Annotated in this window: 51 protein-coding genes and 1 other RNA gene (2 of these 52 running past the window's edge); 30 read left to right on the top strand and 22 right to left on the bottom strand. The window is 65.6% G+C overall.

Going from position 1 to position 56,812, the window contains the following annotated elements:
• The 3 genes from P6U31_RS10410 to P6U31_RS10400 form a co-directional block, all read right to left on the bottom strand.
• A protein-coding gene (locus tag P6U31_RS10410; protein WP_407188127.1) for a tripartite tricarboxylate transporter TctB family protein crosses the window boundary here: on the bottom strand, positions 1 to 567 show its 5' portion. Its footprint begins 195 nt before the window's first position; 567 of the gene's 762 nt are visible here — the first part of the coding sequence; its start codon is at positions 565 to 567; the stop codon falls past the left edge of the window.
• Between the two features lie 95 nt (positions 568 to 662).
• Positions 663 to 1,193: a chromate transporter gene (locus P6U31_RS10405; RefSeq protein ID WP_407188126.1), complete on the bottom strand. Its 531-nt coding sequence runs from the start codon at positions 1,191 to 1,193 to the stop codon at positions 663 to 665.
• Positions 1,190 to 1,795 carry a chromate transporter gene (locus P6U31_RS10400; protein WP_407188124.1) on the bottom strand — a complete coding sequence of 202 codons (606 nt, stop codon included), beginning with the start codon at positions 1,793 to 1,795 and terminating at the stop codon, positions 1,190 to 1,192. Before P6U31_RS10400 ends, P6U31_RS10405 begins: the two co-directional genes overlap by 4 nt.
• Before the next feature lie 95 nt (positions 1,796 to 1,890).
• Here P6U31_RS10400 and ssrA point away from each other — a divergent pair.
• The 10 genes from ssrA (at position 1,891) to P6U31_RS10350 (ending at position 11,609) form a co-directional block, all read left to right on the top strand.
• Positions 1,891 to 2,257, top strand: a transfer-messenger RNA (tmRNA) gene (gene ssrA, locus P6U31_RS10395).
• Positions 2,258 to 2,372: 115 nt separating this feature from the next.
• A complete protein-coding gene (locus P6U31_RS10390; RefSeq protein WP_407188123.1) occupies positions 2,373 to 2,891 on the top strand; it encodes an SspB family protein in 519 nt (172 codons plus the stop codon).
• 89 nt (positions 2,892 to 2,980) lie between these two features.
• Positions 2,981 to 4,414 carry a class II fumarate hydratase gene (gene fumC / locus P6U31_RS10385; RefSeq protein ID WP_407189813.1) on the top strand — a complete coding sequence of 478 codons (1,434 nt, stop codon included), beginning with the start codon at positions 2,981 to 2,983 and terminating at the stop codon, positions 4,412 to 4,414.
• A gap of 280 nt (positions 4,415 to 4,694) precedes the next feature.
• Positions 4,695 to 4,883 carry a DUF4169 family protein gene (locus P6U31_RS10380; protein WP_407188121.1) on the top strand — a complete coding sequence of 63 codons (189 nt, stop codon included), beginning with the start codon at positions 4,695 to 4,697 and terminating at the stop codon, positions 4,881 to 4,883.
• Positions 4,880 to 5,131, top strand: coding sequence for a ribbon-helix-helix domain-containing protein (locus P6U31_RS10375; RefSeq protein ID WP_128927250.1), 252 nt, complete (start codon positions 4,880 to 4,882; stop codon positions 5,129 to 5,131). The genes P6U31_RS10380 and P6U31_RS10375 overlap by 4 nt, the downstream gene beginning before the upstream one ends.
• 120 nt (positions 5,132 to 5,251) lie before the next feature.
• Entirely contained in the window at positions 5,252 to 5,527 is a 276-nt protein-coding gene (locus P6U31_RS10370; RefSeq protein WP_247322433.1) for a FeoA family protein, read from the top strand.
• 38 nt (positions 5,528 to 5,565) lie between these two features.
• Positions 5,566 to 7,437, top strand: coding sequence for a ferrous iron transporter B (locus P6U31_RS10365; RefSeq protein WP_407188119.1), 1,872 nt, complete (start codon positions 5,566 to 5,568; stop codon positions 7,435 to 7,437).
• Between the two features lie 215 nt (positions 7,438 to 7,652).
• Positions 7,653 to 8,150, top strand: coding sequence for a GNAT family N-acetyltransferase (locus tag P6U31_RS10360; protein WP_407188118.1), 498 nt, complete (start codon positions 7,653 to 7,655; stop codon positions 8,148 to 8,150).
• A gap of 241 nt (positions 8,151 to 8,391) precedes the next feature.
• Complete coding sequence (locus P6U31_RS10355; RefSeq protein WP_407188116.1) at positions 8,392 to 9,906, top strand: ATPase domain-containing protein; 1,515 nt, start codon at positions 8,392 to 8,394, stop codon at positions 9,904 to 9,906.
• Positions 9,903 to 11,609: an ATP-binding protein gene (locus P6U31_RS10350; protein WP_407188115.1), complete on the top strand. Its 1,707-nt coding sequence runs from the start codon at positions 9,903 to 9,905 to the stop codon at positions 11,607 to 11,609. Before P6U31_RS10355 ends, P6U31_RS10350 begins: the two co-directional genes overlap by 4 nt.
• 376 nt (positions 11,610 to 11,985) lie before the next feature.
• On the opposite strand, the gene P6U31_RS10345 is transcribed toward P6U31_RS10350, so the two are convergent.
• From P6U31_RS10345 to P6U31_RS10325, 5 genes are all read right to left on the bottom strand, one after another.
• Positions 11,986 to 12,213 (bottom strand): hypothetical protein, encoded by a 228-nt coding sequence (locus P6U31_RS10345; protein WP_407188114.1) that lies wholly within the window; start codon positions 12,211 to 12,213, stop codon positions 11,986 to 11,988.
• Between the two features lie 473 nt (positions 12,214 to 12,686).
• Positions 12,687 to 12,926, bottom strand: a complete 240-nt coding sequence (locus tag P6U31_RS10340; protein ID WP_407188112.1) for a hypothetical protein — start codon at positions 12,924 to 12,926, stop codon at positions 12,687 to 12,689.
• A gap of 26 nt (positions 12,927 to 12,952) precedes the next feature.
• Entirely contained in the window at positions 12,953 to 14,074 is a 1,122-nt protein-coding gene (locus P6U31_RS10335) for a DUF2336 domain-containing protein (protein WP_407188111.1), read from the bottom strand.
• Between the two features lie 375 nt (positions 14,075 to 14,449).
• Entirely contained in the window at positions 14,450 to 18,088 is a 3,639-nt protein-coding gene (locus P6U31_RS10330; protein WP_407188109.1) for an AsmA-like C-terminal region-containing protein, read from the bottom strand.
• A 287-nt stretch (positions 18,089 to 18,375) separates the two neighbouring features.
• Positions 18,376 to 19,608, bottom strand: coding sequence for a cytochrome P450 (locus P6U31_RS10325; RefSeq protein WP_407188108.1), 1,233 nt, complete (start codon positions 19,606 to 19,608; stop codon positions 18,376 to 18,378).
• A 131-nt stretch (positions 19,609 to 19,739) separates the two neighbouring features.
• On the opposite strand from P6U31_RS10325, the gene P6U31_RS10320 reads away from it, so the two are divergent.
• A complete protein-coding gene (locus P6U31_RS10320) occupies positions 19,740 to 20,351 on the top strand; it encodes a TetR/AcrR family transcriptional regulator (RefSeq protein ID WP_407188106.1) in 612 nt (203 codons plus the stop codon).
• 69 nt (positions 20,352 to 20,420) lie between these two features.
• Entirely contained in the window at positions 20,421 to 21,398 is a 978-nt protein-coding gene (locus P6U31_RS10315) for a catalase (RefSeq protein WP_407189812.1), read from the top strand.
• Between the two features lie 23 nt (positions 21,399 to 21,421).
• Here the strand turns inward: P6U31_RS10315 and P6U31_RS10310 are convergent, their stop codons facing one another.
• A complete protein-coding gene (locus P6U31_RS10310) occupies positions 21,422 to 22,354 on the bottom strand; it encodes a helix-turn-helix domain-containing protein (RefSeq protein WP_407188104.1) in 933 nt (310 codons plus the stop codon).
• Between the two features lie 105 nt (positions 22,355 to 22,459).
• Positions 22,460 to 22,771 (bottom strand): hypothetical protein, encoded by a 312-nt coding sequence (locus P6U31_RS10305; RefSeq protein WP_407188102.1) that lies wholly within the window; start codon positions 22,769 to 22,771, stop codon positions 22,460 to 22,462.
• On the opposite strand from P6U31_RS10305, the gene P6U31_RS10300 reads away from it, so the two are divergent.
• The 4 genes from P6U31_RS10300 (at position 22,749) to P6U31_RS10285 (ending at position 26,435) form a co-directional block, all read left to right on the top strand.
• Positions 22,749 to 23,696 carry a helix-turn-helix transcriptional regulator gene (locus P6U31_RS10300; RefSeq protein WP_407188100.1) on the top strand — a complete coding sequence of 316 codons (948 nt, stop codon included), beginning with the start codon at positions 22,749 to 22,751 and terminating at the stop codon, positions 23,694 to 23,696. The two genes, P6U31_RS10305 and P6U31_RS10300, sit on opposite strands and share 23 nt — an antisense overlap.
• 99 nt (positions 23,697 to 23,795) lie before the next feature.
• A complete protein-coding gene (locus tag P6U31_RS10295) occupies positions 23,796 to 24,101 on the top strand; it encodes a hypothetical protein (protein WP_407188099.1) in 306 nt (101 codons plus the stop codon).
• A gap of 109 nt (positions 24,102 to 24,210) precedes the next feature.
• On the top strand, positions 24,211 to 25,416 hold the full coding sequence (locus P6U31_RS10290) for an NAD(P)/FAD-dependent oxidoreductase (protein WP_407188097.1): 1,206 nt from the start codon (positions 24,211 to 24,213) through the stop codon (positions 25,414 to 25,416).
• A gap of 62 nt (positions 25,417 to 25,478) precedes the next feature.
• Positions 25,479 to 26,435, top strand: coding sequence for an MBL fold metallo-hydrolase (locus tag P6U31_RS10285; RefSeq protein ID WP_407189811.1), 957 nt, complete (start codon positions 25,479 to 25,481; stop codon positions 26,433 to 26,435).
• 78 nt (positions 26,436 to 26,513) lie between these two features.
• Here the strand turns inward: P6U31_RS10285 and P6U31_RS10280 are convergent, their stop codons facing one another.
• From P6U31_RS10280 to P6U31_RS10270, 3 genes are all read right to left on the bottom strand, one after another.
• Entirely contained in the window at positions 26,514 to 29,099 is a 2,586-nt protein-coding gene (locus P6U31_RS10280; protein ID WP_407188096.1) for an EAL domain-containing protein, read from the bottom strand.
• Positions 29,100 to 29,255: 156 nt separating this feature from the next.
• On the bottom strand, positions 29,256 to 30,554 hold the full coding sequence (locus P6U31_RS10275; RefSeq protein WP_407189810.1) for an MFS transporter: 1,299 nt from the start codon (positions 30,552 to 30,554) through the stop codon (positions 29,256 to 29,258).
• 300 nt (positions 30,555 to 30,854) lie between these two features.
• Positions 30,855 to 33,245, bottom strand: a complete 2,391-nt coding sequence (locus P6U31_RS10270) for an EAL domain-containing protein (protein ID WP_407188095.1) — start codon at positions 33,243 to 33,245, stop codon at positions 30,855 to 30,857.
• Between the two features lie 327 nt (positions 33,246 to 33,572).
• On the opposite strand from P6U31_RS10270, the gene P6U31_RS10265 reads away from it, so the two are divergent.
• Entirely contained in the window at positions 33,573 to 34,739 is a 1,167-nt protein-coding gene (locus P6U31_RS10265) for an ABC transporter substrate-binding protein (protein WP_407188094.1), read from the top strand.
• Positions 34,740 to 34,745: 6 nt separating this feature from the next.
• Here the strand turns inward: P6U31_RS10265 and P6U31_RS10260 are convergent, their stop codons facing one another.
• Genes P6U31_RS10260 through P6U31_RS10250 form a run of 3 tightly spaced genes read right to left on the bottom strand, consistent with a single transcriptional unit; the run spans position 34,746 to position 38,640 of the window.
• Positions 34,746 to 35,723 carry a hydroxyacid dehydrogenase gene (locus P6U31_RS10260; RefSeq protein WP_407188093.1) on the bottom strand — a complete coding sequence of 326 codons (978 nt, stop codon included), beginning with the start codon at positions 35,721 to 35,723 and terminating at the stop codon, positions 34,746 to 34,748.
• A gap of 11 nt (positions 35,724 to 35,734) precedes the next feature.
• Positions 35,735 to 37,609: a TRAP transporter large permease subunit gene (locus P6U31_RS10255; RefSeq protein WP_407188091.1), complete on the bottom strand. Its 1,875-nt coding sequence runs from the start codon at positions 37,607 to 37,609 to the stop codon at positions 35,735 to 35,737.
• The gene (locus tag P6U31_RS10250; RefSeq protein WP_407188090.1) at positions 37,609 to 38,640 is read right to left on the bottom strand and encodes a TRAP transporter substrate-binding protein; all 1,032 of its coding nucleotides are present in this window, start codon (positions 38,638 to 38,640) and stop codon (positions 37,609 to 37,611) included. Before P6U31_RS10250 ends, P6U31_RS10255 begins: the two co-directional genes overlap by 1 nt.
• Before the next feature lie 416 nt (positions 38,641 to 39,056).
• On the opposite strand from P6U31_RS10250, the gene P6U31_RS10245 reads away from it, so the two are divergent.
• On the top strand, positions 39,057 to 40,517 hold the full coding sequence (locus tag P6U31_RS10245) for a caspase domain-containing protein (RefSeq protein ID WP_407188089.1): 1,461 nt from the start codon (positions 39,057 to 39,059) through the stop codon (positions 40,515 to 40,517).
• A gap of 53 nt (positions 40,518 to 40,570) precedes the next feature.
• Here P6U31_RS10245 and P6U31_RS10240 read toward each other — a convergent pair whose 3' ends face one another.
• The 3 genes from P6U31_RS10240 to P6U31_RS10230 all read right to left on the bottom strand — a co-directional run bounded on the left by P6U31_RS10240 (position 40,571) and on the right by P6U31_RS10230 (position 43,911).
• Positions 40,571 to 40,930: a hypothetical protein gene (locus tag P6U31_RS10240; protein WP_407188087.1), complete on the bottom strand. Its 360-nt coding sequence runs from the start codon at positions 40,928 to 40,930 to the stop codon at positions 40,571 to 40,573.
• Positions 40,931 to 41,066: 136 nt separating this feature from the next.
• On the bottom strand, positions 41,067 to 42,359 hold the full coding sequence (locus tag P6U31_RS10235; protein ID WP_407188086.1) for a Spy/CpxP family protein refolding chaperone: 1,293 nt from the start codon (positions 42,357 to 42,359) through the stop codon (positions 41,067 to 41,069).
• Positions 42,360 to 42,486: 127 nt separating this feature from the next.
• A complete protein-coding gene (locus P6U31_RS10230) occupies positions 42,487 to 43,911 on the bottom strand; it encodes an FAD-binding oxidoreductase (RefSeq protein ID WP_407188084.1) in 1,425 nt (474 codons plus the stop codon).
• Between the two features lie 85 nt (positions 43,912 to 43,996).
• On the opposite strand from P6U31_RS10230, the gene P6U31_RS10225 reads away from it, so the two are divergent.
• Positions 43,997 to 44,503 carry a thioesterase family protein gene (locus P6U31_RS10225; protein WP_407188082.1) on the top strand — a complete coding sequence of 169 codons (507 nt, stop codon included), beginning with the start codon at positions 43,997 to 43,999 and terminating at the stop codon, positions 44,501 to 44,503.
• Positions 44,504 to 44,667: 164 nt separating this feature from the next.
• Here P6U31_RS10225 and P6U31_RS10220 read toward each other — a convergent pair whose 3' ends face one another.
• Positions 44,668 to 44,841 (bottom strand): DUF1328 domain-containing protein, encoded by a 174-nt coding sequence (locus tag P6U31_RS10220; protein ID WP_028138034.1) that lies wholly within the window; start codon positions 44,839 to 44,841, stop codon positions 44,668 to 44,670.
• 235 nt (positions 44,842 to 45,076) lie between these two features.
• On the opposite strand from P6U31_RS10220, the gene P6U31_RS10215 reads away from it, so the two are divergent.
• The 9 genes from P6U31_RS10215 (at position 45,077) to P6U31_RS10175 (ending at position 53,322) form a co-directional block, all read left to right on the top strand.
• Complete coding sequence (locus P6U31_RS10215; RefSeq protein ID WP_407188080.1) at positions 45,077 to 47,665, top strand: ATP-dependent helicase; 2,589 nt, start codon at positions 45,077 to 45,079, stop codon at positions 47,663 to 47,665.
• An 8-nt stretch (positions 47,666 to 47,673) separates the two neighbouring features.
• On the top strand, positions 47,674 to 47,958 hold the full coding sequence (locus P6U31_RS10210; RefSeq protein ID WP_407188079.1) for a type II toxin-antitoxin system HicB family antitoxin: 285 nt from the start codon (positions 47,674 to 47,676) through the stop codon (positions 47,956 to 47,958).
• Positions 47,959 to 48,046: 88 nt separating this feature from the next.
• Positions 48,047 to 48,463 (top strand): hypothetical protein, encoded by a 417-nt coding sequence (locus P6U31_RS10205; RefSeq protein ID WP_407188077.1) that lies wholly within the window; start codon positions 48,047 to 48,049, stop codon positions 48,461 to 48,463.
• Positions 48,463 to 49,131: an OmpA family protein gene (locus P6U31_RS10200; RefSeq protein WP_407188076.1), complete on the top strand. Its 669-nt coding sequence runs from the start codon at positions 48,463 to 48,465 to the stop codon at positions 49,129 to 49,131. The genes P6U31_RS10205 and P6U31_RS10200 overlap by 1 nt, the downstream gene beginning before the upstream one ends.
• A gap of 150 nt (positions 49,132 to 49,281) precedes the next feature.
• Complete coding sequence (locus tag P6U31_RS10195; protein WP_407188075.1) at positions 49,282 to 49,818, top strand: DUF962 domain-containing protein; 537 nt, start codon at positions 49,282 to 49,284, stop codon at positions 49,816 to 49,818.
• A 28-nt stretch (positions 49,819 to 49,846) separates the two neighbouring features.
• Complete coding sequence (locus tag P6U31_RS10190) at positions 49,847 to 50,878, top strand: NAD-dependent epimerase/dehydratase family protein (protein WP_407188074.1); 1,032 nt, start codon at positions 49,847 to 49,849, stop codon at positions 50,876 to 50,878.
• 27 nt (positions 50,879 to 50,905) lie between these two features.
• Positions 50,906 to 51,532, top strand: a complete 627-nt coding sequence (locus P6U31_RS10185) for a methyltransferase family protein (protein WP_407188073.1) — start codon at positions 50,906 to 50,908, stop codon at positions 51,530 to 51,532.
• A gap of 155 nt (positions 51,533 to 51,687) precedes the next feature.
• Positions 51,688 to 51,897, top strand: a complete 210-nt coding sequence (locus P6U31_RS10180; protein WP_128927280.1) for a hypothetical protein — start codon at positions 51,688 to 51,690, stop codon at positions 51,895 to 51,897.
• 120 nt (positions 51,898 to 52,017) lie between these two features.
• Complete coding sequence (locus P6U31_RS10175) at positions 52,018 to 53,322, top strand: PQQ-dependent sugar dehydrogenase (protein ID WP_407188072.1); 1,305 nt, start codon at positions 52,018 to 52,020, stop codon at positions 53,320 to 53,322.
• A 4-nt stretch (positions 53,323 to 53,326) separates the two neighbouring features.
• Here P6U31_RS10175 and P6U31_RS10170 read toward each other — a convergent pair whose 3' ends face one another.
• Positions 53,327 to 54,151, bottom strand: a complete 825-nt coding sequence (locus tag P6U31_RS10170; protein WP_407188070.1) for an aspartate dehydrogenase — start codon at positions 54,149 to 54,151, stop codon at positions 53,327 to 53,329.
• 36 nt (positions 54,152 to 54,187) lie between these two features.
• On the bottom strand, positions 54,188 to 55,105 hold the full coding sequence (locus P6U31_RS10165; protein ID WP_407188068.1) for a LysR substrate-binding domain-containing protein: 918 nt from the start codon (positions 55,103 to 55,105) through the stop codon (positions 54,188 to 54,190).
• Positions 55,106 to 55,262: 157 nt separating this feature from the next.
• Here P6U31_RS10165 and P6U31_RS10160 point away from each other — a divergent pair, with 157 nt between their 5' ends.
• Positions 55,263 to 56,561 carry an MFS transporter gene (locus P6U31_RS10160; RefSeq protein WP_407188066.1) on the top strand — a complete coding sequence of 433 codons (1,299 nt, stop codon included), beginning with the start codon at positions 55,263 to 55,265 and terminating at the stop codon, positions 56,559 to 56,561.
• Between the two features lie 21 nt (positions 56,562 to 56,582).
• On the top strand, positions 56,583 to 56,812 hold the start of the coding sequence (locus tag P6U31_RS10155) for a tartrate dehydrogenase (RefSeq protein WP_407188065.1). 844 nt of this gene lie beyond the right edge of the window; only the first 230 of its 1,074 coding nucleotides appear in the window; it begins with the start codon at positions 56,583 to 56,585; its stop codon lies beyond the right edge, outside the window.

Here is a 56,812-nt window from a genome sequence, read left to right as displayed (position 1 = left end):
GAAGAACAGGATCGCAGCCATCACGAACAGCGGCCCCCGCCAGGAATAATGAGCCATCGCCGGCCCATCGGACAGAAGACCGGTCAAGGCGATGCCGGCCGACAAGGCAACCAGCAGTCCGCCGAACATGCGCGGCGCGGTGCCGGCGCCGAAGGAGAAGCCCCGCATGCCCTGCAAGTCGCTGCCTGCCCAGAGCGCGAATAGGGCAACCGCCATGAGGACGACGCCTCCGACATAATCCTGCGCCGACCGGATCGTCATGAACAGCGTGAGGATCGCCACCACGAACAGCGGATAGGAATAGATCAGCGCGAGCAGCACCTCCGATGACGCCTTCTTGGTGTCACCGCTGGCCGCCCCGATCAGCGCGCCGGGTGCCCCGACGAGCAACGCTGTAACGTGTCCGGTCACGACTGCGGCCGGGCCGCGGCCGCTGCCCCAGCCAAATAGCGTCCCGATCGACCAGATCAATTCGAAAATCTGCGGCGCAATCGCCAGCAGACAGAAGCCGAGCACCACCTTCGTGTTTCGAGTGGCTGTCGCTGAGTGGCCCATCGTATCGGCCATGCATGTCTCCTCCGCGACCCGTAAGTCACGAGCACTGTTGTTCTAAATCGGCTGGAAATGGATCCCCCGCCCGGACCACTGCCTAGCGATTTTCGTTACACAATGCCAGCAAAACCCAACAGCCCTCCTGCGAGCAGCAGCCACAGTGGATTGAGGCGCGAGACGGATGCGATCACCGCAACCACCACGGTCAGAAGCAGTGCAGCAATTGTGCGATCGGCAGACTGGGCCAGAATCAGGGCACTCGCGGCCATCAATCCGATCGAGAGTGGAACCAGTGCAGCCTGAATCAGGCCGGGCCAGCGCGATTGGCTGGGCCGATTCAGCAGTCGGCTGACATAATAGGCAAGCAGCGCGGTCGGCAGGCACATCGCCAGCGTCGCCGCCAGCGCGCCGGGGATGCCGGCGACGGCATAGCCGATTAACGTCACGATAAGCACGTTTGGACCTGGCGAGAGCTGCGCGATCGCATAGGCGTCGGTGAACTGCTTGTCGGTCATCCAATGCTGCGCCTCGACCGCGATGCGGTGCATCTCGGGCACCGCCGCCGCGGCGCCGCCGACCGCAAACAGCGACATAAGTCCAAAGGTGAAGATCAGCGCCCAGATCGGGTTCTCGGCATTCATGCTGCTACTTTCCGCCGCAGGAAAAAATTGGCGCCGATGCTGAGGGGGATCGCGACCAGCAGCACCGCGGGAAGCGGCAGGCGGAGCACGCCGATGGCGAGGAACACGCCGAGCATCAGGATCAGCGCGAGAGGGGTCGCCCGCTTCAGCAGCGGCGTCATCATGCGGAAGACGACTGCGATCAACAGGCCGACCGCCGCGCAGGAGACGCCGGCGAGGCAGCGGCGCAGCACGTCGAAATCGCCAAACCGGGCATAGATGATCGCGAGCACCGTCATGATCAGGGTCGGCGGCAGCAACAGCCCGGCAAAAGCCGCAACCCCGCCGGCCATGCCGCGCAGCCGTGATCCGAACACCATGGACAGATTGACGATGTTGGGCCCAGGCAGGAAATGGCAGAGTGCAAAGGTCTCGTTGAACTGGTCCGCCGTCATCCAGCGGTGCTGGTCGACGATGGCGCGCCGGGCGAACACCAGGACCCCGCCGAAACCGACCAGCGACATCCTGGCGAAGGCCACGAACAGTCCGGTCAGGCTGGGCGAAGCGGCAAGCGAAGCCGGCTGGTCCGGCTCTTGCGCGGCCGGTGCTGAATCGGTGGACATCTCAGAAGCTTAGAACGGCGGTCGCAGGGTGACCAAGATCGGATCAGCCGCCAGGCGGAACCTATCCAAAAGGAACCGCACGTCGCCGCTCAAAACCCCTGTTTTTCGAAACCTTTGCCCCCTATATTGGGGATGCCGGTTCGCCGGCTATGGAAATAAACGGTCGTCGCAATAAACCATTCGGACCCGGGGGCGGTACCCGGCGCCTCCACCAAAGCCCACCGATGGGCGGACCCGGAAGCGGGCTTTGGCGGGGGCGAAATAGGATCGACGAGGGCGTAAAGGGCGTACTTTTTCCCGGTATTGTTCCGCCGTTATCGGGCTACTGCAATAGTTGCCAACGACAACTTTGCTCCGGTTGCTCAGGCTGCGTAACGCAGTTTGAAAGACCACTCTAAAGTCCTAGCGGGTTAAGCTCCGCTAGGCGGGGTTCGGAGGCACCTGGCAACAGAAGCCTCCACTTGCCTTTCTATTTCTTACCCGGCGGGGACTCCTGCTGACCCGTCAGGCACGATATTATTGCGGCTTGGCGAGTCGAGCCCGCGGGGTCCGGCTTCGGGGATGCAACAGGACCACCATGGCGACCGATCATATCCGATACGATGTGCTGGCCCGCGACGCGCTGCGCGGCGTGCTGCGCAAGGTGCTGACCGATGCCGCGACCCATGGCCTGCCCGGCGAGCACCATTTCTTCATCACCTTCGTGTCGAAGGCCGAGGGCGTGAAGCTGTCGCCGCGGCTGCTCGCGCAATATCCGGAAGAGATGACGATCATCCTGCAGCACCAGTTCTGGGACCTGACCGTGCTCGAGGACCGCTTCGAGGTCGGCCTGTCCTTCGGCGGCATTCCGGAGCGGCTGGTGGTGCCGTTCAGCGCCATCAAGAGCTTCCTCGATCCGTCCGTCAAATTCGGACTCACCTTCGATACCTCCGACGTCGCCGAGGTCGCACCGGAGACCTTGCCGGCGGCCCCTGCCCCTTCGGCCGTATCGGTGCCCGCGGCTGCCGCTGAAAAGGCGGAGAGCGCGGAAGAGCCGCCCCCGCCGAGCCAGGGCGGCGCCGAAGTGGTGCGGCTCGATCGTTTCCGCAAGAAATGATCTAGGTTGGCCGCGAAGCCGTCGCGCCAAGCCAAACTGCCTATATAGAGAAGCACATGAAGAGGCCGCGCGGCGTTTCGCGCGGCGGAATGGATGTGCTCATGGCCAAAGCTTCCCGCTCGAAGATCGCCCGCCCCGCGACCCGCACCGAAACCGACAGTTTCGGACCCATCGAGGTCCCCGCCGATCGCTATTGGGGCGCGCAGACCGAACGCTCGCGCCAGAATTTTCGCATCGGAACGGATCGCATGCCGATCGCACTGGTGCACGCGCTCGGTATCGTCAAGCTCGCCGCGGCGCAGTCCAACCTGGAGCTCGGCCTGCTGGACCGACGCCGCGCCAATGCCGTCATCCGCGCCGCGCGCGAGGTGATCGACGGCAAGCTGGACGATCATTTCCCGCTCGTCGTGTGGCAGACCGGCTCCGGCACGCAGAGCAACATGAACCTCAACGAGGTGATCGCCAATCGCGCCAACGAGCTGCTCGGCGGCGAGCTCGGCGCCAAGAAGCCGGTGCATCCCAACGACCACGTCAACATGAGCCAGTCGTCGAACGATTCGTTCCCGACCGCGATGCACATCGCGGCCGCAAGCCGCATCACCACAGATCTCATCCCTGCGCTCGGTGAGCTGCTCGGCGCGCTGCGCAAGAAGGAGAAGGAATTCTCCAGCATCGTGAAGATCGGCCGTACCCACACCCAGGATGCGACGCCGCTGACGCTCGGTCAGGAATTTTCCGGCTATGCCGCGCAGGTCGAGAGCGGCATCGCCCGGCTCAAGGTCGCGGTGAAGGACCTGTATCCGCTGGCGCAGGGCGGCACTGCCGTCGGCACCGGCCTCAATTCGAAGCCGCGCTTTGCCAAGCTGTTCGCAAGGCACGTCGCCGCAATCACGAAGCTTCCCTTCACCAGCGCCGCCAACAAGTTCGAAGCGCTGGCCTCGAACGATGCCTATGTGCTGGCCCACGGCGCCATCAATTCGGTCGCGACAGGCCTGTTCAAGATCGCCAACGACATCCGCCTGCTCGGATCCGGCCCGCGCTCGGGGCTCGGCGAACTGATCCTGCCGGAGAACGAGCCGGGCTCGTCGATCATGCCGGGCAAGGTCAACCCGACGCAGTGCGAGGCGCTGACCATGGTGTGCTGTCAGGTGTTCGGCAATCACACCGCGATCACGGTCGCCGGCAGCCAGGGCCATTTCGAGCTCAACGTCTACAAGCCCGTGCTCGCCTACAACATGCTGCACTCGATCCGCCTGATGGCGGATGCGGCGCGATCCTTCATCGAGCATTGCGTCAACGGCATCCGTGCCGACGAAAAGCGCATCAATGAGCTGATGCAGCGCTCGCTGATGCTGGTGACGGCGCTCGCCCCGAAGATCGGCTATGACAATGCCGCCAAGGTGGCCAAGACGGCCCATGCCAACGGCACCACGTTGAAGGAGGAGGCGCTACGGCTCGGCTTCGTGTCGGCCGAGGAGTTCGATCGCCTGGTGCGCCCCGAGAAGATGACCAGCCCGGGATAAAATTCCGAATTCCGATAGCCATCCGTAATGATACGGAGCCCCGACGCCCAGAAATGTGCGGCTTTGGGGGCGGGATTTGATTACCGTCAATGTTCTGGCGGGACGGCGTGCTACGCAGCCCTTCCGCCCCTCGACGGGGGCAAAATTCATCGTTTGATGGTCCGAGGGGCCGATTGACGAGGACGAGCGAATGGCGATCAAGTCTTTTGGGGCGCAACGCGGCACCCTGTTTCTGAATGTTTCATCCAACCTGACGAGGATCGGATGATGGAGACGCGGCATGGGGAACGTCATCAACCTGAATCGTTTCAGGAAGCGCGCCGAGCGGGAAGCCTCGGCGAAGCAGGCGGACGCCAACCGAACGAAGTTCGGTCGCACGAAGGCGGAACGCTCGGCGGAGGAAGCGCGCGCGGACAAGGCGAAGGCGCATCTGGACCAGCATCAGATCGATCGCGAGGAGCAGCCATGAAGTCGCCCGTCGTGAAGCGGTCGATCGTCGTCGCCGGGCACAAGACCAGCGTCAGCCTGGAAGAGGCGTTCTGGAACGGCATGAAGGAAATCTCGGGCCTGCGCAACATGACGCTGTCCGAGCTGGTCGGCGAGATCGACAACAACCGCCAGCAGGGCAATCTGTCGTCGGCGATCCGCCTGTTCGTGCTGGACTACTTCAAGAGCCGGGCCATGGCCACCCAGCCGGACAAGGTCCCGGCCCAGTAACCCGCCGCCGGGGGGGCGCCTTGGACGGCGCCCGCCGGCCGTACCTTAAAATCACTCTAAGGTGCGGTTTCAACGAGCGCGCCCGCTTGACCTCAATGCCTTGCGTTGAAAATACAGGGCATGACCGACACCAATGACACGCGCCCGCACATGCCGCTGGGTCTGGCCCAGCGCGGCTATACCGGCGTCATCCAGCACCTTTCCGTTCGCGAGGCGGGCTCGGCGCTCTCGGACATCGAGCTCGAGAGCCGCCTGATCGAGCTCGGCTTCGTCGAGGGCGCCCGGGTCGAGGTCCTGCACGAGGGGCTGGTCGGGCGCGATCCGATCGCGGTCCGGGTCGACAGCATCACGATCGCAGTCCGCCGGCGCGAAGCCATGGCCATCATCGTCGCCTAAGACAGCGACCGGATAACTGCCCGCAGGCCCTTGATCCCATGGAAGCACCCCTGCTGCATCTCGCCCTGGTCGGCACGCCAAACAGCGGCAAGACGTCGCTGTTCAACGCCCTGACCGGCAGCCGGCAGAAGGTCGCGAACTATCCCGGCGTCACCGTCGAGCGCAAGGAAGGCTTCTTCGTCACGCCCTTGGGACGCCAGGTCTCGGTGGTCGACCTGCCCGGCACCTATTCACTGCGCGGCCGCAGCCCAGACGAGGAGATCACCCGCGACTTCGTGCTCGGCAAGGCCTCCGGCGAGGCCGTGCCCGATCTCGTGCTGTGCGTGGCCGACTCGACCAATCTGCGGCTGACCATCCGCCTGCTGCTCGAGCTCAAGCGCACGGGACGGCCGATGGTGCTGGTGCTCAACATGTTCGACATCGCCGCCCGCCGCGGCATCACGGTCGACGTCGAGCGGCTCGCCAAGGAGCTCGGCCTGCCTGTCGTCACCTCGATCGCGGTGCGCAAGGGCGGCACCGCCGACCTCTTGAAGCTGACCGACGAGATCTCGGCCAAGCTCGCCGCCGAGGCGGAGAAGAACAGCTGGCGCGCGCTCACCGTCTCCGAATTGCGCGCGACCCAGCGCGAGGCCGACCGCATCATCGCCGACTGCGTCAGCCTGCCTGCGAGGCCCGACACCTGGACCGCGCGGATCGACGCGGTGGTGCTGCATCCCGTCGGCGGCCTCATCGTGCTGGCGCTGATCCTGTTCGTGATGTTCCAGGCGGTGTTCGCCTGGGCACAACCGGCGATGGACCTGCTCAAGTCCGGCTTCGACGCGCTTGGGCAGATGGTGCAGGCCACCCTGCCCGACGGCCTGTTGCAGAGTTTCCTGCAGAACGGGGTGATCTCCGGCGTCGGCAGCGTCATCGTGTTCCTGCCGCAGATCATCCTCATCTTCCTGTTCATCCTGCTGCTGGAAGATTTCGGCTACATGGCGCGCGCCGCGTTCCTGATGGACCGCATCATGGGCGGCGCCGGCCTGCACGGCCGCGCCTTCATTCCGTTGCTCTCGAGCTTTGCCTGCGCCATTCCGGGGATCATGGCGACGCGCGTCATCGACAACAAGCGCGACCGGCTGACCACGATCCTGATCGCACCGCTGATGACCTGCTCGGCGCGCATTCCGGTCTACACGCTGATCATCTCCGCCTTCATTCCGGCCAAGGACGTCTGGGGCTTCATCAACCTGCAGGGCCTCGTGATGTTCGGGCTCTACGCCACCGGCATCGTCAGCGCGCTGCTGGTCTCGTTCGTGATCAAGTTCTTCATGATCCGCGACTATGCCCCGGCGCCGTTCATGCTGGAGCTGCCGGACTACAAATTGCCGCGCCTGAAATCGGTCGCGATCGGCATCTTCACCCGCGCCAAGATGTTCCTGTACCGCGCCGGCACCACGATCTTCTCGATGATGGTGCTGATCTGGTTCCTGGCCTCGTTCCCGCAGCCGCCTGCGGGCGCAACCGAGCCCGCGATCGACTTCAGCCTCGCTGCGATGATCGGCAAGGCGCTCGAGCCGCTGCTCGCCCCGGTCGGCTTCAACTGGCAGATCGCGGTGGCGCTGATCCCGGGCATGGCGGCGCGCGAGGTCGCGGTCGCAGCGCTCGGCACCGTCTACGCGATCGAGGGCGGCAAGGAAGCGGCCGAGCAGATCGGCCAGGTGCTGGCGACGAAATGGTCGCTTGCGACCGCGCTGTCGATGCTGGCCTGGTACATCTTCGCCCCGCAATGCGCGTCCACGCTGGCCGTGATCCGGCGCGAGACCGGCAGCTGGGCCTGGATGGCCGTGACCTTCTGCTACATGCTGGTGCTGGCCTATGCGGCGAGCCTCGTCACCTACAACGTCGCGGTCGCGCTGGGCGCGGGCTAGCTTCCTCAAAACAAAAACTGCGAAAACAACCCCATGCACAGTAGACGGGGGTTGTGAAATCAAAGGCTTGCGCCTGTGCGAGACGTCATTCGACCGCAGCTCGGAGGGAGCCCGCCTGATTGACCCGTCGGGCAAAACAGGGGCATGATGCCATCATCAGCTCGCAGCAATAGCCGCATGACCGACGACCCGCCACGGCTGCGGTGACTGTCTCCATGGACCATTTCAGCACCGACAGCCTGACCGCCGAACGATTGCACGAGGATCATCTCGCCGACCTCGTCGCGCTGCATCTCGATGCCGAAGTCTCCCGTTTTCTCGGCGGGGTGCGAACGGCCGAGGTCACGAAGACCTATCTCGCGACCAACATGGCCCATTGGGACCAGCACGGCTTCGGACTCTGGACGCTGCGAACGAAAGATGGCGCATTCGCAGGACGTGCGGGCATTCGGCATATTCTCGTCGACGATGTCGACGAGATCGAGATCCTCTACGCGTTCAAGCGCGCGTTCTGGGGCCGGGGATTTGCAAGCGAGATCGCGGCCGCGATCACGGATGTCGGCCTGTCGCAATTGAAGCTGCCGTCCCTGATCGGCATCGTGAATGTCGCCAATGGTGCATCCCGCCACGTGCTGGAGAAATCGGGCTATCTGCTCGAGCGGAGCACGAACCGCAAAGGCGAGGACGTGGTGATCTATCGCATCCGGCGGTGAGCGTCTTGGATAGCGTGACGCAGCACCCCCGCGGTTGTGTTCAATTTTGAACCGACACGGCGTGAGTTGTGGTCACAGTCTGGATCCGAACGGAACGGTCCGTCGGTCCCCGCGGCAGTGCACCCGCCGGGGAACTTGATTTCCCGTCGTGAGTTCCTTGCATGGACCTCGTTCGGTCCAGCCCCGGGGCCTGACGCCCGCAGCAAAGGGGGGTTTTCTAAGGGTTCGTGAGGGGGGTCCGATGACCGGTCTATCCAAGGCTGCTGCAGACAGCGACCGTAAGGATTTGCCGCGAGTTTCGACCGGCAGCGAAGGTCTGGACGATATCCTCGGTGGGGGTTTCGATGCCAATCGGATGTATCTCTATGAGGGGCGGCCTGGCACCGGCAAGACCACGATTGCGCTCCAATTCCTTCTCCGCGGCGTGCGCGACGGCGAACGCGTCCTCTACATTTCGCTCTCCGAGACCAAGCGCGAACTCACTCTGGTGGCGCAGCGCCACGGCTGGTCGCTGGACGGCGTCGATATCTTCGAGCTGGTGCCGCCGGAAACGACGCTCGATCCGGAGCGCGAGCTCACGGTTTTCCATCCCGCCGAGATGGAGCTGAGCGAGACCACGGGTCTGATCTTCAAGGAGGTCGAACGGATCAACCCCACCCGCGTGGTGCTCGACAGCCTGTCCGAATTGCGGCTGCTGGCCCAGAACCCGCTCCGCTACAGGCGCCAGGTTCTGGCCCTGAAGCACTTCTTCACCAATCGCAACTGTACCGTCGTGCTCCTCGACGATCTGTCATCCTCCCAGGATGATCTGCAACTGCATTCGATCGCGCACGGCGTGGTGATGCTCGAGCAGCTTGCCTTGGACTATGGTGCCGAACGGCGGCGGCTTCGCGTGATCAAGATGCGCGGCATCCGCTTTCGCGGCGGCTTCCACGATTTCACGATCGCGCAAGGGGGCCTGCGGATATTCCCCCGGCTCGTCGCCGCCGAACATCACAAGTCGTTTGTCGGTGAATTCGTGTCCAGCGGCAACGCCGAGCTGGACCAGCTGCTGGGGGGCGGTCTCGATCGCGGCACCAACGCGCTTTTGATCGGCGCCGCGGGCGTGGGCAAGTCTTCGGTCGCGCTCACCTATGCGATCGCGGCCGCCGAGCGTGGCGAGCATGCCGTATTCTTCGCCTTCGACGAAGGCCGCGGCACGGTCGAAGCTCGCGCCCGAACGCTCGGCCTCCCTCTGCAAAAGCATATCGAATCGGGACGAATTCGGTTTCAGCAGATCGATCCTGCCGAGCTATCACCGGGCGAGTTCGCGGCGAACGTGCGCAGGAGCGTCGAGGTCGACAACGCCAGCGTCATCGTCATCGACAGCCTCAACGGCTATCTGAGCGCGATGCCGGATGAGCGGTTTCTCGTCCTGCAAATGCATGAGCTCCTCAGTTTCTTGTCTCAGCAGGGGGTGCTCACCATCCTGATCCTGGCACAGCACGGGCTGGTCGGCCCGATGGATACACCGCTGGACCTCAGCTATCTGAGCGATGCGGTGCTGATGCTGCGTTACTTCGAGTTCGGCGGAACGGTGCGGCGCGCCCTGTCGGTCGTCAAAAAGCGCAGCGGCAATCACGAGCATAGCATCCGCGAGTTCCGGCTCGGCGGTTCCGGGATCAGGCTCGGCCCGCCACTCCGGGAGTTCAGCGGCATCTTTTCCGGCAATCCGCACTATACCGGCACGGCACTCCCTGAAGGACCGGTTGAATGAGCGCAGACCGGGATCACCGGGTCCTCATTTTTGCTCCGATCGGGCGTGACGGACCGGCATCGGCCGAGCTTTTGCGCGGCGCGAACCTCGTGGCCGTCACCTGCAGAAGCCTGCTCGAACTCGTCAGCGAAATGACTGCCGGCGTCGGCACAGTGTTCTTGGCCGAAGAAGGGTTGTTCGGGAAGGACACCGGGCCGCTGGCGCAATGGATCGCGGACCAACCGCCTTGGTCCGACCTCCCTTTCGTCGTCCTCACCAGCCATCGGGCACAGCCTGCGGTCGTCGCTTGGCGGCGCAGCATCGTCGAGCTTCTCCGCAACGTTTCGCTGCTCGAACGGCCGGTTCAGCCGATCACGCTGACGAGCACCGTCCAATCCGCGCTGCGGGCCCGCCGGCGTCAGTACGAGATCCGGGCACTGCTGGAGGCACGCGAGCAGACGGCGCAGGAGCTTGAGAAGCTGGTGATCCAGCGGACGAAGGCCCTGGAAGAAGCCAACAAGCAGCTTCGCCTCGAAATGGAAGAGCGTGCTCGTGTGGAAGAGACGCTGCGCCAGGCTCAGAAGATCGAAGCGATCGGCCAGCTCACCGGCGGCGTGGCCCACGACTTCAACAATCTCTTGATGGTGATTTCCGGCGGCCTCGACATGCTCGACCGCCAAGCCGATCCGAATCGCCGTCGTCGCCTGATGGAAGGCATGATCCAGGCGGCGCAGCGCGGGGCGAGCCTGACCAAGCAACTCCTGGCCTTCTCCCGGCGGCAGAAGCTCCGGCCGGAGCCCGTCGACGTCGCCATGCAGATCGGCGGGATGCGGGAACTGCTCGATCGCAGCCTGAGGGGTGACGTCCACGTCGAATTCGACTTTCCGGAGCAGCTTTGGCCGGTCGAAGTCGATCCTGGAGAGCTCGAGCTCGTCATTCTCAACCTGGCCGTCAACGCGCGCGACGCCATGCCCAATGGCGGTACGATCGTGGTGCGCGGGGAAAATCTACCCGATCTGAACGATGGAGAGATCGCCGGCGACTACGTTTGCCTGTCTGTCATCGACACAGGCGTCGGCATGCCTCCGGAGATTCTCTCGCGCGTGTTCGAGCCGTTCTTCACGACCAAGGATGTCGGCAAGGGATCGGGACTTGGGCTCGCGCAGGTCCACGGATTTGCGACGCAGTCGCGGGGCACGGTGCGAATTCGGTCGGAGGTCGGCCGGGGCACGCGCATCGAGCTGTACTTACCACGATCCTTCGAAACTCCTTCCGGCGAGCGACACCTCATCGACCTTACCAGGGTGCGCCCGAAAAAGAGCAATCAGGGGCAGATCCTGCTGGTGGAGGACGACAACGAGGTTGCCGCGCTGGTCAGCGAGATGCTCGGTCAGCTCGGCTACGAGGTCACACAGGCTTCCAGTGCCGCGGCAGCGCTTGGTGCCTTGGCGGACGGCCGTACCATCGATCTGATCTTTTCCGACATCATGATGCCCGGCGGCATGAACGGCGTCGAGCTGGCGCGCGAGATCAGGAAGAGACGAAGCGACATACCGATATTGCTGACCAGCGGATACGCCGAAGCCTCGGTTCATGAAGCGGAGAGCGCGGGAATCGAGATCCTGCGCAAGCCCTATCACATCGATGAGCTTGCTGCGGCTTTGAGCGCCGCGAAGTCAGGTCTTCGGCGCGATGCAGGCTCCAAACGCTCGAACTCCTGCTGAGAGTCGTCGCGAACTACGCGACGCTCGAGTCTGCGCGCGCAAGCAGGAGCCTTACCGGAATATCCCAGCACGAGATCGACATCCGCGCTGCGGGCTGTCGTTGCAACAGGCGATGGTGGCGATCGTTGACTCGCGACGAAGGAGGAACAGATGAAGCAGCGCACCGTGGCTGATACCGACTAGGACTGCGGCGTCGTGATCCGTCGTTATCATCATTGGGACGATTGATGCGAGCGAGCCTACAAGGAGGCCCCGCTTCGGCGAGCTTTCTTCCATTTGGACGCAAGGATGGGGCCGCCCGGCGAGGCGGCCTCCGGCCGACATCAATCGATTTGCCTCGGCCTATCAAATCACTTGGCCAGCTACTTCTGGGCAACTACTTCGTGTAACCCTGGCTCGTGCACCACCACATGGCGTCGGCCGAGGTGGAGCCATGCTCAATGACGTATTTTCGGCACGCTTCGTAATTGACGGCGTAACGCTTGGCACACGGGACCGAGGAAATGGTGCCCCCGCTCCAGGAACACTTGTATTGAGCATTGGCTGCCGGCATCGACAGGGTTACGACAGCGAGCCCGACGACGAGAAACGCGAAGGTCTTCATGACTATCTCTCCCAAATCCGGGGATTAGCGAGTGCTATCCCAGGTAGTACGATAGCATGCTTTCGATTGCGCGAACTCGACGCATGCCCATTCGGGATCGAAGGGGTGCCTTGCGGAAATGCTGGCTCTCACACCCCAGGGCGCGGCCTTCGAAGGCGAGACGATATTTTTCACGCCGCGCCGCATGCTCTGGCAGGCCGGTGCCGGCCCGCTGCTGCCTGCAGGACCTGATCGACCGCGTTCTCGTCGGCAAGATCAAGCCGGGCAAGGTGTTCGACCTGATGCTGCCGCGGTCGGAGGTGGCAAGGACATCGCGCCATGGACGAGCGGCGCGCGATCAAGAGCTTGATGACGGTGTGAAGGAGGACGACGCTCTGCACTCCGTCATTGCGAGCGAAGCGAAGCAATCCAGAATCTTTCCGCGGAGACAGTCTGGATTGCTTCGCTGCGCTCGCAATGACAGTGTCGACAGCTTACCGGAAATATCCCAGCACGAGATCGACATCCGCGCTGCGGGCTGCCGTGCCGTTCAGCTCGGCGTCGATGACGCGCCGGCAGGCTTCGATCGCGGCATGGTCGCCGAGATCGTTGGCGGCTTCGAGCGCGAGCCAGGCGGCATCGACCGAAGCCTTGTCGGGCGCTCCGCCGGCGAGATCGGCGACTGGGTTGGTGAGGCTCTTCTTGCGAACGGAGGTGCCGAATTGAGGCAACATTGCAGATACTCCCCTGTCCTTAGTCGTCAGTGAACTTGGAGCTCGGGCTGACGGCCCGTCGCGTCGGCGCCCGTGCCGGTCTTGCGCGACTGGTAGAACTTCAAGATGCTGCGCGAGGTCTCGATCTTCAGACGGCCGAACTCGCGCTCATTGTCCTGGAGGTCGCGCGCCGTGATCAGATGATCCTTGGCGCCGAGGAACAACAGCGACATCGTGGTGTCCCAGGAGAAGTCGAGCGCCTTGCACAGGACCAGGATCATCTCGCGGTTGCGGTCCATCAACGCGCGCTCGATCACGTCGACCGGCAGCGAGGACAGCAGCGACAGGCCGATCTGCACCTCGTCGAAGCGGTGCTGGCGCGCGTAGTTCGAGATGGAGTCCTGATTGAGATTGCCCTGCCGGTATTGGGTGGTGACCACGCGCTTGGCGACGAAATAGCTGCGCGAGGACGGGCCGAACTTGGACTGGAGATCGCCGGTGACCTCGGTCACCGAGCTCTGGATCTGCGCCATCATCTCGGGCCGCTCGGTCTCGAGGCGGCGGCGGACGTCTTCCGAGGCCTTCGAGATCAGCTGCTGGAAGATGTGGCGCGGCACGTCCTTGCGCAGACCAAGCTGCTCGGCGAGGATCGAGTCGCCCTCGGCGCGACGGACCATGTGCAGCAGGCCGGAGCCGGAGAAGCGCGCGCCCTCGTTTCTCGCAACCGACGTCACGACCTCCTGGTTGCCGCGCTTGACCAGCACGTCGGTCACGGCCTCGCCAATCGACTGGCGCTGGGAGATCGCGAGCAGATGCGCCTGGCCCTTGGTCATGGCGCTCTGGACCAGCATCTTCTCATCGATGCGATTGGAATCGCGCAGCACGGGACCTGCGACCTCGATCTCGTCGTCGAGCGCGAGCTTCTCGATGACGTTGAGGGGCGCGTGATCGCACGCCGACATCACCTCCGAGAGCTGCGCGCGCGCGGCGACCTCGATCTCTTCGGCGAGTCGGCCGATGACCTCGCCGAACATGCTGATCTCGTCGTCGCTGTAGCGACCGGTAATCAGGATGTCGGTCGCATGCCACAGCGCCTTCGCCCGGCTTTCCTCAGTGCCGCGTGCGATCGCGTCGTCCAGATCCTGTAGAAGGGATTTCGCCCCGTTCATCTCGATCACCCCAATTCTTGGCGAGCTATTCTCGGCGAGCCATCCCGCGCTCGTGGCGGGCCCCCGGATTCCTCTGGGAACCGAGACTAGGGATCAAACGCGAGAATTCGGTAAAATCGGCAAATCAGTTTTGCCGGGCAAAATTCATTCAAATGCAAGAGAATGGATTAAGAGGCCATAGAGGTGTTGCTTCACCTCTCCCGTAGGGAGAGGTCGGATCGCATCGCAAGATGCGATCCGGGTGAGGGGTCACGGTCTCAGACAGCGCCGCGGCCCCTCACCCGGATTGCGCTGGGCGATGCCTCGCATCGCCAGGGCAATCCGACCTCTCCCCTCCGGGGAGAGGTGAAGACCAAGCCGAGCCGCGTGCTCGCCTCACGGATTCTGCGGGGTCAGCACCAGCGGGGGCTTCGGCCGGGGCTTTGCGGGCGGCGGGCCCGGGGCCGGCTTCACCTCGATGGCGGGCGGCAGCGGCGCGAGCTGCTGGCTCGCAAGCGGCGGGCTCGGCGCCGCGGGAGCCGCCTGCGGCGGCTTCGGCGTCGGCGCGGCCTTGGGCTCAACCTTGGGCTCGACCTTGGGCTTCGACGGGGCGCGGCGCGGATCCTGACCCGGCAGCGGCACATTGGCGGGCGCCTGCTCGGGCGCCGCATCCGGAGACACCAGCGTCGGCAGCGCCGCCGTCGCCGGCGGCGGTTCGCCGCGCTCGATGGCATCGAGCCGGCGCGTCTCGCGGTCGATCGTGCGTACCGCAAGCCACGAGGACAGCGGCGCAAGATCGATGGTGCGGCTAAGCTTGTCGGGAGGTCCCGCCGCGAACAGCTGGATCTCCGGCGGAGCGCCGGAGAGGCCGGTCATGATCGGCGTCAGGCTGGCACGGATGTCGGCCTGGTCGGCGGGGATGTCGTAGCCGCCCGAAACGATGGCGCGGGCGTTCTTGGCTTCCAGCGGCGTTGCGCCGACGCGTAAGCGACCGTCGCGGATCGTGAACGGGATCTGCGCCGAGGCCACCGTGATCGGTGCAGCGGCAAGCGCGGGCTCGACCAGCTGGCGCAAGCGGTTGTCGTCACTGATCTGGCCGCCGTCGCTGGCGCGGATCGCGATCTCGAAGGCGCGCGGATTGAGGCCGCTGATTTCCGCGGAGTCCAAGGTCACGGTGCCGTTGCCGGCGAGCGCGCCGGTGAGCGCCGCGATGCTGCGGCCCTGGCTGGTCAGCGCCATCTGCAGCGAGGCGCGCCCCTTCGGCAGCGCGAGATCGCGGTAGCGCAGCGTCGCGGCATCGACATTGCCGAGCTCGATGCGTGCGTTCAGCGCAAGTCCAGCCGGGCCATTGCGCGCATCGAAGCTTCCCGACATCTCACCGCCGCCGAGCCCGCCTTTCAGCGCGTCGAGGCCGAGCGACTGGCCGTCACTGCGGATCGTGCCGCCGAACGGGCGCAGCTCGATGCCGCCGGGCAACATCCCGCGCAATGCCTGGAAGGCGATCCGGCCGCGCCAGCCGGTGACGAGCCCTGCGCTCAGCGGCTCGCTTGTGTCGTGCCCGGCCGCGCCGATCGCCATCGCCAGCGCCGGCGCCAGATCGAGCGTATCGAGGCCGACCTCGCCGTCGACGCTCTTGTCCTGATCCAGCGTCACCGCCAGATGGCCGCGCAGATGCGAGCCGGCCGCGCTGCCGTCGAGATCCTCGAAACTCAGGCGATTGCCCCTCAGCGTGAGGCGCGAAGACAGATTGACGTTCTGCGCCGATTTGTCGGCCGGGCCGATCCCGAGCAGCGGCGCCAGATTGACGTTGCGCACGCGCAGATTGACGCTGGCCTTCGGCTCCGACAATTCGGCGCTGCCCTGCGCATCGGCGTCGAGCCCGCCACCGCTCAGCCTAGCGTTCAATTGCAGCGGCCGTTGCCAGGCGCCGCTGAGCTTGCCCTCGAACTGCGAAGCGCCCTCGCCTGCGGCCACCACGCGATCGAGCCCGAGCAGCGCCAGCAGCGCGCCGGCCTGCGGCGTCGAGACTTTCGAATCCAGCGTGAAGTCGCTGTTGCGCAGGCGGTCGAGGTCGATGCCGGCAATGGCGGCCGCCGGCGTCTGCGCGGCCAGCGTCGCGGTCGCCTTGAGCTGCGGCGCGTCGAGGTCGAGCACGGCGCGGGCATTGCTGCGATCGGCGTGCTCGGCGTTCTTGTCCAGGCTGAGATCGAGCTTGAGGCGCGTGGCGCCGGGCAGCGACGGAAGCGCATCGAGGCGCGCGCGCACCGCAGGCGCAAACGGCTCGATCAGTGCGGTGAGCTCGCGCAGCGAATTGGCGGAGGATTTCAGCGCGAGCCTGCCGGTGGTCTTGGCACGATCGAAGCTGCCGCTCGCCTCGGTGGTGACGCCGCCGGCCTGGCCGAAGCGCAATTGCTCCAGCGACAGCGCTGCGGGACCGTAGCCAAGCTTGGCCGCGAACGGCCGCAGCTCCTGGCCGGCGGAGATGGCGCGGCCGATATCGAGCGAGAGCTTTGCCTCTTCCGGCCACTCGCCTTGCGGGCCGGCTAGCGCGCGCACGAAGCTCGCGGCAGCATCGAGGTCGAGCCGGTCGGCCTTGAGCTCGGCGTCGATCCGCGAGCCCTTGCTCGCACCTGTCTGCACGAAGGCGATGCGGCCTTCGACCGCGCCGCCTTCGATGTCGGCCTTCAGCCTGTCGATGGCGAGATGGTTGGCGGCGATCGTGACGTCGCCGGCAAGGCGGAGCGGCCGCGTACTGCGGCGGTTGATCTCGCTGCGCCCCTGGAGCCAGGCCACCAGCGTGTCGGGATCGGAGGATTCGACGCTGAGACGGCCGCTGAAACTGTCCGCACCTGGCGCCGCACCGTTGAGCGAGAGCTGCGTCATGCCGGGCGCGCGCAGCTCCAGCCGTCGGAAAGTCCAGGACCGTCCGTCGGTCGCAAGCTCGGCGGTGATGTTCTGCAGCGGACGGCCGCCGAGCATGATCTGGTCGGAGTTGAACTCGATCTGCGCCGGGATCGGCGCTTGCGGAATGGCCGCAAGCCCCGCCCGCAGCGCCGGCAGGATGCGCAGCGGCTCGGCATCGTCCTTGGCCGCGAGCCTGTCGGCGTCGACCTGGCGCGCCGACAACACCGCGCGCAGCAGCGGCGAGGCGCCGAACCTGAGGTCGCCGACGCCGCCGAGCTTCAGCGCGGTGTCTTCGGAGCCGAAGCTCGCATCGATCTGCTCGAACTTGGCGCCGGCGGGATCCGCCTTGAGCTTGGTCGTGAGCTTCCAGGGCGTCGGCCCCGCCTCGCCCGCCTTCTTGGCCGCGGGCACGGCCAGCGTCAGCGCGCCGTCGAATTTCGGCAGGCGATTTTCGAAGGCGAGCACGCCCTCGAGATCGGCGAGGATGGCGCGCTCGCCGGGATCGATGTTGAGGTGGAGACGGGTGGCGTTGCCGTCGGCGCTCGGGCCGGACGAGACGCGGAACGGATAGCGCACCCCCTTGGCGATGAAACTGCCGTCGCCGCGCACCGAGCCCGCGAGCGAGCGGACGTCGCCGGAGAAGGCGATGTCGTTCAGCTCCAGCGTCGAGCGGCTGGCGGCATCGTGCAGGGCGAGGCGGCCGGTGAGATTGAGCCGCTCGATGGCGAGCGAGGCCAGATTGAAGGTGCCGCTCGCGGTGGACGGCAGATCGACGCGCCCGCGCGCATCGAGGCCGAGATCGACCGCCATGCCGCCCACCGACAGCTCGGTGGCGCGCCATTCGCCGCGCATCAGGGAGCCCAGGCTGAACTCGACATCGAGCTTGTCGGCGCGCAGGCGGCCGAGATCGTTGTTGCCCCCGAAGGTGACCTGGCGCAGCCGCAGCGTCGGCGCCGGCAGCAGCCGTGCGTCGAGCTCGCCCGCGACCCGCACCGGCACGCCGATGATCTTGCCGGCCTCCGCCTCGAACTGGGGCCTGAACTGGTTCCAGTCGACGTAGTAAGGCCCGATCAGCGCGGCCAGCAGCGCAATGATGAAGGCAATCGCCAATCCGAGCAGCGTCGTCTGCACGGGTCTCCCCTCGGCCAAACCGGCACCCGGACCAAACCTTGGCCCTGCAAACCCTTGGCCTTCGTGGACTTCAGGCGTGCCGGAACAGCCCCTTATATAGGGGGAAGTGTGGCGAAGTCACAGCGACTGTTGCGCGCGGAGGTTAACGGGGAAGACCCTTCATGGTGAGGAGGCGCGAAGCGCCGTTTCGAACCCGACTGTCGCCCGCGGCCATCCCTCGAGACGACCGCTTCGCGGTCTCCTCATGAGGAGCTGCGCCGGCGATGGCAGCTCCTACCAGCCAGCGCCTACCAGCTCGCCGGCAGCCGCTTGAGGCCGCGCAGCACGAAGGTCGGCCGCCATTCCGGGTTTTCGACATCGTCGATGCGCAGGTCCGGCAGCCGCCGCAGCAGCGTGGCAATGGCGATCTCGGCCTCGATGCGTGCCAACTGGGCCCCGAGGCAGAAATGGATGCCGCCGCCGAACGACAGCGGCTTCACGTTGGTCCGGGTGACGTCGAGCCGGTCCGGCCGATCAGGATAGACCGCCGGATCGCGGTTGGCCGAGCCGAGCAGGCACAGCACGGTCTCGCCCTTGGGAATCCTCTTGCCGCCGAGATCCTCGATCTCCTCCAGCGCAACGCGCCCGGTCATCTGCACCGAGGAATCGTAGCGCAGAAATTCCTCGATCGCGCCTTCCATCAGCTCGGGACGCGTCTTGAGCAGCGCAAGCTGGTCCGGATTGCGGTGGAGCGCGAGCAAGCCGTTGCCGATCAGGTTGACCGTGGTCTCGTGGCCGGCGCCGAACAACAGGATGATGTTGGCAGTCAGCTCCTCGTTGGTGAGCTTGTTGCCGTCCTCCTCGGCCTGCACCAGCTGGGTGATGAGATCGTCCCCGGGATTTTTGCGACGCAGCTCGAACAGCTGCTGGAAGTACATCTGCGCCATCAGGTTGCCCTCGTTGCCCTTCTTGATCTCCTCCGGAGTGAGGGGCACGGGATCAAGCAGCCGCCCGCCGTCGCGCGAGCTCTTGTAGAAGACCTCGCGATGGTCCTCGGGGATGCCGAGCATCTCGCAGATGATGGTGACGGGCAGGCGGAAGGCGAAATCCTCGATCAGGTCCATGTGGCCGCGGTCGATCACCGCGTCGATGGCCTGATCGACGATCTCCTGAATGCGGGGCCGCATGTCCTCGACGCGGCGCGCGGTGAACGCCTTGACGACGAGGCCGCGCAGGCGGGTGTGATCGGGCGGATCGGCCTGCAGCATCCAGTGGCTCATGCTGCGGAACACCGGCTCGTCCATGATCTTTTCGCTGTAGCGGCGCTTGGAGCGCTCGACGAAATCCTTGCCGAAGCGCTTGTCACGCATCACCAGGCTGACATCGGCATGGCGGCTGGCGACGAACTGGCCGAACGGCGTCACATGGATCGGATCGATGGTGCGCAGCCGCTCGTAATGCGGATAGGGATCGCGGATGAAATCCGGCGACAGCGGGTTGAACAGCGGTGCGCCGCCGGCGCCTTGCACGTGCTCGTTCATGGTGACCTCAAACCGGTTGCCGCATGACACGAATACGCCGAGCGCAGCCCCACTGCCCGGCGTAACCATCCCTTGAGCTTATAACTCGATACATTGTTGTATCGAGTTGCATTCTGCCCTACCCTCGTCCGATGTCAAGGGTGAGAACCAGGCCGACCAGGGACGATACGCGCGAGGCGCTGTTCGAGGCGGCCGCGCGCGTGTTCGAAGAGGACGGCATCGGCGGCGCCAGCATCGAGGCGATCGCCGCAGCCGCAGGCTTCACCCGCGGCGCATTCTATTCCAACTTCAAGAGCAAGGACGAGCTCATCATCGCCATGCTCGAAGACCATGTCGAGCAGTCGATCCGGCGAAACCTCGACATCCTCGCGCAGCACGACAATCTCGACGATTTCATCGCGGCGCTGAAGGCGATGGACCGCACGCGGCAGGACCCGCTCGGCCGTGCGCCGCTGCTGCACATGGAGATGATCCTGTTCGTCGCGCGCGCCGAGAAGCGCCGCCCCGAGCTCGCCAAACGCCTGCGCGCGCGGCGGAAGCTGGTCGCCGACATCATCGAGGCGACGCTGAAGAGCAACGGCAGGAACGACAAGCTTGACCCGTCCTGGATGGCCTCCGTCGTGCTCGCGCTCGAAGACGGCTTTCGCCTGCACCGGCTGATCGATCCCGAGACGACGCCCGCCGACAGCTTCTTGCGCGCGATCACCGATTTGCGGCGGAGGACGGGGCTGGCGTCGGACTGACGCGCGCAGCGGGTTGCGAGATTTGTCGCCGGATCGGACAAGGCATGCCCGCTTTGGGAAAGAACTTCCATCCGCTTTGCGTTACAAACGAGCCCAACCGTTCGAACCGAGAGTTTCGTCCTGCCTCGACTTCCCAGCGGCGCTGCCACGCCGACGTCCCTTCTGATTGCCCTGAAGGCGGTTGCCGGGCTTCCGCTACGGGCGCGCGCGAGCTTTGCCTGGGGCCAATGCGTTCGCGGCACTTACGCCCCGTCGCACCAGGCCAAGGAGATCACCAAATCCCGCAGCTTCACCAGGCCATCGCGGGTGCTGGCGCGCTTCTCGACGGAGGGTGGCCTCCCGAATGCGACGGACACCGGCTGGTGCTCGCTGCGTGGCTTCAGCTTCCGGCTCGGCAGTGAGGGGCAGCGCTCCGACATTTTCACTCAGAGCGCCCCGGTTCATTTCGCCAGGACGCTGGACCAGATGCTGGCTTTCCTTCAGGCCCGTATGCCGGAGCAGAACGGCAAGCCGGACATGGCGCGAGTCGAGGCGTTCTCCGCCGCCAATCCCGAAACACTGCGCCAGGCAAGTTACCTTGCCGCGCATCCGCCGCCCGCAAGCCTTGCGCGCACGACCTATTGGGGCGTGCACGTCTTTCCTGCGACCAACGCCACGGGCGAGACACGGTTCATCAAATTCAAAGTCGCGCCGGTCGGCGAAGCAGACGGGCCGACCGAGGACGCGGCCACGGCCAGATCCACCGCCTTTCTGCGCGGCGATCTCGAATCCCGGATCGCGGCACGCGATGTCAGGTTCAGCGTGATGGCGCTGCTCGGCCGTCCCGGCGACCCGGTCATGGACGTGACCATCCGTTGGCCGGATGAGGATGGGCACGAAGCGGTCCGCCTCGGAACGATCGTGATAACAGGCACCGAATGCAACGCGGCGTGCGACGAGTCCGCGTTCAATCCGGCCAATCTCGCCGAAGGAATAAGCCATCCGCCGGACGAGATGTATGCGGCGCGGCGCGCCGCCTACGCCATCACTCAGGCACAGCGTCGCTGAGCGGAAGGCGTCTCGAACCCGGACTACATTTCGCTGTCCGGCACGCCCTGCGCCTCGCGGCGCCACATTCCCGGGCTGATGCCGACCGCGGCGGAAAACACCCGGGTGAAGTGGCTTTGATTGGCGAACCCCGCCGAGATCGCAATCTCCGACAGCGACAGGTCGCGCACCGTCATCAATTGCTTGGCCGTCTCCACGCGCCGGCGCAGCAGCCATTGGTGCGGCGGCAGGCCGGTGGAGACGCGAAACGCGCGCGAAAAATGACTGACGGAGAGTTCGAACTCGGCTGCGATCTGCTGCAGTGAGAGCTTTCCGCGGAGATCGGACTCCAGCCTTTCGCAGGCCCGCTTGACCTGCCAGGGGGCAAGGCCGCCGCGCGCCTGCTCGGCAGCGCGCCGCAATCCGCCGTAGGTCGCCGCAACATGGGCGGTGAGCGCGAGCATCATGTGGTCGACGAAGAGCTGATTGGCCTCGTCGGGCTGGCGCAACGCCGCCAGGAACGAGGCACCGAGATGGCGGACCGTCATATCGTCATGGCCGACGCCGGGCTGGTAGGCGAGTTCACCGATCCGTGGCGCGCCGCCTTGCCTCGCCATGTCGTCCAACGCCGAACGGGGCAGATGGAAGAACAGAGAATGGAAAGGCTTGTCGATCACGTAACGCGGATCGCGTTTCAGATCGTATAGGTACGTGGCGCCGGCGCGGATATCGCTCTTGATCACGCAACGGCCGCGCTCCCAGCACTCGCAATCGGCGAAATCGCGAAATTTGAGGCTGACGAGATAGGCGTCCTCCGCGGGCATCGAATCGGACAGACGCGGTGTGGGGTGGTCATCGCGCGTTTCAGTGACAGCGAGCTCGGCGCTGCGCAGCGAACGCGTGACCAGCGTTGGCGGAGCATCCTTCAGATGCAGAAACCGTTCGACCTTCTGCGCGAAGGCACCCGTCTGTGTCATGGGAGTAGATCTCGTAAGGGGAGACTGGAGAGCGCAAGCGCAAGCGCCATCGCCAGATCGCGGCCTATTATCCGGCATCGGCACGCAACGGTCCAGATCGGCGCGTCAGAACGACACGTGTCCGTCCGCTCGCCACACCATCGTCACGAACTGCTTTTCGCGAGCATTTTCAAAGAACTTCGAGGCTTTTCCGCGGCCTCCGTTCAGCGCCTCGACAACCCGTCGCCCGCCCATCGTGCGTTTGTGAAAGCGCGCGCCGGCTTGGAGCAGGATCGGACAAAGCATCACCGCTTCAGGAAATACGCTGGGCTTTCGCAGCGCATAGAACACGCGCCGCCCCGTATAGATACGGACAACTGATCCAAAGCTGGAGTTGATCAGGAGGAGGCACGCAATGACCGGGAGCACTGCACTCATGCGCAATCCCTCGCACAAGCACTTGCCGGGCGCACAGCCGCACGACAGCTCGCCTTCCGAGCGACGCGCCGATACGGAGATGGCGCGCGTGCTCGGGACCGAACCCCTTCGCATCGCGTTGGAGCCCTCCGGCGCCGGGATCGCCCACTGGAAACATGATCCGTTGCACGACGTCGTCGAGCCCATGAGCCACCACGTGATCATGGCCTACAACGGCGTGATGCAGCGCATGGAGCGGCGGACGGGAAAATCGGTTGCGATCGGTACGTTTCGTCGCGGGGTCGTGATCATCATTCCGGAAGGATCAAGCTCTCGATGGGACATTCCGAAGCCGGTCGACGTGGTTCAACTATATCTTCCCGATGCAACGTTGAAGCGCGTCGCGCGCGAAGCCGGAATTGCGGCAACGGACGACCTGCTGGAACGGACGGCGCATCCTGACCCCATTACGTCCCGGCTGCTCCTCAGCGCGGCCGATACGCTCGGAGGCAATGAAGCCCTGGATACGCTGTTCCGGCATCAGCTGACCGATCTTCTGGCGACGCGCCTCTTGGTTGCGCACACGGGTTCGCCGACAACGCTGCAGCCGACGGTGGGTGGGCTTTCGCCAAAGGTCCTGCTCCGTGCGATCGAACGGTTGCGCTCGGACAGCGATGCGGACGTCTCCCTCGATGCGCTGGCTTCCGATGCCGGACTGTCGCGCTTTCACTTCTGCCGCGCCTTCAAGGAAAGCACCGGGCTCTCCCCGCACGCTTGGCTGCGCCAACACCGGCTCGAGCAGGCCATGAACATGCTGCGCGACAGCGACGAAACGGTCGTCTCGATCGCCGCGGCGCTGGGTTATTCCTCGCAGACAGCGTTCGCAGCCGCCTTCCGGAAGCTGACCGGCGAGAGCCCGAGCGACTGGCGCAGGCGCCAGCGTTAACAGCAATCGCGCTGCAACCACGGCAATCGCTCTGGCGCAGCGGCAGGTTCGATCCGCTAGACCATCAGCATGTCCAGACCAATCGACGGGAGATCGAAGATGACCTGGAAGACGTTCATTGGCCGGCGGGTGATCGCATCGCGCCGCCGAGGCCTTGCAACCGCAACCCTGTACGGACTCTCGCTGGCCGTGCGCTTCACGTCGGCGACGGGCGAGGAGATCGAGATTCCACCGCACGCCATGCACCCGACCTCCCCGCTGGTGTCCATCATGGCCCGGGATAGCATCGGCCTTCCCTATCAGGACTGGGGCCCGAGGACGGCTCAGCCGGTCGTTGTTCGCCAGGGTTGGTTTCGCCAAGACGGACCATCGAGTTCGCCGCTGTCGCGCTGTGTAGCGCCTTAACAGCGGCGCTTCGCTTCACCTCTTCGTGCCGTCACCGACGCTGCCTCGAGCGGGGCAGCGACGGCTCGCGCGCGAACTATCGAAACGCAGAAGATCAAGGAGAAAACCCATGCGACTGGTCATCATTGGCGCCGGCTTCGCCGGCATGTACGCCGCCCTATCCGCCGCCCGCCTGCGCGAGATCCAGGGCGTCTCACCAGAGGCGCTCGAGATCGCGCTGGTTGCCCCCGAGCCGAGGCTCGTGGTTCGCCCGCGGCTCTATGAACCGAAACCGGAGACCTTGACGGCGCCCCTGCTGAAGGTGCTCGAGGCCATCGACGTCAGCTATGTGCAAGGCATTGCCGAGACGGTCGACACCAAATCCAGCACAGTGAAGATCGCCACGGCGAAGGACACGAAAAAGACGCTGTCTTACGACCGGCTCGTCGTGACCACCGGCAGCCGGCTGTTCCGTCCGAACATACCGGGTCTTGCCGAGCACGGCTTCAGCGTCGATTCGCTGGACGATGCGATCGCGCTCGACAGGCACCTGCATGGCCTCGCCAAGCGGCCGGCGACGAACGGGCGCAACACGGTCGTCGTCGCCGGCGGCGGCTTCACCGGTATCGAGGCGGCGACCGAAATGCCGGCGCGGCTTCGCGACATCCTCGGCACCAATGCGAGGACTCGCGTCATCATCGTCGAACGCAACGATGCGATCGCACCCGACATGGGCGCAGGCCCCCGCCCGGTGATCGAGGATGCCTTGCGCAAGGTCGGCGTGGAGACACGGATCGGCGCCGGTGTCACCTCGCTCGATAAATCCGGCGTCACCCTGTCGAGCGGCGAGCACATCGAAACCGAGACCGTGATCTGGGCTGCGGGCATTCGCGCCGCGCCGCTGACGACGCAGATTCCCGCCGAGCGCGACAGTTTCGGCCGGTTGCTGGTCGACCGCTGCCTGCAGGTGACAGGCGTTCCGGGCGTCTTCGCGGCCGGCGATGCGGCACGTGCAGCCTGCGACGACGAGGGCAATTACGCGCTGATGTCGTGCCAGCACGCCACGCGGATGGGTGCTTTCGCCGGCAACAATGCCGCGGCCGAACTGCTCGGCCTCGCGACCAGGCCTTACCACCAGAAAACCTACGTCACCTGCCTCGACCTCGGCGAAGCCGGCGCGCTGTTCACGCGCGGCTGGGAGCGCAAGGTCGAGATGGTCGGCGACATCGCCAAGAAGACGAAGCGGGAGATCAACACGGTCTGGATCTATCCGCCGCGCGCCGAGCGCGCCGCCGCGCTCGCATCGGCCGATCCGGAACGCGTGACCGATCTCTAGACGCCCGCCGCAGTCCTTCAAAGAACCACAGCATGAAGCAAGCCAACAGAGCAGACTTCAAGATGAATCAGATGACCTCTAACGCTCAGAAGGAGACGAACATGAACCTGCACGACGCCACACACCGCCGCGAACCGGGGCCCCAAGAGCTGGTTCCGTCGCGCTACGCGCTGAAGATCGGCGAGATCGACGTGCTGGTGATCAGCGATGGAGTGCTGATGCTGCCGGGCGCGATGCTGGCCCATAACGCAGACCCGGCTATCCGCGCTGCGTGGCTGAAGAACATGTTCCTGCCTCCGGACGCTTTTGATTGGGCGCTGAACGTGGTCGTGGTGCGCAGCGGCGACCAGACGATCCTCGTCGACGCGGGTCTCGGATCCGACCCGGACTTGCACCTGCCGCGGGCCGGGCAATTGAGCAACCGACTGGACGCTGCCGGCATCGATCTTGAAGCCGTGACCGACGTGGTGCTGACGCACATGCACATGGACCACATTGGCGGACTGCTCGTCGACGAGGTGAAGGAACGGCTGCGTCCGGACCTGCGTATCCACCTGGCAGCTGCCGAGGTCGAATTCTGGAAGGCGCCCGATTTCTCTCGCGTCTCGATGCCGCCGGGGTTCCCGGATGCGCTTCGGGCGACCGCCAAGCGGTTTGCGAAAGAATATCACAACCAGCTGCGTACTTTCGAGGATGAGCGCGAGGTGGCGCCGGGAGTGGTGGTCACGCGCACCGGTGGTCACACCCCCGGGCACAGCGTGGTTCGCCTGGCATCCGGCGGCGATCGGCTGACATTCGCGGGCGATGCCGTGTTCACTGTCGGGTTCGACCACCCCGACTGGCACAACGGCTTCGAGCACGATCCCGAGGAGGCGGCCCGTGTCCGGATCCGCCTCCTGCGGGAGTTGGCAGCGAACGGAGAGCTCCTCGTCGCCACCCACATGCCGTTCCCGTCCATCGGAAGGGTGGCGGTCGACGGCGACCACTTTCGCTGGGTGCCAGCCTTCTGGGATTACTGACCGCTCGTTGGGTTGGAGCCGAACCGGGGTGCGTATTCGCCGCATGAGCGGGTTCGCGCCCTGTGTTCGACGCTGCCTCTAAGCCGACCGCCGCACCGACTCGCGTCCCGCCCCTGCGACGTCAAGCCTCCCCAGCATCGCCTTCGCCTGCTCGGCGCAGTGCTCGATCAGCCAGCGCTCGAACGCAACGGGGGGAAGCGCGGGGGCGTAGAGGAAGCCCTGGACGACGTCGCAGCCGAGTTCGGCCAGCGTCCTGCGCTGGCCCTCGGTCTCGACGCCCTCGGCGACCACGCTCATGCCGAGGCCCTGGCCGACGCGCACCACCGCGGTGGCGATCGCGAGCGCGCCGGGGTCCTTCTCGATGTCGCGCATGAAGCTGCGGTCGATCTTCAATTCGCGGACCGGCAGATGGGCGAGCCGGCTGAGGCTGGAATAGCCGGTGCCGAAATCGTCGACCGAAAGCCCGACGCCGAGCGCGCGGATCGCGTTCATGGTCTCGAGCGCGGCGACGCTGTCCTGCATGAACGCGCCCTCGGTGATCTCCAGCATCAAGGCGTCCGCCGGCAGGTCGTATTCGGCGAGGACGTCCTTCAGCCGCGCGGCCAGGGTGACGTTGCGGAAATTGATCGGCGACAGATTGACCGAGACGCTGGGGATATTGAGCCCGGCGCGGCGCCAGCTCGCCATCTGCCGGCAGGCCTCGCGCACCGACCACAGGCCGATCTGCTCGACCAGGCCACACTCCTCGGCAAGCGGGATGAACTTTGCCGGCGAGACGTCTCCGAGCTCGGCATCGTGCCAGCGCGCCAGCGCCTCGACGCCGTGGATGGCGCCGTCGCAGCTGCGGATCTGCGGCTGGTAGCTGAGGCTCAACGCTCCTTCCGCGATGGCGCGGCGCAGCGCCGCGATCAGCGCCAGGCGCTGCTCGGTGAGCCCGTTCATCTCGGCGCTGAAGATGCGATAGGTCGAGCGTCCCGCCTGCTTGGCCATGTACATGGCGGCATCGGCCTGCTGCATCAGCGTGTCGATGTCGGTCGCATGATCAGGATAGAGGCTGATGCCGATGCTGACCGACATCTGCATCAGCTTCGATCCGAGCCGCAAAGGTGCGGCCAGCGCTTCGGTGATCCCGGCCGCGACGCGCTCGGCACTCTCGGCGTTGCGCTGCGGCAGCAGGATGACGAATTCGTCGCCGCCGAGCCGTCCCAACATGTCCTCCGGGCCGATCTGCTCGCGCAGGCGCTGGGCGAGCTGGACCAGCAGCTCGTCGCCGGCGGCATGACCCAGCGTGTCGTTGACGTCCTTGAAGTGATCGACGTCGAGGAACGCCAGCGCGATATGGCTGCCGGTCGGGCAGGCATCGATCGCCGTGGTGATCAGGTGCCGCAGTTGCGCACGGTTCGGCAGGCCGGTGAGGATATCGTGATAGGCGAGCCGCGCGATCTCGGCGCGCGCCTCCTTGCGCTCGATCGCGAAGGCGCCGAGATTGACGCAGGCCTCCACGATGCGGCGGTGCCAGTTGCTCGGCGCGCGGGGCTCGCGATAGTAGAAGGCGAAGGTCGCGATGACGCGGCCGTCCTTGGCCTTGACCGGGGTCGACCAGCAGGCACGCAGGCCGATCGCGAGCGGCATCGCCTTGTAGGGCTGCCAACGCGGATCGGTCTCGAGGTCCGTCGCCAGCACCGGCTCGCCGTAGAAGGCCGCGGTGCCGCACGAACCGACATTGGGGCCGATCGCGATGCCGTCCAACGCGCGGGAATAATCTTCGGGCAGGCTGGGGCCACCGAGCGGGTGGATCAGGCCGGCAGCATCGACGTGAAGCAGCGAGCAGACGACATCGGGCGCGATCTCCTCGACGCGGCGGCACAGCCTGTCGGCAATGTCGGCAATCGGAACCTCGTCCGCGAGCGAGCTCATGATGAGCTGCTGCAGCGAGCGCAGCTGCTTGGTCTCGGTGATGTCCTCGATCAGCGCGAAGATGTGTTTGACCCGCCCCTTCTTGTCGCGGAAAGCGTCGATCCTGGCGCAAACCCAGATCTCCTCGCCGTTCTTGTCGTAGGCCAGCACTTCGGCTTCGCCGCGGTGGCCGCCATGCATCAGGCGTTTGACGAGCTTCTCGACCGCCCTGCGGTCGGTGTGGCAGCCGGCGATGAGCTCGCCTGCGCGGCGGCCTTCGGCCTCAAGGCTGGTGTAGCCGAACAGCGTCGTGAAGGCCGAGTTGACGTAGACGATGTTCTGCTCGGTATCGGTGATGATCACCGCCCGGTTGGTCTGATCGGAGACGGCGTGAAGCAGTCCGATCCTGACGCGACGGTCGGCTTCCGCGGTGACGTCGCGTGCGAACACGACGCGATGGATCATCCCGCCGGCTGCAATGGACGACAACGAGATGGCCGCCCGGATCCGGCTGCCGTCGCAACGTGTGAGGCTGATCTCATCACGGAACTCCGCTGTCGGATCGGCCTGGAGACACTTCAGGGCGAGAATTGCCGCATCGCGGCCGAGCACGTCGGTGCGCGCGAGTTTCCAGATCCGCTCGGCACCGGCATTGAAATGCGTGATGCGACCTGCGCCGTCGAGGATGACGATGCCATCGTCGGCGCGTTCCAGTGCAGCCAGCAGCACGTCCGGATTTTCTGTCGTAGGACTATCGGAGGCAGACATCGGTTGACCCGGGAGCACGGGAAGAAGCGGCAATCGGCCAGAGGCTAACGCCCCGATGGTGTCCAAGACGTTTTTGCAACCGCCCCGGCAATTGCCAAGCCGCGACATGCTTAACATTCGGCGAAGGACGCGAAGGTAATTCGGTATGCCCGAACCTTACGCGGAGGTTCGGCTCCGGAGCTTGTGCAGCCGGCCGGCGACGGCCCGCACCTTGCGCGGCGACGCCTGCCAGATCGAGAGCGCCGACAATCCGCTCACGATCATCGCGATGGCGAAGGCGAGCGTGTAGTCTCCGGCGCGATCGTAGAGCAGGCCGGTCAGCCACGGTCCGGCCGCACCGCCGGCCAGCGCCGCCAGCATGATCGTGCCGAAGATGCTGCCCTGGTGCTTGCCCTGGAAGATCTCGAACACCACCGCGCCCATGATCGAGGTGAGGCCGTAGCCGAGCGCGCCTTGCGCGAACACCATGACATAGACGAGCCAGAGCGAGGGTCGATATTTCAAGGCGATCAGCGCCGCGAAGCAGATCACGAAGCCTGTGCAACTGATCGCCCAGACCCATTCCCGTCCGATGCGGTCGGAGACATGGCCCAGCACGATCTGGCCGGGAATGCCGAGCAGGCTGACGATGCCGAGCGCCCACACCGCGACAGACGGGCTGAAGCCGATGTCGAGCAGGAACTTCGTCTGATGCACCTGCACCGCGTACCAGATGTACAGGCCGGAGAAATAGCCGAGTGCAATCCACCAGAAGCGCGCGGTCGCCACGGCGCGTTTCAGCGTCCAGTCGGTATTGACCCAAACGGGATCGACGACGTTGGAGACCGGTTGGGCGTCACCCGCAGCCGGGGCCGCATCGCCATCCGGCTCCAAGCCAATGTCCTGCGGGCGCTTGTGCAGCAGCAGGTTGATCGGCGCCAGCACGATCAGGATGAGCAGACCCATCGCGGTGCAGGCGGTGCGCCAGCCGGTCTCTTCGATCATGTGCTGCACCCAGGGCAGCAGCGTCACCGAGCCGATGCCGACGCCGGCGAAAGCGATGCCGATGGCGAAGCCGCGCTTGCGGATGAACCAGTTCGGCAGGAACAGCGACTGGCCGGAATAGCCGAGACAGACCGAGCCGGCACCGACCATGACACCGATGGTGACATAGAGATGCCAGGGCGCGCTGGTCAGCGGCGCAAGCAGCAATCCGCCCGCCATCAACACCACACCGAGCTCCATCACCGAGCGCGGGCCGGCGCGGTCCATCAGCCGGCCGATCAGCGGGCTGACCACACCCGACACCACGAAGCCGAACGAGAAGGCGCCGGCGGTGACGCCGCGCTCCCAGCCGAACTCGGAGATGATGGGCGGAAAGAACAGCGAAAAGGCGGTGCGCGCGTTGACGCCGATGGCCATGGTCACGAAGGTCACGGCGACCACGACCCAGCCATAGAAGAACGGAAGCCGCATGTTGTGTGCTTGTTTCATCCCTAGATGGTTCTACCGAACATCCGGGGCCGTCCGGGTCAAGCGCTTTTCGCGCATGCCCGTCGCACGGCAGCACAATCACATTTGGAGCCGGCTTCCCTACGGCGATCCTTCGAGACGCCCGCCTAAGGCGGGCTCCTCGGGATGAGGACAGAGTATGTGTCAGCAGTTCAGCGAGCACGGTGGCTGCTCAGCCCCATCCCGAGGAGACCGCCACCGGGTCCGCGCAAAGCGCGGCCCGATGACAGGCTCCGCAGTCGTCTCGAAGGACGAGGCGCGCGCTCAGGCGGCGTCGCGCCGTGACCGTTTGACGGGAGCGTCGAATAGGATCCGCTCGATCGGCTGCGGGCGGCCGAACAGATAGCCTTGTGCGAAATTGACGCCGAGCGCCTTCAGCCGCTCGAACTCCTCGCGCGTCTCGACGCCCTCGGCCGTGACCGACATGTCCAGCCCGCGCGCCAGCGTCACGATCGAAGAGATGATGGCGGAGCTGCGCGGCTGATGCGTAAGGTTTCGGATGAACGACTTATCGATCTTGATCTTGTCGAACGGGAACGCGGTCAGATAGCTGAGCGACGAATAGCCGGTGCCGAAATCGTCGAGCGCGAGCTCGACGCCGAGTTGCTTCAGCCGCTGCATGAAGGCGTGGTTCTCGCCGCCGCGCTCCAGCAGCACGGATTCCGTGATCTCGATCTCCAGCCGCTGCGGCGGCAGGCCGGAATCGGCGAGCGCCGCGCAGATCACCTCGAACAGATCAGCCTCCTTGAACTGGATCGGCGACAGGTTGACGGCGACCGTCAGGTCGGAGGGCCAGCCGGCCGCATCCGCACAGGCACGCCGCAGCACGAATTCGCCGAGCGGCACGATCAGCCCGGTTTCCTCCGCAAGCAGGATGAACTGGTCCGGCGGAATCAGGCCGCGCGTCGGATGCCGCCAACGCACCAAGGCCTCGAAGCCGCGCCGCGCGCCGCTGAGGGCGTCGACAAACGGCTGATAATGCACCTCCAGCTGGCACCGCGCGATGGCGTCGCGCAGATCCCCCTCCAGCGTGTTGCGGGCCTCCAGCTCGGCCGACATCGCCTCGTCGTAGATGGTGAAGCAGTTGCGGCCAGCCGATTTCGAGCGATAAAGCGCAAGGTCCGCCTTCTTGAGGAGCTGCTCCTGATCGCTGCCGTGATCCGGCGCGATGGCGATGCCGATGCTGGTGCCGATCTCGACGCGGTGACCGGGCAGGAGGAACGGTTCGGTCAACAGCTTGGCGATCCGCGCTGCCAGCTCGGTGGAGCAGGCGCGCTGGTCCGCACCGGCTTCCTGGATGATGGCAAACTCGTCGCCGCCGAGCCGCGCCAGCACGTCGGTGGCGCGCACGGCGGATTTCAGCCGTTGCGCCACCTGGCGCAGCAGCGCATCGCCGGCGCCGTGACCGAGGGAGTCGTTCACGTTCTTGAAGCGGTCGAGATCGAGCATCAGGATGGAGAACGGCAGCCCACGCACGTCCAGCTGGGTGTTCATCTCGTCGAGCCGGGTGAGGAAGAAGGCGCGGTTCGGCAATCCGGTCAGGGTATCGGTCTGGGCGAGCTCGAGCACGCGCCGGTTGGCAAGTGACAGCCGCCGCGAATTGCGGCTCGCGAGCATGAGATAGGTTGCCAGCGACAGCGTCAGCAGCATGCCGACGATCAGCACCGCGCCAGCGCGATCATACGTCGTCTCCAGCGGACCGCCGGCGGTGGGAACCGCCCGCACCTGCCAATCGGTATCGCCGATCTTGAGGCTGCCCGACCAATGCAGCGCCCGCGCGACGTCCCGCATCGACTTGGGCGCCGTCGCCGCCGACGAATAGTCCGGCAGCATCTGCTCCAGGCTGACGATCTGCGCCGAGAAGGGGGGATAAACGTTCACGCTGACCGCAGGGCTTGCACCGGTCGTCACACGAATGGCCTGAATCAGCAGCGGCATGTCGAAGATGCCGACGACGAAGCCCGCGAGATTGCGACGCCGATCGGCGACCGTCTCGCGTGACGTTCCCTTGGCGTAGACGGGAATGGCAACGAGGACATCGGGCAGCCGGCTGCCCTCCCTCGGCTCGAAAAGGTACGTGCGAATCGCTGCGACCTTGTCGTTGTCGCGCGCGCGCTCCAGCGCCGCGTGACGCTCCGGAACGGTGGCGTAATCCATGCCATAGACCGACGACGTCTTCGGCTGCGTCGAGTAGAACACCGGAAAATATTCGTCGCTCTGCGGCGCAGTTGCGAAGCTCTCGCCCTGGAGCGACTTGATGCGATAGCCGGACACGCCGTCCGCGATCGCCGCGGCCTCGTAATCGGAGCGCTCCTTGCGATTGACGCGCGGCAGCCAGGCGATGCGCAGCATACCCGGGTGGCGCTCGAACAGGCGGGCGCTGAAGGTCTCGAACTCGCTGCGGGTGACCTCGTCGTTGGTCGATTCGAACAAGGTGCGCAGCGCGACGAGCCGCGAGATGTATTCGCCCATGCCGTTCTGCATGACGATCGCTTCGGTCTCGGCCGCGTTCTCGAACTCGATCCTGTTGACGCGATCTTCCCACCGCGCCACCGCGGCAGCGCCCACGACCGAGAACAGAAGACCGACGCCGACCGCCACGAGCGCAGGACGATAGAGCCCGAGCAGCGGCGCGGCACGCCACCATCCGCTCATACGCCTCCGATCCCGGTCATCCTGATCGCGATCGCCCATCTTGAACTGCAAGTCCCCCATTACGCGATGACTCGAACTTGTGGTTGAGTGACCGGCGCGACTATCGGACCAGGATCGCGGTTAAGAACTGAACAATTTCGGAACCCGGTGGCGCCGCATTGCGCGGCTTAGTTAACGATTGCCCTGCAAATTACTGGAGTCTGGAGATAAGTTGCCGGTTTTCCCCGAAGTCTTACGGAGCCTCCGCACGGCACGGAGTTAGCGTCCTGTTCAGCCTGGCGGACTTATCGTTTTTCCCGACACGTGCAGCCCCCGGCAACCATTCCCATGACACGATCGCGGTCGGCGACATATCTTGCCTTGTCCATGGCTTTGCTGGCCGCAGCGATGCTTCCGGCGAAGGCCGACGAGGCCGGCGTCAGCGAGGACGCGATCCTGTTCGGCCAGGCCGCTGCGCTGGAAGGCCCCTCCTCCGCGCTCGGACAGCGCATGCGGCAAGGCATCGTCGCCGCCTTCACCGAGATCAACGCCAAGGGCGGCGTTTACGGCCGCAAGCTCCAGCTCATCAGCCGCGATGACGGCTACGACCCCGATCGTTCGGTGGCGCAGACGCTGCGCCTGATCGAGGACGACAAGGTGTTCGCACTGATCGGCGCGGTGGGCACGCCGACCGCGATCGCGACCATTCCCATCACCAGCGCCAGGAACGTTCCCTTCATCGGCCCGTTCAGCGGCGCCGAGTTCCTGCGCGACCTCGAGCTGCCAAACGTCGTCAACATCCGCGCGAGCTATGGTGCGGAAGCCGAAGCGTGGATCAAGCACCTCACGGAGGATCGCCACTTCACCCGCATCGGCATCTTCTACCAGGACGATTCCTTCGGCCGCGACGGCCTGGTCGGCGTGAAGCGCGCGCTCGCCAAGCGCGGCCTCGAGCTTGCCGCCGAAGGCACGTTCGAGCGCAACACCCGCGCGGTCAAGGCCGCCTGGCGAATGATCAGGCGCGCCGAACCCGAAGCCGTCGTGATGGTCGGGACCTATGGTCCCTGCGCAGAGTTCATCAAGCTCGCGCACAGCAATGGCTTCTATCCGACCTTCGTCAACATCTCCTTCGTCGGCGCCAATGCGCTTGCCAGGGAGCTCGGCCCCGAGGGCGAAGGCGTCATCGTCTCGCAGGTCGTGCCGTTTCCATGGGACCGCTCGCTCAAGCTCGTCGCCGACTACCAGGCGGCGCAGAAGGCGTTCGATCCGACATTGACGCCCGACTTCGTCTCGCTGGAAGGCTATCTCTCCGGACGCCTCGCGGCGGCCGCGCTGGAGAAGGCCGGGCCGCAACCGACCCGCGCGAGCCTGCTCCGCGCGATCAACGATGTCGGCCGCTTCGACATCAGCGGCAGCACCGTCACCATCGGCATGCGCACGCTCGACACGCCGCCGGAGGTGTTCCTGACGGTGATCCAGAAGGACGGGACGTTCAAGGCGGTGGACCGGCTATAGGGCTGTTCAGGGCCGCCGCGTCCAGCGGTCGGCGTTGACCGCGCCCGGCGGCACCTCGCCTTTGACGATCGCTTCGACCTGCCGCACGGTTTCCAGCGACTGATATTCGATCGCCTGCGGCGTCAGCCCGCCGACATGCGGGGTGGCGATGACGTTCGGCAGTTTCGCCAGCTCGGGCGTCGGCATCTGGTCTGGCGCGCGGCCGACGTCCATCGCGGCGCCAGCGATGCGATGCTCCAGCAACGCCCGCGCGAGCGCCGGCTCGTCGACGAGATTGCCGCGCGAGAGATTGACGAAGAACGCATGTTTCTGCATGCGCGCCAGCGCGGCCTCGCCGATCAGGTTCTCGGTCTGCTCGTTGGCGATGGCAAGGCAGACGACGTAGTCCGAAGCGGCAAGCAGCTCGTCGAGACCGACCTGCCGGATCGCCGCGTCGCTGACATCAGCGTAGGGGTCGGAGACCAGTACTTCCATGCGCAGCAATTTTGCGACCTCGGCGAGATAACGCCCGATGCTGCCATAGCCGATGATGCCGATCCTGCTGCCGGCGAGCTGCCGGCCCATCCGCGCCTCCGCCTTGCGGCCGGCCTGGTACTCCGCCGTGCTGCGCGAGATGCCGCGGGAGAGATCGACCATGAAGCCGAGTGCGAGCTCGGCGACGGCCTGAACGAAGCCGGGGCCGGCGCGGGTCACCAGCACGCCGGCTTCCGAAGCCGCGTCCACATCGACGTTGCGGATATCGACGGCGCAGCGGACGAAGGCCCGCAGACGCGGCAATTGCGCAAAGATCTCACCGCGGCCTTCGGTCATGCGATCGGCGACGATGATGTCGGCTTCTTGCGCAGCGCGCACGAGGCCAGCGGCATCGAGCGGGTCGTCCCCCTCGTGCAGGATCACCTCTGCGGTCGCGCGCAGGCCGCTCAGGCTGCGATCGCCGTAATAGTTGCGCCGCATCTCCGGTGTGTGCGCGAGCAGGACCTTCACGACGAGCTCCTTCAATAGCCGAACGCGCGCGGCAACGCCGTGCTCAGCCACGGCACGAAGGCGATGACGAGCAGGCAGGCGAACAGAAGGCCGAGATAGCCCAGGATCGGCTTGACCGTCTGCTCGATCGGCACGTTGCCGATCAGGCAGGCACCGTAGAGCCCGAGCCCGAGCGGCGGCGCGAACAGGCCGATGCCCATCGCGATGACGAGAACGACGCCGAAATGCAAGGGATCGACGCCGAGCTGCACCGCGACCGGCAGCAGCAGCGGCCCGAAGATGATCAGCGCAGCCGCGCCCTCCAGCACCGAGCCCATCACGATCAGCACGGCGATGGCAAGCAGGATGAAGAGCCAGACGCCGGAGGTCTTGGAGAGCCCCAGCATGAAATCGCCGACCGCATGCGGCACCTGCTGCAGGGTCAGCGTGAACGCCAGCGATTGCGCGGCGGCGACGATGAACAGCACGAGGCCCGCGCGCGTCGCCGCCTGCACGAAACTGTGCGCGGCCGATCTGAAACCGAGTTCGCGGAACACCACGCTGCCGACGACGAGCGCATAGGCCACCGCGAAGGCCGAGATCTCGGTCGCCGTGGCAAAGCCGCTCTTGAAGCCGAAGAAGATCATGAAGATCAGGCCGAACGAGGCGATCGCGCCGCTCCACAGGCCCGACACCGGCATCTGCGGCTCGACCTCCTCGACCCGCGCCGGCCGCTTGCCGAAGATGATGGACACCGCGATCAGGACCAGCGCCATCAGCGCCGACGGCAGCAGGCCGGCGACGAACAGGCCGCCGATCGACAGATTGGCGACAAAGCCCAGAATGATCAGGTTGATGCAGGGCGGGATCGTCTCCGCCATCACCGCCGACGCCGCGAGCAGCGCCACCGCGCCGCCCGGATTTTGCCTGGAACGGCGCGCGGCCGGGATCAGCACAGAGCCGACCGCCGCAACGTCCGCCATCTTCGAGCCCGAGATGCCGGAGAACAGCACCATCGACGCCACCATCACGACGTTCAGCCCGCCGCGCATGCGGCCCACCGCGCGCTGCAACAGCTCGATCAGCCGCACCGACATGCCGTTGGCTTCCATGAGGTAGCCGACGAGGATGAAGAAGGGGATGGCCAGCAGCACGAAATTGTCGATGCCGCGCGCCATCTGCTGGGCGAAGATGACGCCGGGCAGCGCGCCCTCGACCCAGATGAAAATCAGCGCAGCGAGCGCCAGCGCAAAACCGATCGGCAAGCCGCCGAACAGGGTTACGAAGAAGCCGATCAGCATCAAGGTGCCCGCCGACGGCGCCGAGGACAGCGATAGATAGTCCCAGGCAAGATAGAGGCCGGTCGCGACGACGATCGCAGCGAGCCCCCGAACGATGTCGGGCAGCGGCCGTGCGCAGAGATGATCGATCGCGAACACCGTCATGAACAGCGCGCCGACGCCCATGGGGTAGAAGGTCAACTCCAGTGGCAGGCCCGAGCCGGTGGTCTGCCCGGCCGTGAGCGAACCCAGCTTGATCGCGTTATAGGCGACGTAGCCGGAGATCAGCACGATCAACAGCGCACTGGCGGCATCGACCAGCGCGCGCAGCCGCACCGGCAAGAGATCGCGGAAGAAGGAGACACCGACATTCTCGCCGCGCGCCAGCGCGCTCGCCGCGCCGAAGAAGGCCGAGCCGACCATCAGCCCGCGCGCGACGTCGTCGGACCACTCCACCGGCGCGTTGAAGAAGAATCGCAGCAGCACGGAGACGCAGACCACCACGAGATCGGCGGCGAGCAGAATGGCCGCGATCGCGTCGCTGAGCCGAAGCAGCAGGACGATGCTGCCGTGGCGGCCGCCCGCGACGGGCACGGCGGCGGTCATCACCATCTCGGACCTGGCCATCAGGCTTGCGTGGCGCGGACGATGTCGATGACGGCCTTGGATTCGGGCCGCGCCTTGATGAAGTTCTCGGTCTGCGGCGCGACGCGCTTCTTGAACGCCTCGCGGTCGCATTCGGCCACGGTCACGCCCTTCTCGGCCAAGGCCGAAAGCGCCTCCTTCTCGACCGCAAGACCATGGGCGCGGGTGTCGACTGCTGCCTTCCTGGCGGCATCGAGGAAACCCTCACGCAGCTTCGGGTCCATGCGGTTGTAGGTCATGTCGCTGAAATAGATCGCGAGCGGCGAGAAATTGTGCTGCGTCAGCGCGTAGAATTTTGCGGTCTCGAAGAACTTGCTGGCGAGGATCGTCGGCGGATCGTGCTCGAGGCCATCGAGCACGCCGGCCTGCAAGGCCGTGTAGATCTCGCCGAACGCCAGCGGTGTCGCGGCGGCACCCATCAGCCGCAGGCATTCCGTGATGACGGGGTTTGGTAGCGTCCTGATCTTGAGGCCGGCGAGATCTTCCGGCGTCTTCACCGGCTTCTTCGCCAGCACGCTGCGCGAGCCGAAATTATAGGCCCAGGCGATGATGCGGATGTTGCCGCCCTTGAGCAGCGCGTCCTCGATCGGCTTGGCGGCGCCGGCGTCGAACGCCTTGGTCTGCTGCGGGAAGCTCGAGAACAGGAAGCCGAGATCGAAGGTGCCGACCAGCGGCACCAGATTGGCCGAGATCGACGAGCCCGACACCATGAGGTCGATGACGCCGAGCTTGACGGAGTTGATGACGTCGATCTCCTGACCGAGCTGGTTGTCGGGAAAGAAAGCAACCTCGATCTGCTCGCCGAGGCCGTTCGCCTTCAGGCTCTTGACCAGATTGTCATAGTAGACGCGGCCGTTGGCATATTTCGGATCGTTCGGCAGCGAGGAGGAGCATTTCAGCTTCAACGTCGCTGCTTCGGCACGGCCGATGATGGCGGGGGAGAGCACGAGACCGGCGGTGACCGCCGCCGATGACTTGATGAACGCGCGACGGTTCACGGGCACGATGGTCATGGTGCGGTCTCTCCCACATTACTTTTTTGTTCGCCGCGGTCGTTGCCACAGCCTGTTGTGCGGACTGTATGGCCAAAGCGACGGCACAGGCAAGCACGGCGCCGGCCGTCACGAGACGGCGCGAGACGCCTGCCCGCAATCCGCGCGCAGAGCAAAACGACGACGAATCCCGGGGATTCCTTGCGGTCATCGGCCTGCGGCCCGCTCTGCGAAAGGCATCCTTTCGCGAGGACATGGCATCAATCCAATTGGAGCATGGATCAATGCGCGATTCACATGGATGAGCTTGGAACGATGCTGGTCCGCTCCGGCAGATACCTTGCCGCGGCCAAGCGTGATCCCGCGCACAGACGGACTCATGGCGGGCCCCTAGAAAAAGTGACATCATCGCGCGCATTGCCGATGGAGGTGACACCATGCGCCGTCCAGTCCTTTCCAGTTTGCTGCTTGCGTCCGGCATTCTTGCTCTCACACAACTGACGATGCCGACCGACGCCGCGGCCGAAGCGCGGCTCGCGCTGGTGATCGGCCAATCCGCCTATCGCACCGTGCCCGAGCTGCCCAACGCGGCCAATGACGCCAAGGGCATGACGGAGCTGCTGGGCAATGCCGGCTTCACCGTCACCACCGCGGCCAATCTGGCGCAGAACGAGATGCGCGCCGCGATCTCGGATTTCGCCGGCAAGGTCAGTGCCAGCGGCGCCGACACCGTCGCGCTGGTGTTCTATGCCGGCCATGGCCTGCAGATCGACGGCGAGAACTACCTCGTTCCGGTCGATCTCGATCCCAAGCGCGAGGCCGACATTCCGCTTCAGGGCGTGCGGCTGAACGACCTGCTCAACACGCTCGGCGCGCTGCCGACGCGGGCGCGCATCTTCATGCTCGATGCCTGCCGCAACAATCCGTTCCCGGCGCTGAGCGGCGCCGGCCGTGGGCTTGCGATCGTCGATACCAAGGCCGGCGCGCCCGGCTCCTTCATCTCCTATTCGACCTCCCCCGGCGCCGAGGCCGAGGACGGCAGCGGCATCGACAGCCCCTACACCACGGCCGCACTGACCATCGCCAAGCAGCCCAATCTGCCGATCGAGGAGGTGTTCAAGCGCATCCGCGTCGCCGTCGCGCAATCGACCGACGGCCGGCAGATCCCGTGGGAGAGCTCGTCGCTGACGACCGACTTCAGGTTCTTCGGCGAGAGCAGCGCCAGCATACCCGCCCTTCCGGCCGCGAACGCGATGGCACTCGCCAGCGGCACCCGCAGCGTCGAGGACTGGCGCAAGACCCTACTGGGCAAGCCGGCCACGGTCGCCTATGAGCTCGTGATCACCGAGGACACGGTGGAGGCGTATCAGGCCTATATCGAGCTGTACGCCCAAGACACCCGCACGCCGCGTCTGCGCACCGTAATGGAACGACGGCGCCAGATGCTGGCCTGGGAGCGCGCCACCGCGATCAACACCCGCGCTTCGTTCCAGGCATATCTCGCCAATTGGGACAACAGCGATCTGGCCGCGACCGCGCGCCGATTGCTGCTGCGGGTGCAGAACCGCAACTATGGTCAGCCGGTCGCGGCCGCCCCCGCCCCGGTCGCCGTCGCAATGGGTCCGACCTGTCCATGCACGACGCCGCAGGCACCGGCGACGCCGGTCACTCCGAACGTCGCGCCCATCATCAAGAAGCGGGTCGACGACACGCCGCCCAAGCGCAAGGTGGCCGAGACGCCGCCGAAGCGCCGCCCGCCGCCGGAGGAAGTGGTCTACGAGCGCGCGCCGACCCCCGGCGCCGTGATGCAGGGCATCGGCATCGGTATCGGGATTGGCATGGGAATGGGCGGCCGCGGCGGTGGCGACAATTATCGCGGCGACTACCGCAGGTACTGAGCCGGCCCGGCACGACCACGGCGTCCGGCTCGCGCCATGCGCGCGAGGCGGATCTATTGCGACAGCACCGGATAATCCTGCTGGACGGCCTCTCGGATCCAGCCGGCCTGGATCGCACGAAACAGGATCTGCGCGGTCTTGAGATCGTTGGCCTTCATGCAGAGATCGACGATGCGGCGCACTGCATCGTCGCGCATCAGGTCGTCGGACATCTTCATCGCGATCTCCATTGCGACGCGGGCCGCGCGTTCATAGCGCTCGCGGGTTTGCGCGGAATCTCCGATGTTCTCGGCGATCGCCTTCGCCGCCTGGCAGATGTTGCGAATTCGGTCGGCCGCCTCGATGTCGCCGATCGATCCCTGGATCGGCTCATCCCAGATGTCGGCCGGCTGCCGCCTTGCAAACCACCTCATGCCCCCACCCCGTGGCCTTCGTTGGCTAAAGCGCGATGAGATCTAGATGAATCGTCATCGCGCTTTAGGTTGTTGTTTGCGCATGATCTTTCCGGAAAAACGCTTCGCACTTTTCCGGACCGTGCTTTGGCGCCGTTCAGGACATGCGACGCGGGCCGATCGCCTCGAACTGCGCCTTCTGCTCGTCGTTGAGCGTGGCGTAGAAATCATCGAGCGCCGCGCGCACCGACTTGATCCCGTCCAGCATCACATCGAGCCGCTTGCGGATTGTGGCCATGCGGGCCGGCGGTGTCATCACCTCATTGGGCTCGCAGGCCGCCTTCAACGATGCGCTGACCCTGGCGCTGGTATCCTGGAGCACCTGCAGCGCCGCGCGCTGCGTGTCGTTGGGGCGAAGTCTGTCCTCGATCGTGGCGCCGGGCCAATCGAACGCGGCGGGCACGGTGCAAGTCTGCACCGACGAGCCGCTCGCATTGTTCGATGCGGTCGCGCGCCGCTGTTCTTCGGCGAGCGCATTGAAGCGCGCCTTCTGTTCATCGTTGAGCGACCCATAGAACTTGTCGAGTGCGGGCTGAACCAGATCGACTGCCTTCTCCATCGCCTCGACCCGTTGCTGCATTGCTGCGAGCCGGCCGGGTGCCGTCGCCGCCGCCTGCGTCGGGCAAGACGCGCGGATCAGCGCCGCAGCGTCAATCGAAGCATTGCCGAGCGCATCGAGCTCGGCACCTTGCGCGTCGGTCGGCTGCACCGCGGCTGCAATCTGATCGATCGGCAGGCCGACGATGTCGCGGCGCTCGCTGCCGCAAAGCTGATCGAGCGGCGCGCTACGCGCCCGCCGCCGTCCCTGCGGCTGCTGCGGCAGATAGGCCGACAGGCGATCATAGCCATAGGGCCCGAAAATGCCGGCATAGACGTCCGGATAGCCGTAGCCCCAGAAGCCGAGCCCATCGCCCCAGATCGCGTAGTCGTAGAGATCGTTGTAGGCGAACGGCCAGAACAGCGGCCCGACCCAGCCATAGCCGCCACCCGCATGCTGCCACCATCCGCTGCTCGCGCCGCCCCAGCCGGCCAGTGCCGCTGCGGCCGCGATCTGCGCCCGCGCCGCCGGATTGCTGATCACCCGACCATTGCGGAATGCGCTGGCGTTCAGGGCGTTGCGGAAGCTCGCGGGGCGGATCGCCGCATTGCGGATCTGACCGAAATTGGGCCCGCCGCGCCGGGCACCGCCGGTGAACCGCACGCCACGATGATACCCGCCGCCATGCGCGTGGCCGTGACCACGAAAATGTCCGCCGCCGTGATGGCCGCCACCGTGCCCGCCACCATGCCCACCGCCGTGTCCGCCACCATGACCTCCTTTGGCCAGAGCCGCGCCTGCCAGCACGCAGGCCAGGGCCATCGCGGCAATTTCAATGACCGGTCGCACCATCGCATCCTCCCGCCGAACCGCGCCATTGAGGCACCGGAACTTGGCGGGAATGGGAACCGACAGGATTGCCGAAAGTTCCCGGCCCCGGAGCTGGCCGGCGGCCCGACGATGCGTCGGGCCGCCGGGCCTATGCCTCCGGCACGATCTTGCCGGGGTTGAAGATGTTGAGCGGATCGAGCGCCTTCTTCAGCGCCCGCATCGCGTCGAGCGCTTCGGGGCCGAGCTCCGCCTTCAGATATTTCTGCTTGCCCTGGCCGATGCCGTGCTCGCCGGTACAGGTGCCGTCCATCGCCTGCGCGCGCTCGACCAGGCGATGCATGAACTCTTCGCCGCGCGCCATCTCGTCCGCGTCGTTGACGTCGCAGACCAGCGAGCAATGGAAATTTCCGTCGCCGACATGGCCGACGATCGGCGACAGCAGGTTGAGCCGCTTCAAATCCTCCTCGGTCTCGCTGACGCAGTCGGCGAGCCGCGAGATCGGCACGCAGACGTCGGTCGCGACCACGCCGACGCTGTCGCCGGGCCGCAGCGCCTTCACGGACCAATAGGCATCGTGCCGCGCCTGCCACAGTTTCGTGCGGTCCTCCGGCTTCGTGGTCCAGGAGAAATCGCCGCCGCCGCAATCCCTGGCGATCTCGCCAAACGCCTTGGATTGCTCGGCGACCTCGATCTCGCTGCCATGGAATTCCATCAGCAGCAGCGGCGTCTCCGGCAGCGTCAGCTTCGAATAGGCATTGCAGGCCTTCACCTGCGCGGCATTGAGCAGCTCGATGCGCGCGACGGGAATGCCGGTCTGGATCGCCAGGATGACGGCCTGACAGGCGCCATGCACGGTCTCGAACGATACCGCGCCGGCCGCGATCGTCTCGGGAATCCCGCGCAGGCGGATGGTCAGCTCGGAGATGATGCCGAGCGTGCCTTCGGCGCCGACGAACAGATGGGTCAGGTCGTAGCCGGCGGACGACTTCTTGGCGCGCGTGCCCGTGGTGATGATCTCGCCGTCGCCGCGTACCACCTTCAGCGCCAGCACGCTCTCGCGCATGGTGCCGTAGCGCACCGCATTGGTGCCGGAAGCACGGGTCGAGGCCATGCCGCCGAGCGAAGCATCCGCGCCCGGATCGATCGGGAAGAACAGGCCCTGGTCGCGCAGATGCTCGTTCAGCGCCTTGCGGGTCACGCCGGGCTGGATCACGCAGTCGAGGTCCTCGGCATGCACCGCGAGGACCTTGTTCATGTCGCGCAGGTCGATCGAGATTCCGCCGGCGGGGGCGTTGACCTGGCCCTCGAGCGAGGTGCCGGTCCCGAACGGAATGACGGGGACGCGATTCCTGGCGCAGATCCGCACCACGTCCTGGATGTCGGCGGTTTCCTGCGCCATCACCACGCCATCAGGCGGCTGATTGGGAATCCAGGTGGTGGTATGGCCGTGCTGCTCGCGCACGGCCTGCGAGGTGATGAGGCGGTTGCCGAAGCGTGCGGCGAGCTGCTCCAGCGCGCTCGCGAGGGCTTTCGGCTCCGGCCGCGGCGGATTATTGGTGATGGTCGTACCCACGGAATTCCTCCCGACAGAAGAACCGTGGCAAAGGACATAAAGCCGGTCAAGTCAAGCGACCGGACGCATAGCTTGGGAAGGACACATGCCGGTGACCGCCGCCACAGCGCCGAACGCAGAGCCGTTCCGCTCCTCGATCATGCAGGTCGAGCCGCAATGGATCGACTACAACGGCCATCTCAACATGGCCTATTACAACGTGATGTTCGACCGGGCGATCGACGAGTTCTGGCTCGAGATCGGGATTGGTCCGGTCTACAAGAAAGAGCGCAACGGCTCGACCTTCACCGCCGAATGCCATGTGCGTTACTTGCGCGAAATCCACCTCGGCGATCCCGTGCAGATCTTGGTCTGGCTGCTGGAGGCCGACGACAAGCGGCTGCACACATTCGAGGAGATGCGGCACGCCTCAGAGGGGTGGCTCTCGGCCACGTCCGAGAACATGTCGCTCCACATGGACATGGCGGCCCGGCGCGTCGCGCCGTTTCCGCCCGATATCAACGAACGCATTGCGGCCGTCAGGAAGGCCCACAGCGCAGTGCCGCGGCCCGAGGGCATCGGCCGGAACGTGGCGATGCCGTCGAAGAGATAGCAGTTCAGGTGCTCTGGTTCACCTCTCCCCAGCGGGGAGAGGTCGGATTGCGCAGCAATCCGGGTGAGGGGCCGCGGCAATAAGTGACATTATAACCCCTCACCCGGATCGCATCTCACGATGCGATCCGACCTCTCCCTACGGGAGAGGTAAACATCGCGCTGCTATACCCTGTTGCGGCCGCGGGCGAGGCCGACCACGGCCGAGACCAGGAACAGGACGACCGCGATGAAGAAGATGATCTTGGCGATCTCGATCGAAGCGCCGGCAACGCCGCCGAAGCCCAGGATGCCGGCGATCAGAGCGATAACCAGAAACGTCACAACCCAGCCTAGCATGGTCAAATCCTCGTCTTGATGGTGTCTGCGTCGACGCGGCTGACCGCGCCACATGCCCAGACAATCTCGACGCGGGAACGATGGTTCCGGCGCGCCTGACGGCGAAATTCGCGCCTGCCGCTGGAACAAATTGGCCCGCCGCGCACGTGGAAAACCTCTCTTAGCCGCCCCATATAGGCTCCGATCCCTGCTAGAAGGCTCCCTTCCGCCTCCCCGCGGTGCCATCGTGGGGCCAATGATTCGCATGACCGAGCCGAGCAAGATCACAAGCGTACCCGACCACCAGCCCGCAGCCGGCGGAATTGCCGCGCGTGCGCGCGCCGCGGTGGGCCCGAAATACCTCTCCGGGCTCAATCCCGAGCAGCGCGAGGCGGTGGAGACGCTGGACGGCCCGGTCCTGGTGCTGGCCGGCGCCGGTACCGGCAAGACCCGTGTGCTGACGACGCGCATCGCCCATATCCTGAGCCAGGGCCGCGCCCGTCCCGCCGAGATCCTGTCGGTGACCTTCACCAACAAGGCCGCGCGCGAGATGAAGCACCGGCTCGGCCAGATGCTCGGCCACGCCGTCGAGGGCATGCCGTGGCTCGGCACCTTCCACTCCATCGGCGGCCGCATCCTGCGCTTCCATGCCGAGCTCGCGCAGCTCAAGTCGAACTTCACCGTGCTCGACGTCGACGACCAGGTCCGGCTGCTGAAGCAGCTGCTGCAGGCCGAGAACATCGACGACAAGCGTTGGCCGGCACGCATGCTCGCCGGCCTGATCGACGGCTGGAAGAATCGCGGCCTGATGCCGTCGCAGGTGCCCTCGGGCGAAGCCGCCACCTTCGCCAACGGCAAGGGCGGCAAGCTCTATGCGAGTTACCAGGAGCGGCTGAAGATTTTGAACGCCGCCGATTTCGGCGATCTCTTGCTGGAGAACATCCGCATCTTCCGCGAGCACCCGGATATTCTCCGGCAGTACCAGCAGCGCTTCAAGTTCATCCTGGTCGACGAGTATCAGGACACGAACGTCGCGCAGTATCTGTGGCTGCGGCTGCTGTCGCAGGCGCCGTCAGCAGCGAAGCCAACCACACCCGCCGTCATTCCGGGGCGGGCCGAAGGCCTGAACCCGGAATCTGGAGATGAATCCACGGAGGGAGATTCCGGGTTCGATGCTGCGCATCGCCCCGGAATGACGGTTGCCCCCGCAGGCCCGACCAAAAACATCTGCTGCGTCGGCGACGACGACCAGTCGATCTACGGCTGGCGCGGTGCCGAGGTCGACAACATCCTGCGCTTCGAGCACGATTTCCCGGGCGCCAAGGTCATTCGCCTGGAGCGCAACTACCGCTCGACCGGCCACATCCTCGCCGCCGCATCGCATCTGATCGCGCATAATGAAGGCCGGCTCGGCAAGACGCTGCGTACCGAGGACGAGGACGGCGAGAAGGTCACGGTCACGGGCTCCTGGGACTCGGAAGAGGAAGCACGCGGCATCGGCGAGGAGATCGAGCAGCTGCAGCGCCGGGGCGAGAAGCTCAACGAGATCGCCATCCTGGTGCGCGCCTCCTACCAGATGCGCGAGTTCGAAGACCGTTTCGTCACGCTTGGCCTGCCCTATCGCGTCATCGGCGGCCCGCGCTTCTACGAGCGCGCCGAAATCCGCGACGCGCTGGCTTACTTGCGCGTCATCAACTCGCCGGCCGACGATCTCGCCTTCGAGCGTATCGTCAATGTCCCCAAGCGGGGCCTCGGCGATGCCACCGTTCAGATGCTGCACGACCACGCCCGCAAGCGCCGCATTCCCTTGTTCGAAGCAGCGCGCGCGGTGGTCGAGACCGACGAGCTGAAGCCGAAGGCGCGCGGCTCACTTCGCGAGGTCGTCGCCCAGTTCGATCGCTGGCGCGCCCAGCGGGAGGTCACCGCACACACCGATCTCGCCCAGATCGTGCTCGACGAAAGCGGTTACACCGAGATGTGGCAGAAGGACCGTTCGGCGGACGCCGCGGGCCGGCTGGAGAACCTGAAAGAACTCGTGCGCTCGATGGAGGAGTTCGAGAACCTGCAAGGGTTTTTGGAGCACATCTCGCTGGTGATGGATCGCGAGGGCGGCGCCGAGGAGGACGCGGTGTCGCTGATGACGCTGCATTCGGCCAAGGGCCTCGAATTCGACAACGTGTTCCTGCCCGGCTGGGAGGAAGGCCTATTCCCGAGCCAGCGCACGCTGGACGAACAGGGCCGCGCCGGCCTGGAAGAAGAGCGCCGGCTCGGCCATGTCGGCCTGACCCGCGCCCGCCGCCGCGCCATGATCTATTTTGCCACCAACCGCCGGATTCACGGCACCTGGTCGACCACGATCCCGTCGCGCTTCCTCGACGAATTGCCTGCGGCAAACGTCGAGATAACCGAATCCAAGGGCGGCTCGGCCTGGGGCGGCACCGGCGGCTACGGCGCCTCGCGCTTCGACGACATGGAAGCGTTCGGCTCCAGCTATTCGACGCCGGGCTGGCAGCGCGCGCAAGCCAACCGCAACCGCGGCGGTGGTCGCAACGGCGGCGGCCGAAGCGGCGGCTTCGAGGAAGAGGCCGCGACGTTCTCGACCTCCGCCTCATCCGGCCCCGATTTCGGCAGCTTCTCCTCGCGCCGGCGCGGGCCGCTGACGATCGAAGGCGAGCTGGTCGCCAAATCGACCGGCACCACGTCGGAATTCTCGCTCGACGACCGCGTCTTCCACCAGAAGTTCGGCTACGGCCGCGTCACCAAGATCGACGGCAACAAGCTCACCATCGCCTTCGACAAGGCCGGCGAGAAGAAGGTCGTCGACAGCTTCGTGCAGCGGGCGTGAGGCCCGGGATGGCTCAGTACGTTGCCATCATCGAGGACACCGATCCGGACGCTGTGAGCCTGTGGTTTCCCGACCTGCCGGGCTGCATTTCCGGCGGTGACGATCTCGAGGAGGCGCTGGAGAATGCGCCCGAGGCGCTCGCGTTCTATGTGCAGGAGCTGACCGCGGACGGCCGCCAGCTTCCCCCGCCGCGGACGCTGGACGAGCTCAAGGCCGATCCTGATGTGGCCGACGACCTCAGAAACCACACCGTCGCCCTGATCGAATGGCCGCCCCTCGAGGCCGCGGAGTGAGGACTGTTCGCCGCACTCCCCTCGCGTTCGACGGTTCTCCCCCGAACAGCCCTTGACCAGCCCGAACTTCCCCGTATCAGATGCAATCATGGTCCGGGGCTCAGTCACACTGATCGTGCTTGCATTGGGAATGCCGTCGCTTGCGGCGGCGGAGACCATGAGCTTTGGCGACGCGATCGGAAAGCTGGCGGCGAGCTGCGGTGCGGAAATCGTCGCCAATTGCCGCGGCGTCAACCCGGACTCGACCCGCCTGAAGGAGTGCCTGTCGCGCAATCGCGATGTGCTGTCGCCGCAGTGCACGAGCGACTATCTCGGCGTCTTCGACGCCATCCAGAAGCGCATCGCAGCACGCGTCACGGTGGCGAATGTCTGCCAGCGCGAGATCGTCAAGATCTGCGGCGGCTCCACCAAGGAGACCAGCAAGTCGATCCCCTGCCTGGTCTCGACACCCAAGGGCATCAGCAACAACTGCCTGAAGGCCGTCGACGATGCGGGGTATCGCTGATGCGCGCGAACGGGCTGTCTGCCACCGGACGATGGGCCGCGCTCAGCCTCGCTCTGCTTGCTGGCGCCGCAAGCGCGCAGACGACGGCGCCGACGCGCGACGACATCGTCGGCAAGCTGAACCATTTCGAGGAAGCCGCCGAGGTCGATCTTCCCGCGCTGAAGCAGCAGGTGATGGAGCGCGCCAAGGCCAGGATCAAGAACGATCCCGGTCCGGCGAACCGGCCGCCGATCGCGCCTGATCTCGCCAAGCTTCCCGCCTTCAACGCGCAGATCCAGTTCGACGCCGACACGCCGATCATCCAGCCGGCGTCCTACCAGACCGTCGGCCGCATCGCGGACGCGCTGGTGCATTCCTCGCTGCTGCCCTACACGTTCCTGATTGTCGGCCACGTCGAATCCAATTCGAAGACGCGCGAGGCCAACGCAATCCTGAGCCAGCGGCGGGCCGATGCGATCCGCGACGTGCTGGTGAACACCTTCAAGATCTCGACCAAGCGGCTGCACCCGATCGGCCTCGGCGAGGAGCAGTTTCTCGACCGGGCCAAGCCGACGTCAGCCGTCAACGGCCAGTTGCAAATCCTGACCTATGCCAAGCTGCCCGAGGAGGCGCCGCATCCTTCGCCTGCGCCTGCGCCTGCGGCGAAAAAGCCCGCCAAGAAGCGCTGAGCGGGCACGGCTTCGCGCTTGGAACCCATTGAAGTTCTGATCATTTTGGTGCCTGTCCGGAACGCACCAAGGTGGTTTTGCGCGACAAAAGCGCCGGTTTGTGCACCGCCCGGTCCAGTGCTATAGCCACTGTTCGCCCTTCCCGACCCCATGCTGCATGAGACCAAAATGGGTGGCTTTTTCCAGCGCCAACTTGCCGTTTACGTCGAGTACCATCGCGACCCCCGGAACACGGCGATGCATGTGGTCGGTATTCTCCTGTTGTTCACCGGCGCCGTGCTGCCGCTGACGCTGGTCAAGCTTCCGCTGTTCGGTTTCGATGTCAGCCTGGCGGTCATCCTGGCCCTGCCGGTTCTGGTCTATTGGCTGCTGCTCGACGTGGCGCTCGGGATCGGTATTCTGGCTGTCTCCATCGTGCTGTTTTCGGTTGCGACGACCATTGCAGCGCAGGTCAGCACCGCGACGATGTGGGCGATTTTCGCCGCGCTGGTCGTGCTCGGCCTCGCCGCGCAGACCATTGGCCACAAGGTTTTTGAGGGGCGCGAAGCCTCGCTGTTCACCTTTCCATCGCACCTTTTGCTCGGACCGATGTTCGTAATGGCAAAATTATTCATTGCATTGGGCTTCCGTCGCGACCTTGCCGCGATTCTGGCGCCTCTTCCTGCCAATTCCCTTTCAACCCGATAGCTCTAGAAGCGAAACAGCAACCTTCTGCATGGCTCTCGTCCTGGTTACCGGTGGCAGTGGCTTCATCGGACATCATCTCGTCGAAGCGCTCCGCGCCCGTGGGCAGCGGGTGCGTGTTCTCGACGTCCGCGCGCCGGCAGCGGCGAATGCCGACGTTGAACACGTCCACGGCTCGGTGCTGGACGAGGCCGCGGTCGATGCCGCGATCACCGGGGTCGATCAGGTCTATCATCTCGCCGGCCTGCCCGGCATGTGGGTCGCCAACAAGCAGGACTTCCACGACGTCAATTGCCGGGGCACCGAGATCGTGCTCGCGGCCGCAATGAAGCGCGGCGTCTCGCGCTTCTTGCACTGCTCGACGGAATCGATCCTGTTCCCCTATTCCGACCTCAAGGGCGTTGCTGCCGAAGAGGCGCTGCAGCCGGCCGACGCCATGCCCGGGGCCTATACGCGCTCGAAGTCGCTCGCCGAGCATCATGCCGCCAAGGCCGCCGCCGGTGGCTTTCCGCTCGTCATCGGCACGCCGACCATGCCGATTGGCGCAGCCGACCACAATCTGACGCCGCCGACGGCGATGCTCTGGTATTTCCTCCAGAAGAAGGTGCAGCCGCATCTCAACTTCCTGGTCAACCTCGTCGACGTTCGCGACGTCGCCATGGGCCTCGTGCTGGCCATGGAGCGCGGCCGCATCGGCCAGCGCTACATCCTCGGCGGCGACTGCGTTCCGCTCGGCAACATCCTGCGGATGATGTCGGTCATGAGCGGCCGCCGGCAGTTTCCGATCGTCGTGCCCGGCAAGATCGCCGAGCTCTCCGCGATCATGCTCGAAGCCATCTCCGACCACATCACGCGCCGGCCGCCGAACGGCACCGCCGAGGGCGTGCGCATCGCGCTCGCCGCGAGCGATCTTTCGATCGGCAAGGCGCGTAACGAGCTCGGCTATTCGCCGCGCCCGATCGAGCCCGTGTTGCGCGAAACCATCACCCATCTGCTCGCCCGCAACGGCCAGCAGCCCTCCGGCGCCATCAAGCATCACGCGCTCTCCTCGCGCGCGAGCTGAAGCCGCCGCCCAACGCAAAGAACCTTCATGTCCTTCGATTTCAGCAAGCTTCTCTCTGTCGCCTGGGGTGGCTGGACCACAGCCTGGCCGACCGAACTTCTGGCTCTGCTTTGGCTTGCCTTTCTCGCCAGCTGGGTCGGCGCCTCGTTCTGGCAGGGGCGGACCAAGAAGCAGGTCATGACGCTGGAGTCGCAGCGCTATCGGCTGCCGATCCTGGTCGGCGGCATCCTGTACACGCCGTGGGTTGCGGAGATCCTGGGCTGGAAGCCGCTCTGGGTACTCGGCAACACCGGCATCGCGATCGCAGCGGTCCTCTCGGCCGCCGGCATTGCCTTCGCCTGGTGGGGCCGGCTGCATCTCGGAAAATTCTGGTCCAACACCATCACCCACAAGGAAGACCATCGCGTCATCGACACCGGTCCCTACGGCATCGTGCGCCACCCCATCTACACGGGGCTGATCTTCGGCATGCTGGTGACCGGCGTTGCGATCGGCCTGGTGACGACGATCCTCGGCGCGATCCTGATCTCGCTCGGCATGTGGCAGAAGGGCCGGATGGAAGAGGTGTTCCTCTCCAAGGAGCTCGGCGAGGACGCCTACGGCGCCTATTGCCGCCGCGTGCCAATGATCATCCCGTTCCTGTCGCCGCGGTGACAGCGTAACTCGCCTCCACTCTCGTGTCCCGAGCACGCTGCAGCGTGCAACGCTGCGCTGCGTCCGGGGCAAGAGCCGACCGGCGGCCAAGGAACCGCCCCGTCCGCTACCCGTTGTCCCCTCGACACATGCTACCTGCCGCAGAGCATCGAGCCATGTCGGATGCCTACGATTATTTTCGCGCGCACGCGATCGCCGCCGTCCGCAAGGCGCGGGCGCTGCCGCCCGGGCGAACGAAGCAGAAGCAGCGCACGGTGGCGCGGGTCTATCATCTCTTGTCGCGGGAGGCCGCGCTCGCGCCCAACATTCATCACCTGGATGATTTTCGCGCGGCACGGCAGCTCGAGCGGCAGATCGGCCGCTGATCTCTCTCCATGCAAATTTGGTCGGCAGCCATTCCGCAGGAATAGGCCCCGGCAGCATGCCGCATAGGTTGACGTCGGCCCCGTCAGCCAGTTGGATGCGCGCGCAAACGGGGGCTCCTCATGACCTTTTCCAGCATCTTGGCGCAGTTCGTCGCGTTCATCGGCGGCATCGCGCTGCAATGGCGCAGGATGACGGGCACCGAGCCCGCGCCGGCCTGGGGAGAGAAGCCCGCCATTCCCGAAGCCAAGCCGCAAGGCGCGATCCCCACCTTGAAGATGCCGACCGCGCGCGGCTGGAGCGAGGGCCAGAAGCCGACCGTCGCACCGGGCCTCAAGGTCAATGCGTTCGCGACCGGTCTCGACCATCCGCGCTGGATCGAGGTGCTGCCCAATGGCGACGTGCTGATCGCGGAGGCGACGCAGATCGCAGGCGCCCCACGCAGCGTGTTCCACTACGCGATGCAGGCAACGATGCGGCGCGCCGCCGCGCTCGGCGTGTCCGCCAACCGCATCACGCTGTTGCGCGACAAGGACGGTGACGGCGTCGCCGAAGTGCGTGGCGCCTTCATGGAGAACCTCAATCAGCCGTTCGGAATGGCGCTGGTCGGCGACACCTTTTACGTCGGCAACACCGATGGCGTGATGGCCTTCCCTTATGTCGCAGGTGCCGACCGCATCACCGCGCCGGGCAAAAGGCTTACGACGTTCAAGCCGGGCGGACACTGGACGCGCAGCCTGCTGGCAAGCCCCGATGGCAAGAAGCTCTATGCCGGCGTCGGCTCGCTCAGCAACATCGCCGAGATGGGCTTCGAGGTCGAGGAGGGCCGCGCCGCGGTCTACGAGCTCGACCTCGTCGCCGGCACGCATCGCATTTTCGGCGCCGGCCTGCGCAATCCCGTGGGCCTTGCCTGGGAGCCGAATACGAATGTGCTTTGGACCGTCGTCAACGAGCGCGACGGGCTCGGCGACGAGACGCCGCCGGATTATCTCGCATCCGTGCGCGACGGCGGTTTCTACGGCTGGCCCTATTGCTACTGGGGCAAGACGGTGGACGACCGCGTGCCGCAGGATCCGGCGATGGTCGCCAAGGCGATTCAACCGGACTATGCGCTCGGCGGTCACACCGCCTCGCTCGGCCTGTGCTGGATGCCCGCAGGCACCCTGCCCGGCTTCTGTGACGGCATGGTGATCGGCCAGCACGGCTCGTGGAATCGCAGCAAGCTGTCCGGCTACAAGCTGGTCTTCATCCCGTTCGCGAACGGCAAGCCGTCCGGCCCCGGTCGCGACATCCTCTCGGGCTTCCTGTCGCCGGACGAGAAGGAATCCTACGGCCGCCCGGTCGGCGTCGTAATCGGCCCGGACAAGAAGTCGCTGCTGATGGCCGACGACGTCGGCAACGTGATCTGGCGCGTGACGGGGGCGTAGGCGATCACGTCCCCACACACAGCGTGGCGCGCTGCTTCTTCAGCAGCGCGATCACGGAGAGGGCCGTGATCAGACCGGTCTTGGGATTTTCGGACGGGATGTTCTCGATGCCCATCGAGAACCGCGCCGAGTCCGCTTCGACCTCTATGCGGTGAACGTTGCGCGTCACGGTCGGGTCGGCCCAGACCTGGATCTGGGTGCGATCGGGCCCGATGCCCGCCAACGACAAGGCAACGGCGACGTTGACATTGGCCGGAAATCCCTTTGCCGCCTCACGCGCACTGCCCTCGAACAGCTTGAGCGGCTCGCGCAGATTGTCGATGTCGATGTTGTTCTGAACGATGAACGGAGCGCCCTTCAGCCCGTCGATCGGCTTGCGCGTCACCATCTTCACGGAATGTATGGTGCCGATTGCAGCGGCGTTGACGGCGTCGAGCCCGATCAGCGCGCCGGTCGGCACCATGATGCGGCCGCCATTGGCGCGGGCGAGATCGACGAGATCGAAATTGTCGAGCAGGCCGCCGACGCTGACCACGACCGCGGACTTGCCGCGCGTCACCGCGGGCTCGACGATGGCACGCAGATGATGGCTCGGCGCGCATTCGACCACGATGTCGGCGGCATCACCAAGCTGGTCGACCGGCAACACCTGCGGCGGGTGGCGCAGGCTTTTGATGAAAGCCTGATGCTTGGCGGGATCGCGCACCGCGACGGCCGACAGCGTCAGCCCCTCGATGCCCTGATCGAGCGCGGTCGCGATCTTGGTGCCGATCGAGCCCAGCCCCGCGATGGCGACCCGCAGATCTCTCTTTGTCTTTTGATCCGTCATCGCGTCCCCCTCCGTCCGGGCCAATGTCTTAAACCGTCACGCCTCGCGCGCATAGCCGCGCAGGCGCGTCTCCAGCACCGCCAGCATGGCATCGCGAGCCGGATCGCGCGAGCCGCCCAGCCAGGCGGCGGCAAGCGGCAGCCGGCCGACGGGGCCGCGCTGCTTCGGCCGGAGCGGCACGAAGCGCACCCCTGACACCGCCATCCGAATGGTCCAGCGCGGCACGATCGCGACCCCGAGCTTGGTGGCTACCAGATTGATGATGGTCTGCTTCTCGTCGGCGACCTGCACGATGCGCGGCGTCAGGCCCGCCTGCTCGAATAGTTTGATGGTGAGGTCGTGGCTGTGCGGCCGCGAGCGCCTGTCCGGCACCAGCATCGCCTCGTCGGCGATGTCGGTCAGCGTGATCGACTTGCGCCGGGCCAGCGCATGCCGCTGCGGGAACGCCACGATCGCGGTCTCCTGGAGCAGATCGCGGAACTCGAGCCGCTTGTCCGCACGGTCGGGCGGGCGGACGAAAGCGAGATCGAGCGCGCCGGTCAGGATCTTCGGCAGCAGCCGGACCGTCTTGTCCTCGAGGAGCTGCACCGCGATGTCAGGATGCTTGGCGCGGAAGTCGCGCAGCAGCGGCGGCAGCAGCCCGGCTGCGGCACTATCGATGGCGCCGATCCGCAGCCGCCGCGCCGGCCCCACGCGCGAGCGGTTGCGCAAATTGCTCTCGACCGCCTCGACCTTGGCGAGGATGGCGCGGGCATCGCGCAGCAGCGTCGCGCCGTCCTCGGTGAGCGACACCGTGCGCGTGGTGCGCGCGAACAGCCGCGTTCCCAGGTCCTCCTCCAGCAGCCTGATCTGGCGCCCAAGCGCGGAGGGCAGCATCTGGAGTTGCTGCGCAGCGCGGCCGAAATGCAATTGCTCGGCCGCCGCGACAAAGCATCGGAGCTGATGCAATTCCATCCGGATCCTTCTCGTCTCTTCTCGTGAGGATTATATCATTTTTTTGTATAGACCAGCGCCAATTGCGTATGCCTCCCGACCCCGCCTAGGCTCGATGCCGGCATGGACCCCTCACGGTCGGCCGGCGCAACGATAACCAGATGTCGAGGAGGCCAGGGTGGCGAGTGAGCTTCAAACGCGCGTGCTGCGCAAGATCACCCTGCGCATCGTTCCCTTCATCATGCTGCTGTACTTCGTGGCCTTCATCGACCGCGTCAATATCGGCTTTGCCTCGCTGACGATGAACAAGGACATCGGCCTGTCGCCCACGGTCTACGGCTTCGGCGCCGGCATCTTCTTCTGGGGCTATTTCCTGTTCGAGGTGCCTTCCAACATCATCCTGCACAGGATCGGCGCGCGCATCTGGATCGCGCGGGTGATGATCACCTGGGGGCTGGTCTCGGCCGCGATGGCCTTCGTGCAAGGGCCGACCAGCTTCTACATCCTGCGTTTCCTGCTCGGCGTCGCCGAAGCCGGATTCTTCCCCGGCATCATCCTCTACCTCTCCTATTGGTTCCCTGCGCGGCAGCGCGCGGCGGTGACTGCGCTGTTCATGGCGGCTGTGCCACTCTCGACCGTGCTGGGCTCGCCGATCTCGGGCGCGCTGCTGGAGATGGACGGACTGCTCGGCTTCAAGGGTTGGCAATGGCTGTTCGTGCTGGAGGCGCTGCCGGCCGTGCTGCTCGGCTTCGTCGTGCTGGCATTCCTGACCGACCGCCCCGAGAAGGCGAAATGGCTCGCGGACGATGAACGGCGCTGGCTAGTCGAGACCATGACCGTAGAGACGACCAGCAAGGCTGCAACCGCGAGCCACAGCATCTGGCGCGGGCTTGCCGACCCGCGTGTGCTGGCGCTGGCGCTGATCTATTTCGGCACCTCGGCCGGCCTCTACACGCTCGGCGTCTGGGCGCCGCAGATCATCAAGCAGTTCGGCCTGTCCTCGCTCCAGGTCGGCTTCCTCAACGCGCTGCCGGCAACCGCCGCTGTGATCGCCATGGTGCTATGGGCCCGGCATTCGGACCGTACCGGCGAACGCACCTGGCATGTCGTGCTGGCCTGCCTAATCGCCGCGGCCGGGCTCGCTTATGCCGGGCTAGCGGCCGGTGTCGTTGCCGTTCTGGTCGCGCTGACGCTGGTCAATATCGGCATCTCCTCCGCAAAGCCGCCGCTGTGGAGCATGCCGACGCTGTTCCTGTCCGGCCCCGCGGCCGCAGCCGGCATCGCCACCATCAACTCGATCGGCAATCTCGGCGGTTTCGTGGGTCCCGCCATGATCGGGTGGATCAAGGACCAGACCGGCAGCTTCGTCGGCGGGCTCTATTTCGTCGCCGGCCTGCTCGTTCTGTCGGCGGTCCTGACCCTGCTATTGTCGCGCGCGCAGACCGCGCCCGTCGAACCCGTGCCCCAATCCCACTGATATAGCAAACGGAGCATCTTGATGCGCACCCATTCGATCGCAGCCATTCCCGCCGACGGCATCGGCCCCGAGGTGATCTCGGCCGGTGTCCGCGTGCTGGAGGCGTTGGCAAAACGCAGCGGCGACCTCGCCTTCAACGTCAGGACCTTCGACTGGGGCTCGGACTATTACAAGAAGCACGGCGTGATGATGCCGGCAGATGGCCTGGCAGAACTGAAGAAATTCGACGCGATCTATTTCGGCGCGGTCGG

Origin of the sequence: Bradyrhizobium centrosematis, from assembly GCF_045571495.1 — a bacterium.
Classification (GTDB): Bacteria; Pseudomonadota; Alphaproteobacteria; order Rhizobiales; family Xanthobacteraceae; genus Bradyrhizobium; species Bradyrhizobium centrosematis.
This window is presented reverse-complemented; position numbering and strand designations above follow the sequence as displayed.

What these genes read in the sequence shown, in the direction of transcription:
- P6U31_RS10310 (WP_407188104.1), bottom strand. Translation starts at nt 22,354, where the DNA reads ATGACACAGACGGGTGCCTTCGCGCAGAAGGTCGAACGGTTTCTGCAT.
- P6U31_RS10190 (WP_407188074.1), top strand. Translation starts at nt 49,847, where the DNA reads ATGGCTCTCGTCCTGGTTACCGGTGGCAGTGGCTTCATCGGACATCAT.
- P6U31_RS10375 (WP_128927250.1), top strand. Translation starts at nt 4,880, where the DNA reads ATGAAGTCGCCCGTCGTGAAGCGGTCGATCGTCGTCGCCGGGCACAAG.
- P6U31_RS10285 (WP_407189811.1), top strand. Translation starts at nt 25,479, where the DNA reads ATGAATCAGATGACCTCTAACGCTCAGAAGGAGACGAACATGAACCTG.
- P6U31_RS10290 (WP_407188097.1), top strand. Translation starts at nt 24,211, where the DNA reads ATGCGACTGGTCATCATTGGCGCCGGCTTCGCCGGCATGTACGCCGCC.
- P6U31_RS10280 (WP_407188096.1), bottom strand. Translation starts at nt 29,099, where the DNA reads ATGTCTGCCTCCGATAGTCCTACGACAGAAAATCCGGACGTGCTGCTG.
- P6U31_RS10200 (WP_407188076.1), top strand. Translation starts at nt 48,463, where the DNA reads ATGCGCGCGAACGGGCTGTCTGCCACCGGACGATGGGCCGCGCTCAGC.
- P6U31_RS10305 (WP_407188102.1), bottom strand. Translation starts at nt 22,771, where the DNA reads ATGAGTGCAGTGCTCCCGGTCATTGCGTGCCTCCTCCTGATCAACTCC.
- P6U31_RS10215 (WP_407188080.1), top strand. Translation starts at nt 45,077, where the DNA reads ATGATTCGCATGACCGAGCCGAGCAAGATCACAAGCGTACCCGACCAC.
- P6U31_RS10205 (WP_407188077.1), top strand. Translation starts at nt 48,047, where the DNA reads ATGGTCCGGGGCTCAGTCACACTGATCGTGCTTGCATTGGGAATGCCG.
- P6U31_RS10350 (WP_407188115.1), top strand. Translation starts at nt 9,903, where the DNA reads ATGAGCGCAGACCGGGATCACCGGGTCCTCATTTTTGCTCCGATCGGG.
- P6U31_RS10390 (WP_407188123.1), top strand. Translation starts at nt 2,373, where the DNA reads ATGGCGACCGATCATATCCGATACGATGTGCTGGCCCGCGACGCGCTG.
- P6U31_RS10185 (WP_407188073.1), top strand. Translation starts at nt 50,906, where the DNA reads ATGTCCTTCGATTTCAGCAAGCTTCTCTCTGTCGCCTGGGGTGGCTGG.
- P6U31_RS10405 (WP_407188126.1), bottom strand. Translation starts at nt 1,193, where the DNA reads ATGAATGCCGAGAACCCGATCTGGGCGCTGATCTTCACCTTTGGACTT.
- P6U31_RS10370 (WP_247322433.1), top strand. Translation starts at nt 5,252, where the DNA reads ATGACCGACACCAATGACACGCGCCCGCACATGCCGCTGGGTCTGGCC.
- P6U31_RS10325 (WP_407188108.1), bottom strand. Translation starts at nt 19,608, where the DNA reads ATGAACGAGCACGTGCAAGGCGCCGGCGGCGCACCGCTGTTCAACCCG.
- P6U31_RS10400 (WP_407188124.1), bottom strand. Translation starts at nt 1,795, where the DNA reads ATGTCCACCGATTCAGCACCGGCCGCGCAAGAGCCGGACCAGCCGGCT.
- P6U31_RS10170 (WP_407188070.1), bottom strand. Translation starts at nt 54,151, where the DNA reads ATGACGGATCAAAAGACAAAGAGAGATCTGCGGGTCGCCATCGCGGGG.
- P6U31_RS10250 (WP_407188090.1), bottom strand. Translation starts at nt 38,640, where the DNA reads ATGACCATCGTGCCCGTGAACCGTCGCGCGTTCATCAAGTCATCGGCG.
- P6U31_RS10175 (WP_407188072.1), top strand. Translation starts at nt 52,018, where the DNA reads ATGACCTTTTCCAGCATCTTGGCGCAGTTCGTCGCGTTCATCGGCGGC.
- P6U31_RS10195 (WP_407188075.1), top strand. Translation starts at nt 49,282, where the DNA reads ATGCTGCATGAGACCAAAATGGGTGGCTTTTTCCAGCGCCAACTTGCC.
- P6U31_RS10255 (WP_407188091.1), bottom strand. Translation starts at nt 37,609, where the DNA reads ATGGCCAGGTCCGAGATGGTGATGACCGCCGCCGTGCCCGTCGCGGGC.
- fumC (WP_407189813.1), top strand. Translation starts at nt 2,981, where the DNA reads ATGGATGTGCTCATGGCCAAAGCTTCCCGCTCGAAGATCGCCCGCCCC.
- P6U31_RS10340 (WP_407188112.1), bottom strand. Translation starts at nt 12,926, where the DNA reads ATGTTGCCTCAATTCGGCACCTCCGTTCGCAAGAAGAGCCTCACCAAC.
- P6U31_RS10380 (WP_407188121.1), top strand. Translation starts at nt 4,695, where the DNA reads ATGGGGAACGTCATCAACCTGAATCGTTTCAGGAAGCGCGCCGAGCGG.
- P6U31_RS10335 (WP_407188111.1), bottom strand. Translation starts at nt 14,074, where the DNA reads ATGAACGGGGCGAAATCCCTTCTACAGGATCTGGACGACGCGATCGCA.
- P6U31_RS10270 (WP_407188095.1), bottom strand. Translation starts at nt 33,245, where the DNA reads ATGAGCGGATGGTGGCGTGCCGCGCCGCTGCTCGGGCTCTATCGTCCT.
- P6U31_RS10360 (WP_407188118.1), top strand. Translation starts at nt 7,653, where the DNA reads ATGGACCATTTCAGCACCGACAGCCTGACCGCCGAACGATTGCACGAG.
- P6U31_RS10165 (WP_407188068.1), bottom strand. Translation starts at nt 55,105, where the DNA reads ATGGAATTGCATCAGCTCCGATGCTTTGTCGCGGCGGCCGAGCAATTG.
- P6U31_RS10180 (WP_128927280.1), top strand. Translation starts at nt 51,688, where the DNA reads ATGTCGGATGCCTACGATTATTTTCGCGCGCACGCGATCGCCGCCGTC.
- P6U31_RS10295 (WP_407188099.1), top strand. Translation starts at nt 23,796, where the DNA reads ATGACCTGGAAGACGTTCATTGGCCGGCGGGTGATCGCATCGCGCCGC.
- P6U31_RS10345 (WP_407188114.1), bottom strand. Translation starts at nt 12,213, where the DNA reads ATGAAGACCTTCGCGTTTCTCGTCGTCGGGCTCGCTGTCGTAACCCTG.
- P6U31_RS10275 (WP_407189810.1), bottom strand. Translation starts at nt 30,554, where the DNA reads ATGCGGCTTCCGTTCTTCTATGGCTGGGTCGTGGTCGCCGTGACCTTC.
- P6U31_RS10220 (WP_028138034.1), bottom strand. Translation starts at nt 44,841, where the DNA reads ATGCTAGGCTGGGTTGTGACGTTTCTGGTTATCGCTCTGATCGCCGGC.
- P6U31_RS10245 (WP_407188089.1), top strand. Translation starts at nt 39,057, where the DNA reads ATGCGCCGTCCAGTCCTTTCCAGTTTGCTGCTTGCGTCCGGCATTCTT.
- P6U31_RS10210 (WP_407188079.1), top strand. Translation starts at nt 47,674, where the DNA reads ATGGCTCAGTACGTTGCCATCATCGAGGACACCGATCCGGACGCTGTG.
- P6U31_RS10365 (WP_407188119.1), top strand. Translation starts at nt 5,566, where the DNA reads ATGGAAGCACCCCTGCTGCATCTCGCCCTGGTCGGCACGCCAAACAGC.
- P6U31_RS10225 (WP_407188082.1), top strand. Translation starts at nt 43,997, where the DNA reads ATGCCGGTGACCGCCGCCACAGCGCCGAACGCAGAGCCGTTCCGCTCC.
- P6U31_RS10240 (WP_407188087.1), bottom strand. Translation starts at nt 40,930, where the DNA reads ATGAGGTGGTTTGCAAGGCGGCAGCCGGCCGACATCTGGGATGAGCCG.
- P6U31_RS10235 (WP_407188086.1), bottom strand. Translation starts at nt 42,359, where the DNA reads ATGGTGCGACCGGTCATTGAAATTGCCGCGATGGCCCTGGCCTGCGTG.
- P6U31_RS10265 (WP_407188094.1), top strand. Translation starts at nt 33,573, where the DNA reads ATGACACGATCGCGGTCGGCGACATATCTTGCCTTGTCCATGGCTTTG.
- P6U31_RS10320 (WP_407188106.1), top strand. Translation starts at nt 19,740, where the DNA reads ATGTCAAGGGTGAGAACCAGGCCGACCAGGGACGATACGCGCGAGGCG.
- P6U31_RS10355 (WP_407188116.1), top strand. Translation starts at nt 8,392, where the DNA reads ATGACCGGTCTATCCAAGGCTGCTGCAGACAGCGACCGTAAGGATTTG.
- P6U31_RS10300 (WP_407188100.1), top strand. Translation starts at nt 22,749, where the DNA reads ATGACCGGGAGCACTGCACTCATGCGCAATCCCTCGCACAAGCACTTG.